The sequence below is a fragment of the Sinosporangium album genome, from assembly GCF_900100605.1.
GTDB lineage: Bacteria > Actinomycetota > Actinomycetes > Streptosporangiales > Streptosporangiaceae > Sinosporangium > Sinosporangium album.
The window spans coordinates 13,434-62,210 of the sequence record NZ_FNCN01000034.1; the positions used below are offsets into that span (position 1 = coordinate 13,434).

The 48,777-nt window shown below is 70.3% G+C and carries 53 protein-coding genes and 1 pseudogene; 21 read left to right on the forward strand and 33 right to left on the reverse strand.

All coding sequences use genetic code 11. The features are described 5' to 3' along the window. Window positions 1-288: 288 nt before the first annotated feature. Window positions 289-1,116 carry a putative protein N(5)-glutamine methyltransferase gene (locus BLQ73_RS25335; RefSeq protein WP_093174118.1) on the forward strand — a complete coding sequence of 276 codons (828 nt, stop codon included), beginning with the start codon at window positions 289-291 and terminating at the stop codon, window positions 1,114-1,116. Window positions 1,117-1,272: 156 nt separating this feature from the next. Here the strand turns inward: BLQ73_RS25335 and pcaDC are convergent, their stop codons facing one another. The 7 genes from pcaDC to BLQ73_RS25370 are packed head-to-tail and all read right to left on the reverse strand — an operon-like array spanning window position 1,273 to window position 7,484. Next, complete coding sequence (pcaDC, locus tag BLQ73_RS25340; protein ID WP_093174120.1) at window positions 1,273-2,364, reverse strand: bifunctional 3-oxoadipate enol-lactonase/4-carboxymuconolactone decarboxylase PcaDC; 1,092 nt, start codon at window positions 2,362-2,364, stop codon at window positions 1,273-1,275. A 2-nt stretch (window positions 2,365-2,366) separates the two neighbouring features. Next, a complete protein-coding gene (gene pcaB / locus BLQ73_RS25345; protein ID WP_245691390.1) occupies window positions 2,367-3,554 on the reverse strand; it encodes a 3-carboxy-cis,cis-muconate cycloisomerase in 1,188 nt (395 codons plus the stop codon). Then, the gene (pcaG, locus tag BLQ73_RS25350; RefSeq protein WP_093174122.1) at window positions 3,541-4,119 is read right to left on the reverse strand and encodes a protocatechuate 3,4-dioxygenase subunit alpha; all 579 of its coding nucleotides are present in this window, start codon (window positions 4,117-4,119) and stop codon (window positions 3,541-3,543) included. The genes pcaB and pcaG overlap by 14 nt, the downstream gene beginning before the upstream one ends. Continuing rightward, window positions 4,116-4,841: a protocatechuate 3,4-dioxygenase subunit beta gene (gene pcaH, locus BLQ73_RS25355; protein WP_245691403.1), complete on the reverse strand. Its 726-nt coding sequence runs from the start codon at window positions 4,839-4,841 to the stop codon at window positions 4,116-4,118. The genes pcaG and pcaH overlap by 4 nt, the downstream gene beginning before the upstream one ends. A gap of 59 nt (window positions 4,842-4,900) precedes the next feature. Beyond that, window positions 4,901-6,046: a thiolase family protein gene (locus BLQ73_RS25360; RefSeq protein WP_093174126.1), complete on the reverse strand. Its 1,146-nt coding sequence runs from the start codon at window positions 6,044-6,046 to the stop codon at window positions 4,901-4,903. Beyond that, window positions 6,043-6,672: a CoA transferase subunit B gene (locus tag BLQ73_RS25365; RefSeq protein WP_093174128.1), complete on the reverse strand. Its 630-nt coding sequence runs from the start codon at window positions 6,670-6,672 to the stop codon at window positions 6,043-6,045. The genes BLQ73_RS25360 and BLQ73_RS25365 overlap by 4 nt, the downstream gene beginning before the upstream one ends. Next, a complete protein-coding gene (locus tag BLQ73_RS25370; RefSeq protein WP_093174130.1) occupies window positions 6,672-7,484 on the reverse strand; it encodes a CoA transferase subunit A in 813 nt (270 codons plus the stop codon). Before BLQ73_RS25370 ends, BLQ73_RS25365 begins: the two co-directional genes overlap by 1 nt. 157 nt (window positions 7,485-7,641) lie before the next feature. On the opposite strand from BLQ73_RS25370, the gene BLQ73_RS34855 reads away from it, so the two are divergent. Then, the gene (locus tag BLQ73_RS34855) at window positions 7,642-9,099 is read left to right on the forward strand and encodes an IclR family transcriptional regulator domain-containing protein (protein ID WP_093174132.1); all 1,458 of its coding nucleotides are present in this window, start codon (window positions 7,642-7,644) and stop codon (window positions 9,097-9,099) included. A 49-nt stretch (window positions 9,100-9,148) separates the two neighbouring features. Here the strand turns inward: BLQ73_RS34855 and BLQ73_RS25380 are convergent, their stop codons facing one another. Further along, window positions 9,149-9,754: a histidine phosphatase family protein gene (locus tag BLQ73_RS25380; protein ID WP_093174134.1), complete on the reverse strand. Its 606-nt coding sequence runs from the start codon at window positions 9,752-9,754 to the stop codon at window positions 9,149-9,151. Window positions 9,755-9,812: 58 nt separating this feature from the next. Next, window positions 9,813-11,054 (reverse strand): PEP/pyruvate-binding domain-containing protein, encoded by a 1,242-nt coding sequence (locus BLQ73_RS25385; RefSeq protein WP_093174136.1) that lies wholly within the window; start codon window positions 11,052-11,054, stop codon window positions 9,813-9,815. Window positions 11,055-11,111: 57 nt separating this feature from the next. Between BLQ73_RS25385 and BLQ73_RS25390 the strand changes: the two genes are divergently transcribed. After that, a complete protein-coding gene (locus tag BLQ73_RS25390) occupies window positions 11,112-11,507 on the forward strand; it encodes a DNA-binding protein (RefSeq protein WP_093174139.1) in 396 nt (131 codons plus the stop codon). Further along, the gene (locus BLQ73_RS25395) at window positions 11,504-12,139 is read left to right on the forward strand and encodes a transcriptional regulator (protein WP_093174141.1); all 636 of its coding nucleotides are present in this window, start codon (window positions 11,504-11,506) and stop codon (window positions 12,137-12,139) included. Before BLQ73_RS25390 ends, BLQ73_RS25395 begins: the two co-directional genes overlap by 4 nt. A 202-nt stretch (window positions 12,140-12,341) precedes the next feature. Here BLQ73_RS25395 and aceE read toward each other — a convergent pair whose 3' ends face one another. Next, entirely contained in the window at window positions 12,342-14,783 is a 2,442-nt protein-coding gene (aceE, locus tag BLQ73_RS25400) for a pyruvate dehydrogenase (acetyl-transferring), homodimeric type (RefSeq protein WP_093174143.1), read from the reverse strand. A gap of 60 nt (window positions 14,784-14,843) precedes the next feature. On the opposite strand from aceE, the gene BLQ73_RS25405 reads away from it, so the two are divergent. Beyond that, window positions 14,844-15,461, forward strand: coding sequence for a GntR family transcriptional regulator (locus BLQ73_RS25405; RefSeq protein WP_245691391.1), 618 nt, complete (start codon window positions 14,844-14,846; stop codon window positions 15,459-15,461). A 119-nt stretch (window positions 15,462-15,580) separates the two neighbouring features. Here the strand turns inward: BLQ73_RS25405 and BLQ73_RS25410 are convergent, their stop codons facing one another. From BLQ73_RS25410 to BLQ73_RS25420, 3 genes are all read right to left on the reverse strand, one after another. After that, window positions 15,581-16,924 carry a sensor histidine kinase gene (locus BLQ73_RS25410; protein WP_218126016.1) on the reverse strand — a complete coding sequence of 448 codons (1,344 nt, stop codon included), beginning with the start codon at window positions 16,922-16,924 and terminating at the stop codon, window positions 15,581-15,583. Window positions 16,925-16,935: 11 nt separating this feature from the next. Further along, a complete protein-coding gene (locus BLQ73_RS25415; RefSeq protein WP_093174145.1) occupies window positions 16,936-17,625 on the reverse strand; it encodes a response regulator transcription factor in 690 nt (229 codons plus the stop codon). 192 nt (window positions 17,626-17,817) lie between these two features. Beyond that, a complete protein-coding gene (locus BLQ73_RS25420; protein ID WP_093174147.1) occupies window positions 17,818-19,290 on the reverse strand; it encodes an efflux RND transporter periplasmic adaptor subunit in 1,473 nt (490 codons plus the stop codon). A 144-nt stretch (window positions 19,291-19,434) separates the two neighbouring features. On the opposite strand from BLQ73_RS25420, the gene BLQ73_RS25425 reads away from it, so the two are divergent. The 4 genes from BLQ73_RS25425 (at window position 19,435) to BLQ73_RS25440 (ending at window position 23,137) form a co-directional block, all read left to right on the forward strand. Beyond that, complete coding sequence (locus BLQ73_RS25425; RefSeq protein WP_245691392.1) at window positions 19,435-20,538, forward strand: efflux RND transporter periplasmic adaptor subunit; 1,104 nt, start codon at window positions 19,435-19,437, stop codon at window positions 20,536-20,538. A 95-nt stretch (window positions 20,539-20,633) separates the two neighbouring features. Next, window positions 20,634-21,329 (forward strand): ABC transporter ATP-binding protein, encoded by a 696-nt coding sequence (locus BLQ73_RS25430; RefSeq protein ID WP_245691405.1) that lies wholly within the window; start codon window positions 20,634-20,636, stop codon window positions 21,327-21,329. Beyond that, entirely contained in the window at window positions 21,326-22,594 is a 1,269-nt protein-coding gene (locus BLQ73_RS25435) for an ABC transporter permease (RefSeq protein WP_093174151.1), read from the forward strand. The genes BLQ73_RS25430 and BLQ73_RS25435 overlap by 4 nt, the downstream gene beginning before the upstream one ends. A 42-nt stretch (window positions 22,595-22,636) precedes the next feature. Next, the gene (locus BLQ73_RS25440; protein WP_093174153.1) at window positions 22,637-23,137 is read left to right on the forward strand and encodes a hypothetical protein; all 501 of its coding nucleotides are present in this window, start codon (window positions 22,637-22,639) and stop codon (window positions 23,135-23,137) included. Between the two features lie 420 nt (window positions 23,138-23,557). Here BLQ73_RS25440 and BLQ73_RS25445 read toward each other — a convergent pair whose 3' ends face one another. The 8 genes and pseudogenes from BLQ73_RS25445 to BLQ73_RS25475 all read right to left on the reverse strand — a co-directional run bounded on the left by BLQ73_RS25445 (window position 23,558) and on the right by BLQ73_RS25475 (window position 29,293). Further along, a complete protein-coding gene (locus BLQ73_RS25445; protein ID WP_093174155.1) occupies window positions 23,558-24,235 on the reverse strand; it encodes a pentapeptide repeat-containing protein in 678 nt (225 codons plus the stop codon). Window positions 24,236-24,312: 77 nt separating this feature from the next. Next, window positions 24,313-24,507, reverse strand: coding sequence for a multiple cyclophane-containing RiPP AmcA (amcA, locus tag BLQ73_RS25450; RefSeq protein WP_093174157.1), 195 nt, complete (start codon window positions 24,505-24,507; stop codon window positions 24,313-24,315). After that, the gene (gene amcB, locus BLQ73_RS25455; protein ID WP_093174159.1) at window positions 24,504-25,616 is read right to left on the reverse strand and encodes a cyclophane-forming radical SAM peptide maturase AmcB; all 1,113 of its coding nucleotides are present in this window, start codon (window positions 25,614-25,616) and stop codon (window positions 24,504-24,506) included. Before amcB ends, amcA begins: the two co-directional genes overlap by 4 nt. After that, window positions 25,613-25,846, reverse strand: a complete 234-nt coding sequence (locus BLQ73_RS25460) for a hypothetical protein (RefSeq protein ID WP_093174161.1) — start codon at window positions 25,844-25,846, stop codon at window positions 25,613-25,615. The genes amcB and BLQ73_RS25460 overlap by 4 nt, the downstream gene beginning before the upstream one ends. A 153-nt stretch (window positions 25,847-25,999) precedes the next feature. Beyond that, window positions 26,000-26,170: a hypothetical protein gene (locus tag BLQ73_RS32770; RefSeq protein ID WP_176955673.1), complete on the reverse strand. Its 171-nt coding sequence runs from the start codon at window positions 26,168-26,170 to the stop codon at window positions 26,000-26,002. Window positions 26,171-26,404: 234 nt separating this feature from the next. After that, a complete protein-coding gene (locus tag BLQ73_RS25465; RefSeq protein WP_093174162.1) occupies window positions 26,405-27,262 on the reverse strand; it encodes a helix-turn-helix domain-containing protein in 858 nt (285 codons plus the stop codon). 8 nt (window positions 27,263-27,270) lie between these two features. Further along, window positions 27,271-27,780: a DUF6879 family protein gene (locus BLQ73_RS25470; protein ID WP_093174164.1), complete on the reverse strand. Its 510-nt coding sequence runs from the start codon at window positions 27,778-27,780 to the stop codon at window positions 27,271-27,273. A 790-nt stretch (window positions 27,781-28,570) separates the two neighbouring features. Then, window positions 28,571-29,293: pseudogene (locus BLQ73_RS25475) on the reverse strand (transposase family protein). 241 nt (window positions 29,294-29,534) lie between these two features. Between BLQ73_RS25475 and BLQ73_RS25480 the strand changes: the two are divergent. Both BLQ73_RS25480 and BLQ73_RS25485 read left to right on the forward strand, forming a co-directional pair. After that, the gene (locus BLQ73_RS25480; RefSeq protein WP_245691394.1) at window positions 29,535-29,684 is read left to right on the forward strand and encodes a helix-turn-helix domain-containing protein; all 150 of its coding nucleotides are present in this window, start codon (window positions 29,535-29,537) and stop codon (window positions 29,682-29,684) included. Window positions 29,685-29,791: 107 nt separating this feature from the next. After that, a complete protein-coding gene (locus BLQ73_RS25485) occupies window positions 29,792-30,415 on the forward strand; it encodes a hypothetical protein (RefSeq protein WP_093174166.1) in 624 nt (207 codons plus the stop codon). Window positions 30,416-30,828: 413 nt separating this feature from the next. Here BLQ73_RS25485 and BLQ73_RS25490 read toward each other — a convergent pair whose 3' ends face one another. Continuing rightward, a complete protein-coding gene (locus BLQ73_RS25490) occupies window positions 30,829-31,368 on the reverse strand; it encodes a M15 family metallopeptidase (RefSeq protein ID WP_245691396.1) in 540 nt (179 codons plus the stop codon). Window positions 31,369-31,490: 122 nt separating this feature from the next. Between BLQ73_RS25490 and BLQ73_RS25495 the strand changes: the two genes are divergently transcribed. The 3 genes from BLQ73_RS25495 to BLQ73_RS25505 are packed head-to-tail and all read left to right on the forward strand — an operon-like array spanning window position 31,491 to window position 34,116. Continuing rightward, window positions 31,491-32,171, forward strand: a complete 681-nt coding sequence (locus tag BLQ73_RS25495) for a response regulator transcription factor (RefSeq protein ID WP_093174168.1) — start codon at window positions 31,491-31,493, stop codon at window positions 32,169-32,171. Next, entirely contained in the window at window positions 32,168-33,661 is a 1,494-nt protein-coding gene (locus tag BLQ73_RS25500) for a sensor histidine kinase (protein WP_093174170.1), read from the forward strand. Before BLQ73_RS25495 ends, BLQ73_RS25500 begins: the two co-directional genes overlap by 4 nt. Then, on the forward strand, window positions 33,658-34,116 hold the full coding sequence (locus BLQ73_RS25505; protein WP_093174172.1) for a GerMN domain-containing protein: 459 nt from the start codon (window positions 33,658-33,660) through the stop codon (window positions 34,114-34,116). Before BLQ73_RS25500 ends, BLQ73_RS25505 begins: the two co-directional genes overlap by 4 nt. A 198-nt stretch (window positions 34,117-34,314) precedes the next feature. Here BLQ73_RS25505 and BLQ73_RS25510 read toward each other — a convergent pair whose 3' ends face one another. The 3 genes from BLQ73_RS25510 to BLQ73_RS32780 are packed head-to-tail and all read right to left on the reverse strand — an operon-like array spanning window position 34,315 to window position 36,262. Continuing rightward, entirely contained in the window at window positions 34,315-35,235 is a 921-nt protein-coding gene (locus tag BLQ73_RS25510; RefSeq protein ID WP_093174175.1) for a phosphotransferase, read from the reverse strand. A 12-nt stretch (window positions 35,236-35,247) separates the two neighbouring features. Then, window positions 35,248-35,991, reverse strand: a complete 744-nt coding sequence (locus tag BLQ73_RS25515) for a HesA/MoeB/ThiF family protein (protein ID WP_245691397.1) — start codon at window positions 35,989-35,991, stop codon at window positions 35,248-35,250. Next, window positions 35,981-36,262: a hypothetical protein gene (locus tag BLQ73_RS32780; protein WP_176955675.1), complete on the reverse strand. Its 282-nt coding sequence runs from the start codon at window positions 36,260-36,262 to the stop codon at window positions 35,981-35,983. The genes BLQ73_RS25515 and BLQ73_RS32780 overlap by 11 nt, the downstream gene beginning before the upstream one ends. A 184-nt stretch (window positions 36,263-36,446) precedes the next feature. Between BLQ73_RS32780 and BLQ73_RS25520 the strand changes: the two genes are divergently transcribed. Both BLQ73_RS25520 and BLQ73_RS25525 read left to right on the forward strand, forming a co-directional pair. After that, a complete protein-coding gene (locus tag BLQ73_RS25520; RefSeq protein WP_176955676.1) occupies window positions 36,447-37,739 on the forward strand; it encodes a helix-turn-helix domain-containing protein in 1,293 nt (430 codons plus the stop codon). Window positions 37,740-37,880: 141 nt separating this feature from the next. Continuing rightward, window positions 37,881-38,243 carry a hypothetical protein gene (locus BLQ73_RS25525; RefSeq protein WP_093174179.1) on the forward strand — a complete coding sequence of 121 codons (363 nt, stop codon included), beginning with the start codon at window positions 37,881-37,883 and terminating at the stop codon, window positions 38,241-38,243. 13 nt (window positions 38,244-38,256) lie between these two features. Here the strand turns inward: BLQ73_RS25525 and BLQ73_RS25530 are convergent, their stop codons facing one another. Then, window positions 38,257-39,465: a cytochrome P450 gene (locus BLQ73_RS25530; RefSeq protein WP_093174181.1), complete on the reverse strand. Its 1,209-nt coding sequence runs from the start codon at window positions 39,463-39,465 to the stop codon at window positions 38,257-38,259. 203 nt (window positions 39,466-39,668) lie between these two features. Here BLQ73_RS25530 and BLQ73_RS25535 point away from each other — a divergent pair, with 203 nt between their 5' ends. Further along, window positions 39,669-39,941 (forward strand): DUF1275 family protein, encoded by a 273-nt coding sequence (locus BLQ73_RS25535; RefSeq protein WP_218126017.1) that lies wholly within the window; start codon window positions 39,669-39,671, stop codon window positions 39,939-39,941. A gap of 56 nt (window positions 39,942-39,997) precedes the next feature. Here BLQ73_RS25535 and BLQ73_RS25540 read toward each other — a convergent pair whose 3' ends face one another. Beyond that, window positions 39,998-40,579: a GNAT family N-acetyltransferase gene (locus BLQ73_RS25540; RefSeq protein ID WP_093174183.1), complete on the reverse strand. Its 582-nt coding sequence runs from the start codon at window positions 40,577-40,579 to the stop codon at window positions 39,998-40,000. 9 nt (window positions 40,580-40,588) lie between these two features. Further along, a complete protein-coding gene (locus tag BLQ73_RS25545) occupies window positions 40,589-42,037 on the reverse strand; it encodes an NsdA family TPR-like regulatory protein (protein WP_143020440.1) in 1,449 nt (482 codons plus the stop codon). A 273-nt stretch (window positions 42,038-42,310) separates the two neighbouring features. On the opposite strand from BLQ73_RS25545, the gene BLQ73_RS25550 reads away from it, so the two are divergent. Then, the gene (locus tag BLQ73_RS25550; RefSeq protein ID WP_176955677.1) at window positions 42,311-42,847 is read left to right on the forward strand and encodes an ATP-binding protein; all 537 of its coding nucleotides are present in this window, start codon (window positions 42,311-42,313) and stop codon (window positions 42,845-42,847) included. A 16-nt stretch (window positions 42,848-42,863) separates the two neighbouring features. Here BLQ73_RS25550 and BLQ73_RS25555 read toward each other — a convergent pair whose 3' ends face one another. The 4 genes from BLQ73_RS25555 to BLQ73_RS25565 form a co-directional block, all read right to left on the reverse strand. Next, on the reverse strand, window positions 42,864-43,214 hold the full coding sequence (locus tag BLQ73_RS25555; protein WP_093174188.1) for a DUF6343 family protein: 351 nt from the start codon (window positions 43,212-43,214) through the stop codon (window positions 42,864-42,866). 12 nt (window positions 43,215-43,226) lie between these two features. Next, window positions 43,227-43,523: a hypothetical protein gene (locus BLQ73_RS25560; RefSeq protein WP_093174190.1), complete on the reverse strand. Its 297-nt coding sequence runs from the start codon at window positions 43,521-43,523 to the stop codon at window positions 43,227-43,229. Window positions 43,524-43,630: 107 nt separating this feature from the next. Continuing rightward, a complete protein-coding gene (locus BLQ73_RS32785) occupies window positions 43,631-43,783 on the reverse strand; it encodes a hypothetical protein (protein ID WP_176955678.1) in 153 nt (50 codons plus the stop codon). Continuing rightward, entirely contained in the window at window positions 43,780-44,370 is a 591-nt protein-coding gene (locus tag BLQ73_RS25565) for a SigE family RNA polymerase sigma factor (RefSeq protein ID WP_245691399.1), read from the reverse strand. The genes BLQ73_RS32785 and BLQ73_RS25565 overlap by 4 nt, the downstream gene beginning before the upstream one ends. Before the next feature lie 415 nt (window positions 44,371-44,785). On the opposite strand from BLQ73_RS25565, the gene BLQ73_RS25570 reads away from it, so the two are divergent. Then, window positions 44,786-46,936: a carbon starvation CstA family protein gene (locus tag BLQ73_RS25570; RefSeq protein WP_093174192.1), complete on the forward strand. Its 2,151-nt coding sequence runs from the start codon at window positions 44,786-44,788 to the stop codon at window positions 46,934-46,936. Next, a complete protein-coding gene (locus tag BLQ73_RS25575; protein WP_093174194.1) occupies window positions 46,933-47,109 on the forward strand; it encodes a CstA-like transporter-associated (seleno)protein in 177 nt (58 codons plus the stop codon). Before BLQ73_RS25570 ends, BLQ73_RS25575 begins: the two co-directional genes overlap by 4 nt. Before the next feature lie 237 nt (window positions 47,110-47,346). Here BLQ73_RS25575 and BLQ73_RS25580 read toward each other — a convergent pair whose 3' ends face one another. Then, window positions 47,347-48,084 carry a serine hydrolase domain-containing protein gene (locus tag BLQ73_RS25580; protein WP_245691401.1) on the reverse strand — a complete coding sequence of 246 codons (738 nt, stop codon included), beginning with the start codon at window positions 48,082-48,084 and terminating at the stop codon, window positions 47,347-47,349. Between BLQ73_RS25580 and BLQ73_RS25585 the strand changes: the two genes are divergently transcribed. Continuing rightward, window positions 47,965-48,648, forward strand: coding sequence for a GbsR/MarR family transcriptional regulator (locus tag BLQ73_RS25585; RefSeq protein WP_245691406.1), 684 nt, complete (start codon window positions 47,965-47,967; stop codon window positions 48,646-48,648). The two genes, BLQ73_RS25580 and BLQ73_RS25585, sit on opposite strands and share 120 nt — an antisense overlap. The last annotated feature ends 129 nt before the right edge of the window (window positions 48,649-48,777 follow it).

Sequence of the window (48,777 nt, forward strand, 5' to 3'; positions counted from 1 at the left end):
ATGCTGATCCGCGCCATCCCGAGAGACCAGCGCCGGCGACCGACCGTCGCGGACTTCCAGACTGTCCTGGCGATCGAGCCGGGCCCGTCCGCCAAGGCGTAGGGGCACCGCCGAGGAAATGGGATGCGTGGCGGAGGGGGCCGGGGTAGTATCGCGCTCTGCACTGCGACCTAGGAGGTGAGACCGATTCCCCCTGTATCGGGTTGGGAGCTCCCGTCTCACGTCCGCCGGGCCGTTTCGGCTTAGGCCGTACTGGGGAGCCTCACAGGCATTCCGAAAGGCTCCCCCATGTCGCTTTCCCCTTCGGTCGTTTCGTTGACGTCTGTCGTTTCCGCCCTGCGTGCCTCCGGCTGTGTGTTCGCCGAGGACGAGGCGCGGTTGCTCATTTCCACCGCGCGCACGCCCGCCGAGCTTGACGCCATGGTGGCGCGGCGGGTGGCCGGGCTGCCTCTGGAACATGTGCTCGGCTGGGCCGAGTTCTGCGGGCTGCGTGTGGCGGTGGACGCCGGGGTGTTCGTGCCGCGGCGGCGCACCGAGTTCCTCGCCCGCCGGGCTGCGGCGCTGGCGCGGTCCGGGGCCGTTGTGGTGGACCTGTGCTGCGGTTCGGGTGCGGTGGGTGCCGGGGTGGCGGCGGCGGTGGAGGGGGCGCGTGTGTATGCCGCCGACGTCGACCCGGCCGCGGTGCGGTGCGCCCGGCGCAACGTCCCCGGCGGCCGGGTCTACGAGGGCGACCTCTACCGGCCGCTGCCCGTCGCGCTGCGCGACCGGGTCGACGTTCTGGTGGCCAACGCGCCCTATGTCCCCACGCGCGAGATCGCGCTGCTCCCCGCCGAGGCCCGTGTCCACGAGCCGCGCACCGCGCTGGACGGCGGCGCCGACGGCCTCGACGTGCAGCGGCGCGTCGCCGCCGAGGCCCCGCTGTGGCTCGCTCCCGGGGGCCACCTGCTCGTCGAGACGAGCGCATGCCAGGCACCACTGACCGTGGAGGTCTTCGCCCGCGTGGGGCTGACCCCGCATATCGAGCTGTGCGACGAACTCGACGCGACGATTGTGATCGGTGTCCGCAGAGGAGCCGACCAAACCGGATGTCCAACTGACGATGCATCCGATGGCTGAGGACGTGACCCCTATCTGATCATGCCGAGTGGGCCGGCGACCCGGGAGATCGCCCCTGCGGAACTACCCGACCCGCGCCGACATCTCCGCTTTCCTCCGCGACCACAAATGAGGTCCGCAGTGGGCCGACCTGGACGTCAGGGCCACCGCCGATCGTCAGTCTTCCCGGGGCTCGGCCAGCACACGCTGCGCCACGGAGAAGGCGGCGTTCGCCGCGGGCACTCCGCAGTAGATCGCGGTCTGGAGCAGCACCTCGCCGATCTCGTCGGGGGTCAGCCCGTTGCGGAGCGCCGCCCGGACGTGCATGGCCAGCTCTTCCAGGTGCCCGTGGGCGACGAGCGCGGTGAGGGTGATGCAGCTGCGGGTGCGGCGGGAAAGGCCGGGGCGGCTCCAGATCTCGCCCCAGGCGTAGCGGGTGATCAGGTCCTGAAAGTCCTTGGTGAAGCCTGTCGTGCGGGCGATGGCCCGGTCGACATGGGCGTCGCCCAGCACTTCGCGCCGCACGCTCATGCCGGGGTCGGCCGGAAGGTGCGCGAGCAGGGCGGCGGTGCAGGTCTCCGGCTGGTCGACATTGGCCAGGTGGGCGGCGCGCGCCACCTCCACGAGGGTGGCCCCGGGGATGCCGTCGGCGAGCAGGCGCGCGTGGGCGGGGGGTGTCGCCGGGTCCTCGCGTCCGGCGAGCACGAGCGTGCGGGTGCGGATCTCGGCGAGGCGGTCGCGCAGGTCGTAGTCGGCCAGCGCGTCGCAGCAGGCCGCGTAGCCGGCCCTGTCGGTCTGCGCGAGGTCGGACAGGAGAGCCTCGTCGCCCGGCCCCGCGAACCAGCGGCCGGCCGCGGCCGGGAGCAGCGGAGGTGTTCCTTCGCGCCGGACGAGCTCCGCCCGCGCCCGCCACCCTTGCGGTTCGCCGAACCACGCGGAGGAGCAGAGCATCGCCAGCGAGCGCACCCTTCCGGGATGGCGCAGCGCCAGGGTCGCGCCGATGGCGCCGCCGAGCGAGATGCCCGCGTAGTGAAAGCCGTCCATGCCGAGAGCGTCCGCGAGCTCGACCACCAGGTCGGCGAGCCCCTCCACCGTCCGCGCGCCGGACGCCGGGGAGCCGCCGTGGCCCGGCAGGTCGAATCGGACGACTCTGAAGGTCCGTGCCAGTGCCGGGACTTGGGGCTCCCAGACCCGGAGCGACGTTCCGAGGGACGGGCCGAGGATGAGCGGCGCGCCGCTCTCGGGGCCGTCCACGCGATGGTGAAGCACGCTTACTCCTCCGACAATGCGCGATCGACGAGTGCCGCGGCCGATCCGGTCGACCCGGTGAGGCGCAGGTTGTCACGCATGCGCTCGGGGTGGATCCGGAGGCCGGCCAGAAGGTCGGCGGTGTTGCGCGCGGCCCCCGCCACCAGGCGCAGCGTCTGGCGCAGCGCCTGCCACTCCGCGTGCCAGGCGCCCGAGGGCCGCTCGTCCTCGGCCACGAGCGAGCCGTACAGGACCGTGGTCAGCGCGGGCACCTGGCGGGCGGCGGCGGCGACCAACGTGGCCTTGACCGGGTTGTGCTTATGCGGCATGGACGACGAGTCGCCCCCCACTCCCTCGGAGACCTCGGCGATCTCCGTGCGGGACAGGACCAGCACATCGGCCGCGATCTTGCCGAGGGCGCCGGCGGTGAACGCCAGCGCCCCCGCGAGGTCGGCGACGGGTGTGCGCAGAACATGCCAGGGCAGGACGGGCTCGGCCAGGCCGACTTCGGCGGCGAACCCGGCGAGTACGGCGAGGCCGCCCGGCTGGTCCAGGGTCCCGGCGGGGCCGCCGAGCTGCGCGGGGAGCCCGTGGCGTGCGGCGTGCAGCCGGTGCCGGGCGTCCGCGGTGAGTTTGCGCCAGCCGGCGGCTTTGAGCCCGAATGTGGTGGGGACGGCCTGCTGGGTGAGCGTGCGGGCGGCCATGGGGGTCTCCCGGTGCTCGGCCGCGATTCCCGTGAGCGCGTCGGTCGCCGCGCGCAGGTCCGCCAGGATCGTGCCGAGCGAGCGGTGGGCGACCAGCATGAGTGCGGTGTCCAGGATGTCCTGGCTAGTCGCGCCCAGGTGGACGTGCGGGGCGTGCGGCCCTACGGCTCGCCGCAGTTCCTCGACGAGCGGGATCACAGGGTTTCCACCGGAGCCGGAGCCCGCGATGAGGCGCGGCAGGTCGAAGTCCGCCGCCCGGGCCGCGACGGCGCTCACGGCCTCGGCGGCTTGGCGCGGCGCCAGGCCGAGTGCGGCCTGGGCGCGGATCAGCGCGGCCTCGGCCTCCAGCATGGCTGCGAGGACGGCCGCGTCGCCGGTCTCCCCCACCGCCGACTGCATGGGCGACAGCAGGCCGAGGTCCGCGCCGCTCATGGGGTCCGCGCCGCTCATGGGGTCCGCGCCGCTCATGGGGTCCGCGCCGTCCACGGCATCCTCATGCGAAGTCAAGGAAGACCGTCTCCTTCTCCCCCTGCATGTGGATGTCGAACCGGTAGACGCCTTCCCGCTCCTCCACGGCGGCGAGGGCGCGGCGGCGTTCGGGCGTGAGGGCGTCGGCCAGGGGACCCGAGGGCTCGGCGCCCAGGTAGACGCGCGTGTAGAGGTGGTGCAGCAGACCTCGGGCGAACAGGCAGACGCTGATGTATCCGTTGCCGGGAGTGTGCGTGCGCAGGGTCCAGTGGCCGTCGGCGTCGGTGGGGGTACGGCCGAAGCCGGTGAAGGCGACGCCGTCTCTGCCGATGATCGCGCCGGTGACGGGGTCGCGGCGCAGCGTGCCGGGGGCTCCGCGCAGGCCGCCGGAGGGGTCGGCCTGCCAGAACTCCAGCAGGGCGTCGGACACCGGGGCGCCCGCGCCGTCGTAGACGTGGCCGTGCACCGTGATCCCGCCCCGCGCGATGTCACCGCCTCGGATGTCACCGCCTCGGATGTCACCGCCTCGGATGTCGCCGCCGCCTGCGAAGGGCAGCGCGTAACCGTAGAACGGCCCGATGGTCTGTGAGGGCGTCGGTTTCATCGGCCGTGCTCCGTCCAGGTCGCGGCGGGGCCGTCCAGGGTGATGTCCCATCGGTATCCGAGGGACCACTCGGGCACGGACAGGTCGTGGTCGTAGGCCGCGACCAGCCGGGCCCTGGCGCGTTCGTCGGTCACCGAGTTGAGCACCGGGTCGTAGGGAAGCAGCGGGTCGTTCGGAAAATACATCTGGGTGACCAGGCGCTGGGCGAAGGCGCGGCCGAACACGGAGAAGTGGATGTGGGCGGGGCGCCAGGCGTTGACGTGGTTGCGCCACGGGTAGGCGCCAGGCTTGATCGTGGTGAACCGGTAGTAGCCCTCGTCGTCGGTCAGGCAGCGGCCGGCGCCGGTGAAGTTGGGGTCGAGCGGCGCCGGGTGGCCGTCGCCCTGGTGGCGGTAGCGGCCCGCGGCGTTGGCCTGCCAGACCTCCACGAGCTGGCCGCGGACCGGGCGGCCGTCGCGGTCGAGCACCCGGCCCTCCACGGTGATGCGCTCCCCCAGCGGCTCGGCGAGGTGCCGGCGGGTCAGGTCGGCGTCGAGGGGCGACACGTCGGTGACGCCGAAGACCGGGCCGGTCAGTTCGGCGGCGTCGGGGTCTTCCATCACGACCAGCGGCCGTTTGGGGTGGCGCAGGACGCTGCTGCGGTACGGGGCGAAGTCGCGGAGCGGGTGGCCGCTCGCCGGGCCTGCGCCGTTCGCATGTAGGTGGGCGGTTTCACCGTCGATGTCATGCTGGGTAGGAGGCTGCGGGGAAGGTGGTGTCAAGGCTGGTGGTGTCAAGGCGTTCACCTTTCGAGGACGAGGGCCAGGCCCTGCCCGACGCCGATGCAGAGGGAGGCCAGGCCGGTGCCTGAACCGGCGGCGGCCAGCCGGTGGGCGACGGTGCCGACCAGGCGGGCCCCCGAGGCTCCGAGCGGATGGCCCAGGGCGATGGCCCCGCCGTGCGGGTTGACGATCTCGGGGTCGAGCTCGGGCAGGCCGGCGAGGCAACCCAGGACCTGGGCGGCGAAGGCCTCGTTCAGCTCGGCGGTCGCCACGTCCTCGAATTTTCTGCCCGCCTTGGCGAGGGCCTTCGTGACGGCTTCGACGGGGCCGAGGCCGAAGAAGCGGGGTTCGAGCGCGCTGACGCCGCTCGCCACGATCCTGGCCAGGGGCTCGCGCCCGCCGAGGCCCGCCTCGTCGGTGATCAGCAGCACCGCCGCGCCGTCGCTGAGCGGTGACGAGTTGCCCGCGGTCACGGCGCCTCCGGCGCGGAAGGCCGGTTTCAGCCGGCCGAGCGCCTCCAGGGAGGTCTCCCGGCGGATGCCCTCGTCGGATGCAATGCCGGCGATGGCGGTGATCTCACGGTCGAACGAGGCCGCGGCGGCCTTCCGGTGGCTGGCCAGCGCGTAGGCGTCCTGCTCGTCGCGGCCGATGCCGTATTTGTCGGCGATCAGTTCGGCCCCCTCGCCGAGGGAGACCGTGTGCTCGCCCGCCATCCTGGGGTTCGTCAGCCGCCAGCCGAGCGAGGTGGAGACCAGCTCCTGGCCTCCGGCGGGGAACGCCCGGTCCGGCTTGGGCAGCACCCAGGGCGCCCGCGTCATCGACTCCACGCCGCCCGCGACCACGACGGAGGCGTCCCCCAGGGCCACCATGCGGTATGCCTGGACGACGGCCTCCATGCCGGAGCCGCACAGCCGGTTCACCGTGACGCCCGGCGTGGTCACCGAAAGGCCCGCCAGAAGGGCGGCCATGCGGGCCACGTTGCGGTTCTCCTCGCCGGCTCCGTTGGCGTTGCCGAGGATCACCTCGTCCGCGGCCTCCAGCGCGTTGCGCTCGGCGAGAGCCCCGATGACGTGGGCGGCCAAATCGTCGGGGCGGACGCCCGACAGTGCTCCGCCGTATCGGCCGAAGGGGGTGCGGACCGCGTCGGCGATGTAGACGGCTCTCACAGGGCCACCTCCGCGCCCGTACGGCTGCGCAGCTCGGCCGCGTCCACGCCCGGCGCGGTCTCGACCAGCCTCACGCCCTCCGGGCCGACGTCGAGGACGCCCAAGTCGGTGACGACCCGGTGCACGCACGCCCTGCCCGTCAAGGGAAGCGAGCACTCCTCGACGATCTTCGGTGAGCCGTCCTTGGCGGTGTGCTCCATGACCACGATGACCTTGCGTGCCCCGTGGACCAGGTCCATCGCCCCGCCCATGCCCTTGACGAGCTTTCCGGGGACCATCCAGTTGGCGAGGTCGCCCCGGGCGGAGACCTGCATCGCGCCGAGCACCGCGACGTCGATGTGGCCGCCGCGGATCATGCCGAACGACAGTGAGGAGTCGAAGAAGGAGGCTCCCGGGAGCACGGTGACCGTCTCCTTGCCCGCGTTGATCAGATCCGGGTCGACCTCGTCCTCGCGGGGGTAGGGGCCGACGCCGAGGATGCCGTTCTCCGAATGCAGCACCACGTCGACGCCCGGCGGCAGAAACGCAGGGATGCGCGTGGGCAGCCCGATGCCGAGGTTGACGTAGTCGCCGTCACGCAGTTCGGCTGCCGCGCGGGCGGCCATCTCATCGCGGGTCCAGCTCATCAGGTCACGGTCCTCTTCTCGATGCCTTTGTCGGCGGCCTCTTCCGGGGTGAGCGCGACGACACGCTGAACGAAGACGCCCGGCAGGTGGATCTCGTCGGGGTGGAGCACGCCCGGATCGACGAGTTCCTCCACCTCGGCCACGGTGATCCGCCCGGCCATCGCGGCCGGCGGGTTGAAGTTCCTGGCGGACTTGCCGAACGCCAGGTTGCCGTGGCGGTCGCCTCTGGCCGCCCTGACCAGGGCGAAGTCCGTTCTGATGCCGCGCTCCAGCACGTAGTGCCCGCCGTCGAACTCGCGGACCTCCTTCGGCGGGGAGGCCAGCTCGACAGAGCCGTCGGCGGAGTAGCGCCACGGGAGCCCGCCCTCGGCGACCGGGGTGCCGACCCCCGCCGGGGTGTAGAAGGCGGGGATGCCGCTGCCGCCCGCGCGCAGCCGTTCGGCCAGGGTGCCCTGGGGGGTCAGCTCCACCTCCAGCTCGCCGGCGAGGTATTGCCGGGCGAACTCCTTGTTGTCGCCGACGTACGACGCGATCACGCGTGCGATCCTGCGGTCGGCGAGCAGCAGGCCCAGCCCGGCGCCGTCCACGCCGCAGTTGTTCGACACGACCGTGATGCCGGTCACGCCGCTGTCGAACAGGGCGCGGATCAGCGTGTTGGGGATGCCGCTCAGGCCGAAGCCGCCGACCGCGAACGACATGCCGTCGCGCGCATCGGCCAGCGCCTCTGCGGCGCCGGCGGCCACCTTGTCTGCGCGCACGGCACGGTCTGCGCGCACGGCACGGTCTGCGCGCACGGCACGGTCTCTGCGCATGGCACTCCATTCCCCGCGAAGAGCTCCCCGAGCACGGGAGTGTTCGCTGAATGAACTAGAGTTCATTAATGTGAGGTCGAGTATGCGGAGCGCAGCCGCTCCTGTCAAAGTGCTTCCATCGCCGAAACCGGGTGGAGGAGACGGAGGAGTGGGAGCGATGGAGCCGGCCGGGACCCTGGAACGCGGGCTCGCCGTCCTGCGTGCGCTGGTCGCCACCCCGAGAGGCCGGGCGCGCGCGACGGACCTGGTCCGCGCCACCGGCCTGGCCAGGTCGACGGTGGACCGGGTCGTCGCCACCTTCGTCCACCTCGGCCAGCTGCGGGTCGAGGAGCGGGAGGTGCTGCTCGCCCCGCGCCTGATGGAGCTGGGCGAGGCATACCTCGCCTGCGACGGCCTCCGGGGTCCGCTCAGCCCGCTCGCCGCACGGCTCGCCGACGAATTGGACGAGTCCGTGTCGCTCGCCGTCCCCGACGAGGACGGGGTCCGCTTCATCTGCCAGATCCCCCGCCGCCGCACGGTGTCGATCAGCTTCAGGGTCGGCGATCCGTTGCCCGCCGACCGCTGCGCGGCGGGCCTGGTGTTCCTCGACCCGTCGGCGCCGTGGGCGGAGGACGACCAGCTCATCGAGCCGGGCCTCGTCGCGGTGGCGATGCCCGTGCGAGACGCGGGCGGCACACCGAGATGCGCGGTCAGCGTGGTCAGCCACACCAGCAGGCACAGCGTCGCCGAGCTGCGCGCCCACGCCATGCCCCGGTTGCGGAAGGCGGTGGCGGAGATGGAGGCGGCGATCCTCAGTCCTCCCCCGCCCCCGCCTCTGACCGCCGCGGTCGACGACACGCGCGCCGCCAAAGAGGATCTCGGCGCGGACTACCTTCAGTCGCTCGCCCGGGGCATGGCCGTTCTGGTGTCGCTCGGCTCCTCGCCCGGCGGGCTTACCCTCGCCGACGCCGCCAAGGCCACCGGGCTGCCCCGGGCCACCGTACGGCGGGCCGTCCAGAGCCTCACGCAGCAGGGCTACGCGGCGGCCGACGGCACCAGGTTCAGGCTGACGCCCAAGGTGCTGGCGCTCGGCTACGCGCATCTGTCCGGGCGCACCTTCAGCGAGACGGTCGAGCCGCACCTCCGCGACCTGGTGTCCCGGGTCGGCGAGTCCGCCTCGGTCGCCGTGCTCTCGGGGGTCGACGTCGTCTATGTGGCACGCGTGCCCACGATCAGCATCATGACCGTCGACATCACCCTCGGCACCCGCTTCCCGGCCTACGCCACCTCCATGGGGCGCGTCCTTCTCTCGGCCCTGCCCGAGGACGGCCCGGCCGGGCCCGCCCCGCGGGCGCTCACCCGCCACACCGTCACGTCGCGCGACGAGCTCGCTGCAGCCGTACGGCAGGCCGCGAGCGACGGCTACGCCCTGGTCGACCAGGAGCTTGAGGAGGGCGTGCGGTCGATCGCCGTCCCGCTGCGCGACAGGGACGGCCGGGTCGTCGCGGCGGTGAACGTCGCCACCCACGCCGGACGCACAACGCGGGACGAGCTCCTGCATGACGTGCTGCCCGCCCTGAGGGAGGCCGCGGGGCTGATGGAGGCGGACCTGGCGCTGACCCGTGTGGTCCCGTAGGCCGCCGCGCCCCGCCTTTGCGGCAGTGGGCCGGACCGGAGGGGCCGCCTCACGGCCTCACATGGTCGGGGAATCCGGTCCAGCACAGGTCGGCCGGGAGGTGGCTCATGTCGTTGAACATCACGAGTGTGGGCGGCAGGCCGTTGCGGTATTCGATGACCGTCAGCGCTGCGTTGGCGCTGTTCAGTCCGAGCCACCGGGACGGTGGCGCGTCCAGTGCGTGGCGCACCAGCCACGCGATCGGGTAGGCGTGCGTCACCAGGACCTCGTGCGTGTCCTTCGCTGTCGGGTCGGGGATGACCTTCGCGAACCGGGCGACCAGGGCCTGGGCGAGCCTGTGGCCCGAGGCCGCCTCGGTCTCGTCGTAGCCGTCGAAGAAACCGGCCCAGGACCGGGGTGTTTCGGCCGCGGGGGGAACGTAGGGCACGTGGTCGACGAGTTCGACCGCCTTGGCCACGGGCGGGTCCGGTAGATGCCGGGCGAGTTCGTGTGCGCTCGCTCCGGCGCGTGGGAGCGGCGAATGCCACACGGCGTCGACCGGTATGCCGGCGAGCCGCTCGCCCAGCAGGCCCGCCTGCCGACGCCCGACGTCGGTGAGCTCCCCGAACGCGTCGGCCGCGCCATGGCGTGCCAGATAGAGGTGTCGTGTCGCCATGAGGGGTCATGGGGGCGGTGCCCGTGCGGGCCCGCTTCCCGGCTCCTTTCGATCCCGATCAGGTTGTGGTGGTAATGGTGCCGTTGGTGCCGTCGATGGTGATGGCGGTGTCGTCGTGGAGTCTGCTCGTCGCGTTCGGGACGCCGAGGACGGCGGGGATGGCGTGTTCGCGGGCGACGATCGCGGCGTGGGAGAGCACGCCTCCGGTCTCGGTGATGACGCCGGCGGCGATGCGCAGCAGCGGCGTCCACGCGGGGTCGGTGAAGGGGCAGACGATGACGTCGCCCGGCTGCACGCGCGCGAAGTCACCGGGACCGCGGACGATCCTGGCGGTGCCGGTCGCGGTGCCGTGGCTGCCCGGTGTTCCGGTGAGCGTGGCGGCCGGGGTGTCCGAGGCGCTGGGAGGCGACGCCGCCGGCGGTGGGAGTGCGGCGGTGACCGGCCGTGCCTGCAGAACCCAGATGCGGCCGTCGGCGATGGCCCACTCGATGTCCTGCGGTCCACCGAGCGCGGCGGCGATCCGGTCGCCCAGCGTGGCGAGCCGCGTGGCGGTCGCGTCGTCGATCGTCGGCCGGCCCTGGGAGTGGGTGGGCACGTCGCGGGCGACGAGCCGCCCGCCATGCCGGTCGAGGCGGGTCCGCTTGTGCGCGACGGTGCGTGTGACCGACCCGTCGGCGGCGACGCGGTAGGCGTCGGGGGTGACCGTACCCCCGACAACGCTGGGGCCGAGGCCGAAGGATGCCTCGATCCGGGTCGCGTCGCCGGGGTCCGCGGGTGTGAACATCACCCCGGACACCTCGGCGTCCAGATGGCGTTGGACGATGACGGCCATCGCGGGATCGTCGGACGGCTGGTCGCCTTGGTAGTCGATGGCGCGTGGAGAGAACAGCGAGGCCCAGCAGGCGCGTACGGCGTCGGCGGCGTCGCCGACTCCGTGAACGGCGAGAAAGCTCTCGTGCTGACCGGCCGCCGACGCCTGGCCGGTGTCTTCGCTCGACGCCGATGACCTCACCGCCAGGGGCGGGTCGCCGAGCTCGTCGAGCGCGCCTTCCAGCGCGTCGATCACGGTGGCGTGGACCGGGCGGGCCTCGATCGCCTGCCGTACGGCGTCGAGATCGTGCTGGCCGGCGGACCGCCCGAGGCCCAGGTCGCCGACGGCGGCACTGTAGGCGGCGCGGTAGGCGGCGAACGGGACGACGAAGCCGTCGGGAATCGGCAGACCCGCGCGGAGCAGCGCGCCGAGCGTGCCGGCCTTGCCCCCGCAGGTATCGGCGGCAGCCTCCATGAGGGGTACGAACACCAGCCCCCTTTCAACGAAAGATTGACAATATTTCGTTGATTGTGGAGCATGAGTCGCATGCCCCGCAAGCAGGACACCGATCACAACGCGTATAGCGACCACGCCCAGGCCCACCGTGAACAAGAGGCGAGTAGGCGCCTCCGGAGCCTGGGCGCAGACGCGCTCGACGCCCGTCCGTGGCGCCCCTCCCCCGTCCCGCCGTCGGCGGTCGACCTCGCGCACTTCGCCCTCTGGCGCAGCCCCGACCTGGCCCCGGAAGACCTCCTCAGCGCGCTGGCCCTCCTGCCCGCCGCGCGCGCCGAGGTCGAAGGACTCGAAGCCGGCCTGCTGTTCACGGCCCGGAGCGCAGGACTGACCTGGGCTCAGATCGCCCGCGCGCTGGGGTTCAACTCCCCGCAGGCGTGCCAGCAGCACTACGCCCGTCTGACAGCACGACAGGACGCCGACTCATGACACGGAACTCCCCGCACGACCTGCTGGTCCTGCACGCCGCGCGCATCACCGGGTTCGCCGACACCCCGGTGATCGCACACCGGTACGGGCTCGATGAGGCCGAGACGAAAGAGACGCTGCGCGACGCCGAGGCGCGCGGCTGGGTCACGCACACCGCCTTCGCCGGCACCGGAGGCTGGTCGCTGACCGAGACCGGCCGAGCCGAGAACGAACGTCGGCTGGCCGCCGAACTCACACGCGTCGGCGGCGCCGACGAGGTCCGCGGCGCCTACCGCGACTTCCTCCCGCTCAACGCACTCCTGCTGCGAGCCTGCACCGACTGGCAACTCCGGCCTGCCGCCGGCGATCGGCTCGCCGTCAACGACCACTCCGATCCCACCTGGGACGCCCGAATCCTCCACGAGCTCGCCGGCATCGACCGCGCGCTCACGCCACTCGCGGACCGGCTCGGGAACGTCCTCACGCGGTTCCGCGGATACGACACACGATTCACCTTCGCCCTGGCGCGCGCCCGAGCCGGGGATGGCGCCTGGGTCGACCGCACCGACGTCGACTCCTGCCACCGCGTCTGGTTCGAGCTCCACGAAGACCTCATCGCCACGCTCGGCCTCGACCGGAACGCGGAACCCTGACCCCGCGCTCCTCCGTGCCGGTGGTCGGCCTTCCGGATAGCACAGGGACAGCGTGCGGCCCGACGTGGTCCGCGGGACATGCCGGCTGCCCGCGGGGGCGTGGGCGTGCCGTCGCGGCTGCGGTGGCAACGCCTGACCCGCCCCCTGTCCGGAGATCCGCTCCGTCTGGAGGCACGGCCGCCACCAGACGGAGACTTGCGGTCTACTCGACGGCCTTGAGCACCGCGTCGGCGATCGACCGCGGATCGACGCCGAAATGCCTGCGCGCCGCCTCGCGGGTGTCGGACAGGCCGAACCCGTCGGTGCCGAGCGACGTCCAATGGCGGCCGATCCACGGCTGGATCTGGTCGGGTACGGCCCGCATCCAGTCGCTCACCGCGATGACCGGCCCCTCGGCCCCGGCCATGGCCTGCTGGAGGTAGGGCACGCCGGACGTGGCCATGGCCTCGCGGCGCAGCTCACTCCAGGAGGTGACGGACCAGACGTCCACCCCCAGGCCGTACTCCTCCTGGAGCAGCTGCTGCGCGGCCAGTGCCCAGTGGATGGCGGTGCCGCTGGCCAGCAGGTGCGCGGCGCCGCCGTTCGCGGAGTAGCGGTAGAGGCCCTTGAGGATGCCCTCCTCGACGCCCTCGGGCATCGCGGGCTGGGGCAGCGGCTCGTTGTAGAGGGTGAGGTAGTAGAAGACGTTATCGCCCGCCTCGCCGTACATCCGCCGCAGCCCCTCGCGGACGATCACGCCGACCTCGTAGCCGAACGCCGGGTCGTAGGCCAGGCAGGCCGGGTTGGTGGAGGCGAGCAGTTGGGAGTGCCCGTCGGCGTGCTGGAGGCCCTCGCCCGTCATCGTGGTGCGCCCGGCCGTCGCACCGATCAGGAACCCGCGGCCGAGCTGGTCGGCGAGCGCCCACATCTGGTCGCCGGTGCGCTGCCAGCCGAACATCGAATAGAAGATGTAGAACGGGATCATCGCCTCGCCGTGGGTGGCGTAGCTCGACGCGGCGGCGGTGAAGGACGCCATCGACCCGGCCTCGGTGATGCCCTCGATGAGGATCTGCCCGTCGACCGCCTCCTTGTACGACAGCAGCAGCTCGCGGTCGACGGCGTCGTAGCGCTGGCCCAGCGGCGAGTAGATCTTCGCGGTCGGGAACAGCGACTCCATGCCGAACGTCCGGGCCTCGTCGGGGACGATGGGCACCCAGCGGCGTCCGGTCTCCGGCTCCTTCATCAGGTCCTTGACCAGGCGGACGAACGCCATCGTGGTCGCGATCCTGGCACCGCCCTTCGCCAGGCTCTGGAAGGGCTTGTCGGCGGGCGGCGGGAGCGGGCGGTGGACGGCCGTGCGGTGCGGCATCGGGCCGCCCAGCGCGGCGCGCCGCTCCGCCAGGTAACGCGCCTCGGGCGAGTCGGGGCCCGGGTGCAGGTACGGCGGGAGCTCCCCGTTCAGCGCCTCGTCCGAAACCGGCAGGCCGAGCCGGTCACGCATGGTCCGGAACTCGTCCTGGGTGAGCTTCTTCATCTGGTGGTTGGCGTTGCGGGCCTCCACGCCCGCGCCGAGGGTCCAGCCCTTGACGGTCTGGACCAGGATCACCGTGGGCCCGCCGCGGTGGTCGAGCGCCCTGCGGTAGGCGGCGTACACCTTGCGCGGCTCGTGCCCGGCCCGCGATCCGCCGACGATCCGCCGCAGGTCGTCGTCGGAGTACGGAACGTCCAGGCCGTGGAGCAGATGCTCCCTGATGTACGCGCCGGTCGAGGCCGCGTACGTCTGGAACTGGCCGTCGGGCGTCCCGGCGAGCCGGGCCACCACCTCGTCGGAGCCGAGCAGGCCGTCCCATTCCTGGCCCCACAGCGCCTTGACGACGTGCCAGCCCGCACCTTTGAAGACGCTCTCCAGCTCCTGCACGACGCTGGTGTTGCCGCGTACCGGGCCGTCGAGCCGCTGCAGGTTGCAGTTGATGACGAAGGTGAGGTTGTCGAGCCCCTCGCGGGCGGCGAGCGTGAGCGCGGCGGTGGCCTCGGGCTCGTCCATCTCTCCGTCGCCGAGGAAGGCCCATACGTGGCTGCGGGATGTGTCCTTGATGCCGCGGTTGTGCAGGTAGCGGTTGAACCTGGCCTGGTAGACCGAGTTCAGCGGGCCGAGGCCCATCGAGACGGTGGGGAACTGCCAGAAGTCCGGCATCGCCCGCGGATGCGGGTACGACGGCAGCCCGCCCTCGGTCTCCCGCCTGAACAGGTCGAGCTGCGCCTCGCTCAGCCGCCCCTCCAGGAAGGCGCGCGCGTAGACTCCCGGTGAGGCGTGGCCCTGGAAGTAGACCTGGTCGTCCGTGGCGTGGAAGAAGTGGTTGAAGCCCACCTCGTACAGCCAGGCGGCCGACGCGTAGGTCGCCATGTGGCCGCCCAGGCCGAGCCTGCTGCCCCTGGTCACCATCGCGGCGGCGTTCCAGCGGTCGTAGGCGGCGATGCGCTCCTCCAGCTCCAGGTCGCCCGGGTAGGCGGGCTCCTCGGCGGTGGGCACGGTGTTGACGGGACGCGAACTCGTGACGAGCCGCCTCAAGAGGAACTCGGCCCGCTCATGGCCGGCCGCGCGCCGGACCGCCTCGAGCGACTCCAGCCACTCGGCGGTCTCCTGAGGATCCAGATCTCTCTCCATAACGCCATTAAACACCCAACGATCGATCATTGGGCATTTAGGAGCGTACTATCGACTCCCGTGAGACCCGTTGTGCGGTCGCCGCTGCGCGACCAGATCCGCCAGGTGCTGCTCGAAGGGCTGATCAGCGGCCGATGGGAGCCCGGCGAGCGCATCGTGGAGCGCCGGGTCGCCGCCGAGCTGAAGGTCAGCCAGGCGCCGGTCCGCGAGGCGCTGCGCGAGCTGGAGGCGCTCAGACTGATCGAGTCGTCGCCCAACAAGGGCGCCAGGGTTCGCCCCCTCACCGCGGCCGACCTGCAGGAGGTCTACGAGGTGCGGGCGGGGCTGGAGGAGACGGCGGCCAGGCTGGGCGGCCCGCCGATAGAGGAGCTGCGGGCACACGCGGCCCGCCTGCATGTGGCCGCCGAGACGGGCTCACTCGACGACCAGGTGCGGCACAGCGTCGCCTTCCACCGCGAGATCGTGGCGGCCTCGGGCAACGCCGTGCTGCTGTCGGTGTGGGAGTCGCTGAGCGTCGAGGTGTGGACGCACCTGTCGATCCGGCTGTTCAGGATACGGCCGGACGAGAACGCCGCCGACCACGAGCCGCTCATCGAGGCATTCGAAGCGGGCGATCCCGACGTCGGCCGCATGCTGCGCGAGCACGTCCTCGGCTACGCGCCCTGCGACTCGCGGTAGTACGGGCCCTCCTGGTCCGCGTAGGTGCACACCTATTCCAGCGGAGCCCGCCGACCGAACTCGGCAGCGGGCACCCGTAGCGCGATCGCCATGGTTCAGGACATACCGCATGAAGAGGCTCAGAGACGACGTTGAGGCAGGAAGACGCTGAAGCACGTGTCTCCGAGTTCGCTGGCCACCTCGACCCGGCCCCCGTGGGCGATCGTCACGGCCTGCACGATGGCCAGCCCGAGCCCGGCGCCGCCGCCCTGGCGCGAGCGGGAGTGGTCGCCTCTGGTGAACCGGCCGAAGATGGTGGGCAGCAGGTCGGCGGGGATGCCCGTCGCGTCATCACGCACGCGGATGACCAGCTCGCCGTCCTCGATGTCGAGAGTGGTGGACACAACGGTGCCGGGCGGGGTGTGGACGCGGGCGTTGGCCAAGAGGTTGGAGATCACCTGGTGCAGCCGGTCGGGATCACCCGTCACGGTAGGCGCCTCGTCGGGGAAGTCCACCAGCCAGTGGTGTTCACGCGAGGCGGCGTAGGCGTCGCTGACCGCGTTGACCAGCAGCGGGCGCAGATCGACCTCGTCGCGGATGAGCGGCCGCCCGGAGTCGAGCCGGGCCAGCAGCAGCAGGTCCTCCACGAGACTTGTCATGCGGGCGGTCTCGGAGCGGATGCGGCGCAGCGCGAACTCCTGCGTGCGGGGATCGCGGCCGGCGAGCTCGGCGTAGCCCGCCAGCGAAGCCAGCGGAGTGCGCAACTCGTGGCTGGCGTCGGCGATGAACCGGCGCAGCCGCACCTCGCTGTCATGTCTGGCCGCCAGCGAGTCCTCGATGTGGCCGAGCATCTGGTTGAGGGCCGCGCCCACCTGGCCCACCTCGCCGCCGGGATGGGAGTCGGCCTCGGGAACGCGCGCCAGCCGTACCACCTCACCGCTGGACAGCTCCTGCTGCGAGACCTCCGTGGCGGTGGCGGCCAGGCGCTGAAGAGGGTGCATCTGGCGGCGGACCATCGCGGTGCCGATGAGGGCTGCCAGGCTCAGCGCGCCGAGGGTGACGCCGACCTGGACGGCGATGAAGCGGCTGAGCGTGCTGGAGACCGAGTCCAGGGGCAGGCCCATGACCAGTGTGAGACCGCCCGGGCCGGGCGCGGCACGCAGGCGGTACTCGCCGAGCGGGTGGAGCGTGACGGTGGTGATGTCGCCGGTGAACGACGGGAGGCGGTCGGGATAGGGCGCCGGCCCGATCTGACCGTCGGCGGTGACCAGGCCGGACTCCAGCACCTCGCCGCCGCGCAGCCGCATGGCGAAGGCGCCCTCCGGCAACCGGCTGAGAAGCGACTGGCCCATCCGCCCCCGGGGGGACATGAGCGCGGTCAGCCGGTCGTCGAGCTGTGCGCGCAGGGAGGCGTCGAGCTGGAGCGTGGTGATCGTGCCGATGACCACCGCGACGCCGACCATGAGCAGGATCGCGGTGGCCACCAGCCGGGTGGTCAGCGAGCGGGGGGTTTGAGCACGTAGCCCGCGCCGCGCACGGTGTGAATCAGCTGCATCCCCAGCTTGCGCCGCAGGTACGACACGTACAGCTCCACCACGTTGCTGTTTCCGCCGAAGTCGTAGCCCCACACGTACTCCAGGATCTGGCTCTTGCTCAGCACCCGCCGAGGATTGTTCAGCAGGAAGCGCAGCAACTCGAACTCGGTCGGCGTCAGCTGGACCAGTTCGCCCGCCCGGAACACCTCGTGCGTGTCCTGATCCAGGACGATGTCGCCGATCGCCAACCGGGATTCCGGCCGGGCCTGCAGCGCGCCCGAGCGGCGCAGCAACCCTTGAAGCCTGATGATGATCTCCTCCAGGCTGAACGGCTTGGTCACGTAGTCGTCGGCGCCCGCGCTCAGCCCGGCCAGCCGGTCGGCCAGCTCGTCCTTGGCGGTCAGGAACAACACCGGCAGCTCCGGTGAGAGCCCGCGTAGCCGCTGCAGCACCTGCAAACCGTCCATGTCGGGCAGCATCACGTCCAGGACGACTGCGTCGGGCAGGAAGGCTCTGGCCTGCCGTACCGCGCTCTCACCGTCGTGGGCGCAGTAGACCTCCCAGCCGACCAGCTTCATCGCCATGCTGAGCACCTCTGTGAGCGACGGCTCGTCGTCGACGACGAGGACGTTGATCTGCCTGGTGTTCATCGAGTTCAACACAACCTGCCGTTCGGGAGGGTTACGAACCCCACGTATCGACACGTATCGACCGTCTTGGCCGCCGACCTGGGGGAAGCGTAGTGGTCGGTCGCCGTGCTCTTCACAGGCCACTCGGCATCGAAGCCGGGCCTGACCGTCTTGCGGTGAGGAGAGCGGCCAGGACGGGACACTTCGTGATCATCATTCCGGCCAGCCGCTGTCGGGGAACTCGCCTGAGGCGGCGTCGGAGACGACCACCAGGTCTTTTTCGGACAGCCCCTGGGTGATCTGCACGTACTGGTCGCCGCGCACGCCCGTGCGCACGCTCTTCTCTCCACCGTCGCGGAGCCTGACAACGGCGGTGCCGTCCGGTCTGCCGGTGACCGCCTGGACGGGCAGGTAGATGGCGCCTTCCGCCTCCTCCAGCGTCACCACCACGCTCGCCGTCTGGCCCACCATGAGCTTCCGCGGCGGCTTGTCGAACGAGATCGTGGCGGTGTAGGTGACCAGCTGGCCCGTGGTGGTCGCGGTGGGCGATATGCGAGTGACGGTGCCGGTGTGCCTGGTCTCCGGGCTCGTCGCCAGGGTGATGGCGGCTTTCTGACCGATCTTCAGCTGGTTAACGTCGCTCTCGGTGAACTCCGCCTTCACCTGGAGCTCGTCGAGGTTGCCCAGGGTGAGAAACGTGCCGGTCCTGGCGGTCTCGCCCGCCTTCCCCGCGACGCTCAGGATGGTTCCGGAGACCGGTGCCACGATCTTGGTGCCGTCGAGCTGGTCCTGGGCCTTGCTCAGGTCGGCCTGGGCCGCCCGCAGTTGGCTCTCCAATCTGTCCGCCGCGCCGGCACTGGCGGTTTCGGCGCTCGCCGAGGGCCTCGCCCTGGAAGCGGGGCAGGAGTCGGCGGCCGTACGGTCGGCGCCCGCGCCGGGCGATGCGCTCTTTGAGATGCCGGCCGGGCGGGACGGGCCGGGCGATCGGGTCACGGCGGCTGTCACCGTGGCCGTGGCGGTAACCGTCACCGTGACCGTCGGGACGGGTTCCACGCTCAACTCCGCGGAGGGCTCCTCGCCGGGTTTCTGCGGGCTGGGGGCCTGCGTCTCCCGTATCGGGTCGAGCCGGTGGGCGGCTGCCCGGACCGCAGGCCCGCCCGCCGCGCCGATCATGGACGAAGAGGCGGTCGACGGCCTTGGACTCGCCGAACCCGAAGCCGAAGGTGACGGTGAGGGCATGGGTGAGCGAGAAGCCGAGGCGGAGGCCTTGGGCTTGGGCGCCGGAACACAGGGGTCGCCCGCCGCAGGCGAGGTCTCCTCGGCCGGGGACGGCTCCTCCAATGCCTCCTTGGCCGCCACGTAGTCGGCTCGTGCTTGCGTGTAGGCCTCCTGCGCGGCGGTGGAATCGATGCGCGCCAGCAGTTCGCCCCTACGCACCTTGTCACCGGCCTTGACGTACAGCCGCGTCACCTTCCCCGACGAGCCGAAGGCCAGTTCGCGGCGTGACCCGTCGGCGGTGCTGCCTGCCGCGCTCACGGCGGAGGTCACGGTGCCACGCTCCGCCGAGGCGAGGCGGACCGAGGAGGTTTCGGCCGGCTCGTCGCGGAGAGTGAGGTACGCGCCCCCTCCGACGGTGACGGCGACGACCACCGCCAAGACGCCGGTGCGCGCTCCGAATCGACTCATGGGCGGCCATATTGGCCGGTCTATGTGGGAAGTAGTTAGGCAGAAGCTGTGAGTTCCCCATGGGTTCCTGTGAGCCTGCTTTCACAGGAAATCCATGGGAGATCCACAGCAGGCTCACAAACCTGCGTGCCACGGTCCCCCACTGTGAAGTTCAGACGCAGAGGCCTGATCACCAACGGGGCCTTGGGAATACTCTTGCTGGGCGGTGCCGGCGCGGTCTACCAGACGCTCGGCCCAGGCGACTCCACGGAACAGGTCACGGTCCGGACGTTCACGGCCTCGCGCGGCACGGTCATCGCCTCCGTCTCTGCCTCGGGCAAGGTGGAGAGCGCCCGTGCCAGGTCGCTCAATTTCGGCACCAGCGGTACGGTCGAGAAGATCCACGTCAAGCCGGGCGACAAGGTCACCGCCGGGCAGATCCTGGCCGAGCTCGACGACGACGCCGCGCAGGAGAGCGTCGCGTCCGCCGCGGCCGGCCTCAAGGCCGCCGCCGAGGACAGCGAGTCCAGCGCGAGTGCCTACGCCGGCTACGTCAAGGCGGACATCACCTACAAGGAGGCCCAGCGCACCCTGGCCGCTACCGACCTCAAGGCTCCCTTCGCCGGCACCGTCACCGCGGTGAACGGCACTGTCGGGGGCTCGTCCGCCTCGTCTGCCTCGTCCGGAGGAGGGGCCGGTACGGCAGAAGCCGGTGGTTTCATCGAGCTGGCCGACACCCGCCGGCTCCAGCTTGTCGGCTCCTTCACCGAATCGGATGTCACCAAGCTCAAAGTGGGTCAGACCGCCTCGATCTCATTCGACGCCCTGACCGGTGTGACCGGCGAAGGGAAGATCACCCAGATCGATCCCGTTGCCGCCACGAGCAACAACGTGGTCCAGTACCCCGTGACGGTCGCCTTCACCGATGTGCCGGACGAAGTCCGGCTGGGCCAGACCGCCACAGTCTCCGTCGAGGTGGGCAAGGCGGAGAACGCCATAGCCGTCGCTTCCACCGCCATCACGACCGCGGGCGGTCAGAGCAGCGTCACCGTGCTCAGAGACGGCCGCCAGGTCAGGACTCCGGTCACCGTGGGAGTCCAAGGCACCTCACTGACCGAGATCACGGCGGGACTGAGCGAGGGCGACCAGATCGTGCCGCCCGCCTCGGCTGCCACGCAGAACGGCAACCAGCGCATGGGCGGTTTCCCCGGCGGCGGCGGAGGCTTCCCCGGTAATGTCGCGCCTCCCGGCGGGAGGGGCGGCCAATGAAGCCCCCCGCCAAGCGCGGCGAGGCCTCGGCGCAGGCCCGCCGTACCACCGCGCATGCGGAACCCCACCCCGTGCTCCGTGTACAGGACCTATTCATGATCTATGGCGAGGGCGACGCGCAGGTCCAGGCGCTGCGCGGCGTCTCACTCGACGTCTACCAGGGCGACTACGTCGCCATCATGGGCGCCTCCGGCTCCGGCAAGTCCACGCTCATGAACATCCTCGGCTGCCTCGACGTGCCCACCTCCGGCCGTTATCTGATAGACGGTGTAGACGTGGGCGCGCTCGACGAGCGCCGGCTCGCCATCCTCCGCAACCGCAAGATCGGCTTCGTCTTCCAGAGTTTCAACCTCATCCCACGCATGAGCGCCCTGGCCAACGTGGAGCTGCCGCTCACCTACGGCGGAGTCGGTACGGCCGAGCGCCGCACACGCGCCCTGGCCGCCCTCGACCAGGTGGGCCTGGCCGATCGGATCCACCATGACCCCAACCAGCTCTCCGGCGGCCAGCAGCAGCGCGTCGCCGTGGCCAGGGCCCTGGTCACCGCGCCCGCGCTGCTCCTGGCCGACGAGCCCACGGGCAACCTCGACACCAAGTCCACCGCCGACGTGCTGGAGATCCTGGACCAGCTCAACGACTCCGGCCGGACCATCGTGCTGATCACCCACGAGGACGATGTGGCCGCGCACGCCAAGCGGGTCATCCGCCTGGTCGACGGCCAGATCATCGACGACCTCCGCCAGGCCCCGGTCGACGGACCGCCTCCTCGCCCCTTGAAGGCGGCGCGATGAACGGGCTGGAGATCCTGCGTTTCGCCCTGCGCGGCCTGGTGGCCAACAAGCTACGCAGCGCCCTGACCACCCTGGGCATCCTCATCGGCGTCGCCGCCGTCATCCTGCTGGTGGCGGTGGGTGAAGGATCCTCGCGCTCCATCACCCAGAACATCCAGCGCCTGGGCGCCAACACGCTGACCATCTCCCCCTCCTTCTCCGGCGGCGGAGGAGGAGGCGGAGGCGGCGGAGGCATGGCGCGGCCGGGCGGCGGGCAGAACAGCGGCCCCAGAACCCAGGCCCGCCCGCTCGTCCTCGCCGACGCCAAAGCCCTGACCGACAAGACCCAGCTCCCCGCGGTGAAGAGCGTCTCCCCCGTCGTCACGGCCAACTCCGCCGCAGCCACCCACGAGGGCGCCAGCCACACGATCTCGCAGGTGGTCGGGACCTATCCGAGCTATTTCGAGGCCGCCAACAAGCAGGTCGCCGAGGGCCAGTACTTCGTCAACGCCGACGTCGTGGCCGCTCGCAAGATCGTGGTCATCGGCAAGACCGTCGCCGAGGCGCTGTTCGGCCGGACCGAGCCGGTGGGCAAGGCGATCGCCATCTCCGGCGTGCCGTACACCGTGGTCGGGGTTCTGAAAGAGTCGGGCTCCGCCGGAGGCATGCAGGACGCCGACGACCTGGCCATCGCGCCGCTGCCCGCCGTACAGCAGTCGCTGACCGGCTTCGGCTCGCTCGGCTCGATCCTGGTCCAGGCGACCTCCGCCTCCGCCTCCGGCGACGCCCAGTCGCAGATCACCGCGGTGCTCAACCAGCGCCACGGCATCACCGCGACCGGCTCGGCCGACTACCGCATCCTCAACCAGGCCACCCTGCAGGAAACGGTCAGCACGGCGACCGGCACCTTCACCGTGCTGCTCGGTGCGGTCGCGGCCATCTCACTCCTGGTCGGCGGCATCGGCATCACCAACATCATGCTGGTCACGGTGACCGAGCGGACCAGGGAGATCGGCATCCGCAAGGCCATCGGCGCCTCACGCGGCGCGATCCTCGGCCAGTTCCTGCTCGAAGCGACCCTGCTCAGCCTGGTCGGCGGCCTGACCGGAGTGGCGGTCGCGGTGGCCGGGGCGCAGTTCACCATCGCCGGGATCGAGCCGGTGATCGTGCCCTCCTCCGTGGCGCTGGCGCTCGGCGTCTCGGTGGGCATCGGCCTGTTCTTCGGCAGCTACCCGGCCAACCGGGCTGCCAAGCTCCGCCCGATCCAGGCGCTTCGCCATGAATAGGCGCCCGTCTCCCCCTTCCAGGCGCATGAGCGAGGAAACCTGATGAACAAAGATGAGATGAAAGTGCTGGAGACCTCCCCCTTCGCCGGCGATCTCGACGCCTCCTTGCGTGCCCGGCCACGCAACGGCGCGTCCAAGATCACGCTCGCCTTGGGCGCCGGGGTCGTGCTGGTGGCCGGCGTGCTGCTCGGAATTCAAGCGCAGAAGAACTTCGGCACGACCAGCAGTACGGCGGGGCCGCAGCTGCCCGCAGGCCCCCGCCAGCCGGGCGGCGGCTTCAGCGGAGGGCCCGGCGAGATGGGTCGTATGGGCGGCGGAATGACCACCGGGACGATCACCAAGATCGACGGCACCAAGGTCCACCTGGAGACCGCCGACGGCACCGAGGTCGTCGTGACCACAGATGACCAGACGACCATCCAGGTCACCGGGAAACTCGCCGACCTGAAGAAGGGCAGGGCCATCGTCGTGCAGGGCCGGAAGAGCGCGAACGGCGCGGTGAACGCTACCTCCATCAGGACGGCAGGAGCAGTTTCACGATGAGATCAATCCCGCTGATGCTGGCCGTCTTGCTGTCGCTTGCAGGCTGCGGCACCACGCCGGAAGACGCGAACGCGCAATTTCGGGAATGCATGAAGGAGCACGGCGTAGAGCTGCCGGAAGGCGGTCTTCGTGGTGGGCCGGGTAGCGGCCGGGGTCCAGATGGCGCCCCGTCCGCGCGGCCGAGCGGCGAGCCCCGCCAACGGCCAAGCGGCGAGCCGCGGCCGAGCGGGGAACCGCGCCAGCGGCCGAACATGTCCGCGGACATGCAGAAGGCCATGGACGCCTGCCGGCAACTCGCCCCGCAGCGACCCGCAGGGAACTGAGCGACCGGAGGAGATCGCGAGCCGCAGCACGGTAGATCATCGGCAGGATATCGCTGAACCGGTCGAACAGCGACCGCACACCCATCTCTCCTCCTCGCTAGTCCTTGAGGTCTTCGCCGTAGACGACCTCAAGCTCGGCCGCCAGCGCCTCGGCGAGCTGCGGGGTCTGCGACCGGTCGATGACGACGTGGCGGAGCGAGGACACTCCCCGGAGGGCGGACAGGTCGTTGCCGCGCAGGTCGAGGTCGCGGTACTTGCCGCCGTCGAACTCGGTCAATGTCAGGTCGCAGTCGTCGACGGTCACACCTCCGCTCAGGTCGGCTGCCGTGAAGGTGGCCTCGCGCAGGGAGCAGGACGAGAAGACGACCGGCCCGGCGACACGAAGGCGAGTGAAGACGGCGAGGTCGAGTTTGCACCGCTCGAAGATCACGTCCTCCAGCGTCACCACCTCCCAGGCGGCGCCGAGCAGTTTGCAGTCGGTGAAGACCACACGGGTGAGTCGGCTGTCGGTCCAGCACAGGCCGGACAGGTCGCATCCGGAGAACACCACCGAGTTCAGGCGCAGCCCGTCCAGGTGGATGCGCTGAGCGGCGAGGCCGGTGACGCGCCCCTCCACGAGCTGAACCTTCGACAGGGACAGCTCGCGCAGGCGTCCACCGGAGTAGGCGAACTCACGTAGGTCGCTCTCCCCGAGCGAACCGATCTCGTTCAGGTCCGCATCATCCAGACCGGGTAGCGTGACGTGCGTCCGGCGCACGGTACGGATGTTCTGCATAGGATCTTAGCCTCTCAGCGTGAGGTACCCGCAGGTGAGCGCTCGGCGATTCGACGCGTCCACCGCCGAGCACTTGGTTACTTCTTGCTCCAGTTGTCCCAGGATGGCCTGTTGTCGAATGGGCCGGGACTTTTGGCCCAGTTGTCCCACGACGGCCTGTTGTCGAACTTGGCCTGCACCGGTGCCTGCACAGTGTTGCCGGAGGTGTGGCAACGGATCAGGTCGCGGACCGCGTCCGAGTCGGTGGCGGCCAGGAACTCCAGAACGGTCACGGCTGCTCCTTGGCTGCGGCGGTGGACAGTGCGGTGGCGAGGGCCTGGCGGGTCAGACGGCAGTAGGCGGTCTCGGTGCTGGCGAGGCTGCCGTTCTCGAAATACCTGTTGGCCGCCTGCGCACCCCGGCAGAAGTCCCAGAAGTCGCACCCGGCCCGGCAGCGGGACAGACCGGTCATGAACTCCTGGACGTAGCGCAGCCGGTGCGCCTGGGCGAGCATGCCGGCGATGCTCTGGTGGCGGACGTTGCCCGCCAGGAAGTCCCCGTAGCCGGGATCGGCGGTGTCGGCCAGCTCCGGCGACAGCAGCACCACGTCCCCGTCGCATGACACGGTGGGGATCGGATCCAGACGCCGACCGTCCCACTCCTCGCGCCGTCCGCTGCGAACCAGACCGAGGTACTCGGCCAGGTGTTCCAGCTCCCTCACCACCGGGACATCGTCGCGGCGGCAGGACCATTCCAGGACTCCCGTCCAGAACCGCTCGGCCTGCTGCGGGGCGATGGAGACCGCCGTGCTGTTGACGCCCTCCATCTCCTCCACGTTCAGCCCGATGGTGTGCGGGCCGAGGCCGGCGAGGAAGTCCAGGAGCGCATCCGGCTCCGAGACGCCCTCGGCACCCACCACCGCGATCACCGAGAAGGGAATCCCGTGGGCGCGCAGCCGCTCGATCCCGCGCACGATCCTGACGGACGCCGGCCTGCCGCGCAGATCGACCCGCCGCGCGTTCAACACCGCAGGCCCGTCGATGCTCACCCCGACCCGGAAATCGTGGCGGACCAGCAGATCGCACCACTCATCGTCGATCAAGGTGGCGTTGGTCTGCACATAGTGCCTGACACGCCCGGATCGGCGCAGGTCCTCGAACGGTGCGAGCAGCGCGGCGAATCTGGACCGGCCGAGCGCGAGCGGTTCCCCTCCGTGCCAGACGATGCCGAGCGGGCCGCCGTTCCCGGCGAGTTCGGCCGCCGAGGCGGCCACCGCGGCGGCCGTCTCGGGGGACATCTCGCGCTTGAGGCGGCGCAGCAGCAGGTAGCAGTAGCTGCAGTCCAGGTTGCACAGGGTGGACGGCGGGCCGAACCAGCGGTCGAACTCCGATCGCCGGTTCACCTCGTGTCCTCCTCGGAGGCGCGTGCCGAGGCCAGGGCGAGCGCGGTGACCTCGTCCCAGGCCCGGTAGCAGCGGCGGTGCAGGAACAAGGCCCGCAGCGCCTCGCTGAACGGCCACACCAGCTCGTGCATCCCCCTGGCGTGGGCGTCGGCCTTCACGGCCAGCAGCTCCTCCAACGAACCCTCAAGCCAGTCCAGCGCGAGCGTCTCTTCGGTGTCGTCTGCGGACATACTTCTTCCTTTCCGGGTGATGACTCGGACCAGTCCCCTGGGTGCCGGAGGCCGCAGCGGGCGGCGCGTCGGACGGATCGTCCTGCCAGCGGGCCTCCCACTCGCCGGACTCCTGTCCGCTGACCTGGAACTCGGGGATCTCGCGGCCGGGGCTCACGCCGGCCCCGCGATCATCGACGAGCGGATCAGGCGGGGGATGTCGCCGATGTCCTCGGGGCGCACCATGAACAGTTTGTTGCCCTGCGGCGGCAGCGTCACCAGGTAGTGGCGGCTGTGCGCCCCGCCCGCGACCTTCGCCAGCTCCCACCCGCCGCCGTCGGTCACGTCCAGCTCCTCGGGCAGGGCGCGGCCGTTGGGGGAAGAGCCGAGCCGGATCAGGGTCGCGGTGAACCGTTCGGCGTGCAGGAGGGCCCGGACCCGCTCCAGCGGGCCGGCGTTCTGTACGGTCGTTCCCTCGGTGGTCTGCCGTTGGGCGGGGACCTCGCGGGGACCTCGCGGGGGGTCGCGGTGTGTGCTGAGGTCATGCAGACGACGGTAGGAGGGGGTGGTTCGCAGTGGCTACGGAATTGCGCCTGATTGCGGTAGACGGCTTCGAGCTTCCTCGATCAGCGCTCGGGCAGGGCTTCCGTAAACGGCCATAGAGTGCAGCATCTCAAATGCCCTCAAGTAGATCGCGATCTCGTCCGGCCTGGTAGTGCGAATGCGTCCGGTCCAGAGGTCATCACGAACCAGTTGATCATCAAAGATGTAGAAACACTCTCCGGGATACAGGATTCTTCGCCTGGCCGGGGGAATGATGCCTAGTGCCACATTTGGCAGCCTGGCGACTCGGGCAAGGAAGTCAAATTGTTCATGCATCGCTTCGGTGTTTCCCATCGAAGCGTTGAGCGCTCCGGCCTCCAGTACGAAAGCGTAGGTGTTGGAGCCATTGATGACTAGATGCTGTCGGGACAGCCGCGCCTCGGTAGCCTCTGCCAAGTCATCCGTGGGCAAACTGTACAGTCGTGCGTTAGCTTCCATTACTCCGTACACGTAGCCGCGCGTTTGGAGGATGCCTGGGATGACCCCCGACTCGTAGACCTTTAGCAGCTTGGTCTTCTCATACAGAGAGTTTCCTCTTGCCTGTATGTAGGGTTGTCCGGCGCGCATAGCCTGGCGGTGCTCTTCCCACATGAGCGCGATTTCGCGCCGCGTCGCAATTAGTTCGGGGATGAGGCGGGCGACCCCACACGCGATGGCCCAGGAGCGAATGTCGTCCTCGGAGGCGTTTGACTGCCCCAACTCGATTCGAGTGACTTTCGCGGGGTGGCATTGCAGCATTTCCGCCAACTGCTTCGCATGCATTCCGGCATCTTTGCGTATGTTACGAAGCCTGACACCAAATGCCTTCTTTGCAGCGTCTGCCTGTTCGGTCATGGCGCAGGTTACACGTGGTACTCGTTGTATGGAGTTGCCAGTGCCCAGGCCGCACCGAAGGTATCGCGGCAGAACTTCACGATGTCAGGGTCGGTGGTGAGCTGGATGTCCACACGGTTGTTGTCTCCATCGAGCACGTTGAACATAGCCGTATGGTCGTCCAGTACGAAGCAGTCGTTGCCGGGGAGCGGGATTGCTGAAGCGAGCCGGCGAGGGAGATAACGCATCTGCTCTCCGGCATCGACTCCAGGCCCTGCGAACTCGTACGCGAACCTGTGGTACTCCGAGAGCGGTTCAGACACCACACGCAACCGCAGCCAGGTGCGACCCGCCGAAAGATCACCGGCTACCCTGTTTTGCCAAGCGAGTGCTGGACCTGCCAGCACTGTCGATGGGGCATGCCTCCAGGTGGTCAAGAGGTCGTGGTCGATCTGGTAGCTGTCACGCAGCTCAAGCTTGAGGTAGTGGCGTGTGCTGTTGATCAACTCGCCGCGACGCTCCGGTGAGATCGACTCCATAGCGCTCCTTCGCATACATGATGACCATTCGCTCGACCACCCTCTCAGGGATCTCCACGAACGTCTCGGTGGGCTTCAGGCCCACCAACTGTGCCTCCACGTGTTCGCCCTGCCGGTCGCCCTGCACGATCCATGAAGCGCGGTCGGTTCGGTAGAACGCTGGGCAGTCCTCGGTCCCGGTAGAGTCCGGGTCCTTGCAGTAGAAGCTAACGATCACATTCTCGCCAGTCGATTGCATGAGATTGCGCCTCCTGGTGATGAGTCGAGCTATCACGTGACCATCCCCTGATGTTGTCACGCAGTCAAGGGCTTATGAACAAGAAATTTTTACCATTAGACCCAGACAGGGATTTATCGGACAGGTGCTGGTTTCCGCGCGGCGTCGTTGTTGAGGCTCCCCACTTCGATCGATTCTTACCGCCCAGGCTGACCTTAAGATCGTGATGGGTATCTCGCACCACAGCGTTTGAACAGACCATTCTTCGGAGGTGTAGCTCCCCCAGAGGCCGCCCGATAGGAACTCCACAAGTTGTAGGCCGCAGCCGTGCTCGGACTCGTCAGCTGGCGTCTTCAGACGCGGGACGTTGGAGGAAGAGCCTCGGTCCTCAACCTCGATGCGCCAGCAGTCCCCGTGCCGAAGCAGAGAGAGCCGGATATCGCTGTCAGGACACGCCTGGTCAGAGCGCTTGAGTACCGGTAGGCCACTGACGAGGTTCCGACTTGACGGCCGTCGGTCCTTCTCCAGTGGCCCCCGGCCCGAACCGGACGTGCACCTTTCAATGAGCCTTTTTCATCCTCGGGCGACCTCGTAGTTCTGTAGAACTGCGATGGCCTTGCACATGTGTCCGGCCTTACTCGGGCTGCAGCGGAGTTTGCGGAGGATGCGCCAGCTCTTGAGCTGCGCGTTCGCACGCTCACCCGGACCGCGGAGCCGGGAGTGGGACCGGTTGGCCCGCTTCTGGGACTCGGGCTTCCTCTTTCCTTTGCAGGGCGTGACAACGGGGCCGCCCGCTCCCTGGTACGCCTTGTCCGCGAGCACGGGGAGCCCGACCTGCTCCAGGCGGCGGAGGACGCCCCCGCTCTGGCGGCGGCCAGGTCGTGGACGCTGCCGGGCAGCGCCCCCGACGCCCATGGGAGTGCCCCTTCGGCGAGGCTATGACCTGGAGGTTCATGCCGTGCGTGCGATGTTTGCCGGAGTGGTGCGGCCGGTCGGCCCTGACCCGGTCGGTCCAGATGAGCGTGCCGTCGAGCACCAGGTGGTGCAGCCCGTCCCGCCCGGCCTTCCCCAGCACCCGGCCGAGCTTCGGGATCGGGCGGACAGGAACGCGACGGTCTCCTCGACATAGCGCCAGGCGGTCGCCGCCGAGACGCCGAAACCGGCTCCGAGTTCGCGGAACGTCTCGCCTTTGCGCAGGTGGACCGGTACGAGCATGGCCTGCTGCCCTGGATTGAGCCGACGCCAGACGCTTCCGACCGCCTTGCGGCGTCGGCGGATGAGGCCGGCGGCGGGCACGGCCGGCGGGTCGCGGCGCTTGAGGTGGTGCCCGGCCGCGTGCGTCTGCTGGTCAAGGCGCAGCCGGAGAGCCCGCCGCCGTATGCGGCCGACCGGTTCCAAGGGTCGACCTCCCGCCACCCGTGTTCCCGACCGCCCGCCCCGCGGTCGCGGTCCTGCTCCGCTGCCGGTGCCGTGTCCGCGCGGGCGGTGCGGCGCCGCACCGGGACGGGGTGCGGGCGGCCGTCCGGGGGTGGTGGCCGTGCGTAGGTCGTTCAAGTTCCTGATGCGCCCGACCCGGCACCGGCAGATCGCGCTCGCCGCGTGCCTGGAGGACCACCGGGAGCTGTACAACGCGGCGCTGGAGCACCGCCGCACCGCCTACCGCAAGCGCCCGAACTTCGCCCACTGAAAACCCTATTTTTGGGGGTATCTGCGACCCGCTTGCTCTGTGACAGTACCGCTACGACTAGGAGGGATCGTTTAATGACTGTCACGGCATCAAGGGGCAGATCGGCAGTGGTCACGCTGGTGATCGCGGTACTCGCATTGGCGCTGCCGACCGGCCCGGCCGGTGCGCAGGCCGCGAAGGCCTACCGCGGCACCGCCAGCGTGGTGGTCGACACCTACGACTACTGCGGTGGCAAGTTCGGAGGGGACCTCCGATTCGCCGGCACCAGCCGATACAGGGCGGCGGCCCGCCTCATCACCAGCGCTCGCCAGTCCACGGGTGGCCGAATCGAACGCAATCCGTTCCACTGGGAGTTCTACGTCGGCAAGATCGGAGCCGTCGGTTCGTTCCAGCTTGGCTCATCCACCATCGTCACCAGTTCGGGCCGGGACATCGCTGGCAACCTGCGCGATCCCAGGCTCCTGCTCGGCTACTGGGTCACAGGCCGATCGGGCACCTCCTGGTCCGGCAAGCTGGTCGACGACCACCGCGGCGAGGGGGCCTCCTTCAATCATTTCTGGGCCCAGACCCCGCTGGTGCCCTGCCGTAATCTCGGTTCAATCGTGAACCTGCACTCCTTCAAGGAAGGTGCGACGATCTCGGGCCGGGTGAGCTCGGGCGGCGCCGCGTTCACCGTCCGTGGCGCCACCTACGACGGCCTCTACCGATTCCGCATCGACTTCAGCGGCTGAACCGGGATCTGGGAACTGCCTGAGAGGTCCTCACGGAAAACTCAGCGGACGAGACGTCGCCAGCAGATGATCCGGCTGGCTTCATGCACGCTTCGCCGATGTGGTCGCGGACCTCCCAGCGGATGCGCAGACGGCGGAAACGCGGGCGGGGAGGCCGGCCGGGCTCACGCCAGCCGGGATCAGCCTCGCCGCCCGGCTCTCCCGCCTTCTGCTTCGAACTCGGTTCGCTTCTGGATGGCCTCGGCTTGGTGCTCCCGTGCCCGGTGGACGATGCCGTTCCCGGCGTCGCTGAGCGACCGGCCCTGTGGTGTGAGGGCGCACTCGACGCGGGTGGGACTTACGCGTACGCCGTCCTCGTCACCGGACCGTCCGCCCAGGGAATGCGGGAACCGCTGTGTACGGCGGGCGCGGTGTTAGGGGACGGAGGTGGCGTCGGGTTTGAGGGGTGGGCAGCGGCGTTCGCGGGCGTAGCGGGAGGAGTACTCGAAGTGCCACCATTCGTTGGTGTAGATCCGGCACAGGCCGTACTTGCCGTTCGTGTCCTCCAGCCATGCGGCGGCCGGGCGCGGGCCGACGTCGACGGCGAGGCCCTTGACGTGGGCGGACTTGTCGGGCGGTAGGACGAATTTGCGGGCCTGCTCGGCGGAGCCGTACCTGTCGACGGCCTCTTGGAATTCGGCGAGCTGCTCTTTCCGGGTGCGGTGGCCGGAGGTGATGTGCATCTCGACTCCGTCAGTCTCGGCGGCCTCGGCCGCGCGGAGGTAGGCGCGGCGGGTGCCGGGGGTGAGGCCCGCCACCTCGCGGGGCACGGGGGCGGCGACCGCGGGTTCGGCCTGCTGTGCCGCCACGGCCGCCTGGTCGTGGCGTACGGCGAGAGCCGCCACGATGGCGGCTCCCGCCAGCAACATGATCACGATGGCTATTGAGGTCTTCGTGGTTCTGTTCACGTTCACCCGGCCCACGCTCGGCGGGCGGCATCCTGCGCATGTCCGGGAAATGTCATGGTCGTGCCACAGAACCCGGCTGCCATCCGCTGATGTCCGTTTCACGAGGTGAGCGCCTGGATACTGGGGGCATGGCTCGCGTACTTCTCATCGAGGATGACTCTTCGCTGCGCAGAGGGCTCGCCATGGGTCTGCGCCGCCAAGGCCACCACCTCTATGAGGCGGGCACGGGCGAGGAGGGGCTGGAGCTCCTGAGAGCCGCCGCGCCCGACATCGTGGTGCTCGACCTGATGCTGCCGGGCATCGATGGGTTCGAGGTGTGCCGCCGGGTGAGGGCGGCGGGCACGACGCCGATCGTGATGCTGACGGCCCGCGACGACGATCTGGACGTGGTCAGCGGGCTGGAGGCCGGTGCCGACGACTACGTGGTGAAGCCCATCCGGGCGCGGGTGCTTGAGGCGAGGATCCGGGCGGTGCTGAGGCGCGGTGAACACGTGGCAGCGGGGCCCGAGGTCTACGGCGACCTGACCGTCGACCGGGGGGCGCTGACGGTGACACGCGCCAGCCGTTCCCTGGCGCTGACGCCCACGGAGCTGCGGATGCTGCTGGAGCTGTCCCGCTCCCCCGGCCAGGTGCTGTCGCGGCAGCACCTGCTGCAGGCGGTGTGGGAGCACGACTACCTCGGCGACTCCCGCATCGTGGACGCCTGCGTGCAGCGGCTCCGCGCCAAGATCGAAGAGAATCCGTCGCGCCCGGTCTATGTGCAGACGGTGCGGACGTTCGGCTACCGCTTCCAGCCGGATCCGAGGTGAAGCCGCCCGGACCGCGCGGCGCGCGCAGTCCGCGCAGGCTGCGCGGACTGCACCCGCGTCTGGTGATCGCCTTCACCGCGCTCGCCCTGGTGACGGCGGCGGCGACGACCGTGGCGTCCTACCGGGAGGCGCGCACCATGCTCCTACAGGAGGTGCAGGACGCCGCCGCCTCGCGAGTCCACGACACCCTGCGCAAGCTGGCTCCCGGCCTCGACCAGCCGCTGGACGAGGTCTCGGTGATGAAGATCATCGAGACCCTTGACATGCCCTCCGGTGATGACATGGTGGTCGTCCTCCACGGCGAGCGCTCCTACGGGACCGACCCCCGCGCCGTAGTCCCGCCCGAGCTGCGGGAGACGGTGCGGGCCGGCGACCGGATGGTCTACCAGCGTTTCGAACGCGGCGGCGTGCCGTACTTCGCCGTCGGCACGACCATCGGGGTGGACCGGCCGGTGGGCGACCCCGACCCGCCCGAGGTGTACGTCATGGCCGACCTGACGCGCCAGCAGCAGGGGCTGTCCACCATGGCCGTGAATTCGGCCCTGATCGTCGTCGCGGCGCTGCTGCTCGCGGTGGCGGTCGCCGTACTGTCGGCCCGCAGAGTGCTGCGTCCCGTGCGTGAGCTGGGGGTGGTCGCACGGCGCATGGCCGAAGGCGATCTGACCGCGCGGCTGCGCCCGGTCGGGCAGGACGAGCTCGCCGACCTCGCCGCGACCTTCAACCGGACCGCCGCGGCGCTGGACAGCACGCTCCAGGAGTTGCGCGACCGCGAGTCGGCCGCGCGGCGCTTCGCCGCCGACGTCTCCCACGAGCTGCGCACCCCCGTGGCGGCCATGATGGCCGTCGCCGACGTGCTCGACGAGGAGGCCGGGCACCTCGACGGAGACCTGCCCGAGGCGGCCCGCACCGTCGGAGACGAGGCCCGCAACCTCGCCGGGCTGGTCGAGGACCTGATGGAGATCTCCCGGTTCGACTCCGGGGTCGCCGCGCTGACGCTCAACAGCGTCGACCTGGCGCCCGCGATCCGCGCCTGCCTGCGCACCCGCGGCTGGCACGACACCGTGGCCGCGGACCTGCCTGAGGGGCCTGAGGGGCCTGAGGGGATCGTCGCCGACATCGACCCCCGCCGCTTCGACGTCATCCTGGCCAACCTGGTCGGCAACGCGCTGCGCCACGGCGCTCCCCCGGTCGAGGTACGGCTGCGCGCCGAAGACGGCGACGTCGTCGTCGAGGTCGCCGACCGGGGCCCCGGCCTGCCCAGTGGGCCGCGGGAGCGCATCTTCGAGCGGTTCGTCAAGGGCGACGCCGCCAGAACCCGCGACGCCGCCCGCGCCCGCGACGCCGCCGCCGGATCCGGCGGCAGCGGGCTCGGGCTGGCGATCGCCTGGGAGAACGCCCGGCTACACGGCGGCTCCCTGGAGGCCGCCTCCCGCCCGGGGGGCGGTGCGCTGTTCACGCTGCGCCTCCCACGCGGGGGTGAGCGCTCATGAAACGGTCCCGGGCGCTCGCGGCGCTCGCCGTACTCGCCGTACTGGCGGCGGGGTGCGGGATCAGGCCCACCGCCCCGTTCGAGGTGGGTCCCCGCCCTGACGGCCTCGGGTCGGGTCCCCGCCTGTTCTTCGTGCGCGGCGAGCGCCTCTACTCGGTGACCCGTGACGGCCTCGACGACCTGTCCACCCGGATCGGCGCCCTGGTGGCGGGCCCCACCGCGGAGGAGAAGGCCGAGGGGCTGGGCAGCGACCTGCCCGAGGGCCTCGCCGTGGAGGCGGTGACGGGCTACCCGCGGGTCACCCTCACCCTGAGCGGTGCCCGCTCGATCAGCCGCCTCGGCCTGCAGCAGATCGCCTGCACGGCGGCCACCTCCGGCACCGAGACCCCCGTCGAGGTGCGCGTCACCCTCTCCGGCCAAGCCCTCGGCACCCACTCCTGCCCGCTGGACGGCTGACCCGCCGGCTGGGCCGATCCCGAAGGCGTCCACGTCGACGCCGGCAGAGCTGCCTGGCCTACATCAACACCCTCATGATCCGCGACACCGTTGCCGAGCCCGCGTCGGCCGACGTGCTGACCGACGTCGACCGGCGCGGCCTGACGGCCTCCGGCGGCACCCGAAGACTCTGGGCGTTCACAGAAACGAGGGCCTCGATCACCAGCCGGTGCGGTGGCGGATCAGCGCGCTCGCGGCCCGGGCGGCCCGCGCCTGATACGGGCGCAGGTGGGGGACGTTCGGCGGTGCGGGATAGGGGGCGGAACGGATGAGGTAGCCACCCAGAGCGACGATGTTCGCGGTGACAAGGTCGGCGTCGGCGTCGGCCAGCGGCCCGGCGAGCACGTTCTCGGCGGTGGCCGCGGTGTGTCCGGCCATGACCAGATGGGGAGCGAGGGAGTAGGTGTCGCGCCAGGGGAACCCACACCGGGCCTGGGCCCAGTCGACGACCACGACGGCACCGTTGTCCCTGATCAGGAGGTTGTCGGGGCGGATGTCGTTGTGAACGAGCGCCTTTCCGCTGGCGGCGCGCTCGGCCCACCGGTCTTCGAGGTCGGCGAGCGCAGCCAGGTGCGGGATAGCCCAGGCCTGTTCGGTGCCGTCGAGGTCGGCCTCGGTGAGGCTACGCCAACCGGATGGAACTGCGACCGGTGCGGCGTCCAGGGGGGACGGGTCGAGGCTGGCGGACATCGCGCTGATCGCCGCGGCGACGGCCGGGATATCCGGCGAGCTGGGCGACAGGTCGGGGTGGCGCCCTTCGACGTCCGCTATGGCCATCGCGGTCCAGCCGTCGAGGTGGCCGGCCCAGATCAGATCGGGACGGAACCCCTGGCGAGGAAGCCGCTCGATGGTGGAGGCCTCGCGATCGTAGGCGTCCGCGAGGGGATGGTCGGCGGGGATGGCTTTGAGGAACAGGCGCCGCCCCGAGGCGGTGTGGAGGATGCGCAGCGCTGCGCCGGGCGTGAACCCGCCGTCCTGGCTGTCGGCCTCCACCGCCTCGGCGTCCGCATCGAGGAGGCGGGCGGCGTGGGTGCGGAGCCCGGTGGGAAGTTCGGACCAGGTTGGGCGCAGCGCTGGCATCAGGTCTCGCTTCTAGGCAGGTGAGCAGGGGCAGTCCGGGCGGGCGGTCGCGGGCACGAACATCGTGTCGCCGGGGAACCCGCTGAACGTGAGGTAGCCGTCGGTGTTGAGACGGCCGGTTCCGAGAATCAGCTTGATCGTCTCCATCGCGCCCCAGCAGCCCGCGAGCCCCGTCACGCAGCCTACGACGGGGACCGGCCCGCCGTGGCCCATCGGAAGATCTGCGAAGACGCACCGGAAGCACGCGGTTGCGCCGGGGATGTAGGTGAATAGGTGGCCGTAGGCGTACTGCGCGGAGGCGTGGACCATCGGCTGGCCCGACCGGCCGCAGTAGTCGCTGACGAGCTGCCGTCCCGGAACCGAGTCACCGCCCTCGATGACGACGTCGAACCCGGCGAGCAGGTCGTCGATGTTGTGCTCGCCGATCCAGACGCCGAACCGTTCGATCGTGATGTCGGGGTTCAGCGCCTCGAGGCGGACGGCTGCGGCCTCGGCCTTATTGCGGCCGATCGCCGCGGTGTCGTAGAGGATCTGCCGGTTGAGATTCGACAGCTCCACCTGATCGTGGTCGATGATCCGCAGCGAGCCGACACCCGCGGCCGCCAGGTAGTACAGCAGCGTCGATTTCACGCCGCCCGCACCGATCGACACCACCGATGCCCCGGCCAGCTTCTCCTGGCCGCCGGTGCCGATCTGGGGCATCGCCTCCTGGCGGCTGTAGCGGGTGTCGGCCCAGACGGCGGTCTCAGCCGTCACAGGGCAGCACCGCCAGCAGGGTCGCCGGCCGGTAGGTGTTCAGCGTCCCGCCGTGCTCGATCGGCGTGCCGTCCTGGAGGATGCGGGTCGTGGCACGCAGCCCCCCGTCCGGCCGCCGCCACAGCACCCGGTGGATGCTCGGCCCATCCCTGCCCATCGCCTCTTCGACGGCGGCCACCAGCGTGGCCGGGAGCACTGTCCCGGTCAGCGGGACGTCGACCTCCGCCAGGCCGGATGCCGCTTCGGGATATCCCCGCAAGATCACCTTCATGTACGGCTCCCAAGGGTCATGGCCCCTTCGATCCGGGGGCCCTTGCGTCTTCACCTTCGCCGCGATCCTGCCGCAGTGGCGACCGGTTTACGAGGTGAGTAAACGGTTTGCGGGTCACGCAAATCGTGGGAGCTATCTGTCCTGTCGGGGTTACGATGAGTTTCCCGTCTGCCCGGAGATGACTATGCGTCCCGGAGAGATCGTGCGCCTTGCCCGCCAGGCGAAACACTGGAGGCTGAAGGACTTGGGAGACAGGTGCGGCTACTCCGCCGCCCAGATCTCCCGCCTCGAACGCGGCCTTGCCCCGCTCACCGACATCACCCTCCTGCATGCCCTCGCCGACATCCTCGACATCCCGCCCGCTCGTCTCGGGATCGCCCCAGCCCCGATCTTGGCGGAGCGCCCCCTGCCTGGCGACGTTCTCCGTAGTGTGGAGGCAGAGACCGATGGGGAGGACGACGACGTGCGCAGACGAGAACTCTTGCAGTCCGCAGGCATCTCCGTCCCGCTGGCTGTCCTCGCCCGCGTCGACGACGCGCTCGCGGTGATGAAGACCACGGCCGGCACCGCGGACCTCACTCACGTACGCCGGTCTCTCGATCTGGCCCGCGCCCAGTTCGCGGCCGGGCGGCTCGCCCCCATGATCGACGCAATCCCCGACCTCCTCGCCAACGCCCACACCGCCGCAGGCATCTCCCTGCGCCCCGTCACCAGGCAGGCGACGGTCTCCGGCAAAGACCCCGTCGCGATCAGCATCCTCGCCGGCTGCTACGACCTGGCCTCCGAAGCCCTCCACAAGACCGGCCGCACCCAAGCGGCACGGCTCACCGCCGACCGCGCCACCACCTACGCCGCCCTCTCCGAAGATCCCGTCGCCGTCGCGATGGCCGCCCGGTCCCTCGCCGTCGTCCTCCGCCACGAAGGACGCGAAACATTCGCCGAGCAGGTCAGCTTGGACGCCGCGACCGCCCTGGAACATAGCAGCGTCCGCACCCCCGACGCGCTCAACACCCTCGCGCAGATCTACTGCACCAGCGCCTACTCCGCAGCATCGGCGGGCGATCGAACCCAGGCCATGACCCTGATCGGGGAGGCTCGCGCCGCCGCCCGCGCGGTGCCGACCGAGTTCAGCACCCCGAGCCGGTTCGTTGTCACCCCCGCCCAGGTCGACCTCTATCTCCTGGGCATCCACTGGGCTCTGGGCGAAACCGGCGCGGCCTTGCAGACGGGCCGCAACCTCAAGGCCGTTCAGTTCGCCACGGTCGAACGACGCGCCCGGCTATTCACGGATTTCGCTCGCGTGCTGTGGCAGGCCAAACGGCCGGAACCGACAGCCCGCGCGCTGCTCACCGCTCACCAGTACGCGCCCCCAGAGGTCAACCGGACCAGCATCACCGCGCTCGCCTGGCAGCTGGTCAGGCACCACCCGAGAGTCCGGGGGGTCGATAGGCTCTCCCTCATCCTCCGTCGTCCTTGAGGCGCAAGTTCTGTGACACAGAACTTGCATTACCTGTCACACTGAGCCTCGTCTACCGGAAAGACGCCCAGCTCGCCGACCGGCGAGCCGGACCCGGCTCGGCAACGTTATGTGTCGCATCGGCGCGGGAGGGCCCCCAGCGTGTCGATCCACGAGTTCCCGACGCCGGCCGTCGACGGCAGCCAGAGCGTCGAGGCCGCCGTCGACCACTACCTCGACTCCGTCCATACAAAGACCACCCGCGCTAGATACGCCAACACGCTCGTCCGCCTCACCGCGCTCGCCGGCGACCGGCCCGCCGCCACGCTCACGCCCGAGGACTACGCCGCGGTGATGGACAAGTGGAACAGCGCGGCCTCCGCGACCTGGAACCGGCACCTGTCCGCGCTGACCTCGTCCGGCCGGGTCCAGCTTCCTGGAGGCGGCGGTGTGGAGCGCGGGCATCGCCCTGGTCAGTTATCTGTGGGCACGCAGGCTCTACAACTGGTGAGGGTAGACGTGTGACCGGCCGCCCGCCTCACCAGCGCACGGGTACCTCCTCGAACCCGCCGACGATGAGCCCTTCGCGGAGGACCAGCCGGTCGGCCGGTACGGCGAGTGCCAGCGTGGGCAGGCGGCGCAGCAGCACGGAGAGCACGACCTGCAGCTCGGTGCGGGCCAGCGCCTGCCCGAGGCAGGCGTGAGGGCCGATCCCGAAGGCCAGGTGGGCGTTGGGCGAGCGGCGCAGGTCCATGGTGTCGGCGTGGCCGAAGGCGTGCGCGTCGCGGTTGGCGGCAGCCGTACTGCACAGAACGGTGGTGCCCGCGGGGAGCTTCCGCCCGGCGACCTCCACGTCCTCCGACAGGTAGCGGGGCATGCCGACCCCGGGGTCGGCGTCGAAACGCAGTGCTTCTTCCACCGCGCCGTCCACGAGTGACGGGTCGTCGAGCAGCGCCTGCCAGCGGGCCCGATCGTGCAGCAGCATCGCGACCATCTTGCCGATCATGTTGCTGGTCGTCTCGTGCCCCGCCACCAGCAGGCCCTGTCCGGTGATTACGGCCTCCGCCTCGGTCAGCCGCCCGTCGTCGGCGTCGGCGACGGCGATGAGCTCGCTCAGCAGGTCCTCACCCGGGTTCGCGCGTTTGGCGCGGACATGCTCGGCGAAGTAGGCCGCGAACTCGGCCTGGGCCGCGTCGATCTCGGCCTGCGAGTACAAGGTCATGTTGAGCAGGGTGTCCGACCAGTAGGCGAAGCGGTCGCGGTCGGAGTCCGGCACGCCGAGGAGGTCGCAGATCACCCACACCGGCAGCGGGAAGCCCACATCGCCCAGCAGATCGCGGGGTGGCCCCGCCGCCAGCATGGTGTCGACGAGATGCTCGGCCATGGCCTCGACGCGCGGACGCATCGCCGCGATCCGGCGGGCTGTGAACGACCTGGCCACCAGGCGCCGCCACCGCTGGTGCCCCTCACCGGCATCGATGTCCTTGACCGCCATGTCGCTGCCGAAGACGCCGCCGGACTCGTTGCTGGTGATCCGTGCCGCGTCGGCGGCGTCCAGCCGCCGAGTGAACCGGGGATCGGACAAAACCTGTCGCACATCCTCGTAACGGGTCAGCAGGAGTGCCTGGTCGCCGCTCACCAGCCGGATCGGGGCCACCGGGCACGCGTCGTACAGCTCGTCCCACTCGGCTGGCGCCTCCAGTGGCGTGGCCCTGCGGAACGGGTAATTTCGGACAACGTCGTTCACCGTACCTCCTGCGCGTTGGGAAAGCGGGGAAAGCGGACCCTGTCGATATCCCTCATCTCAGTCGAACCACGCACACATCCATCCCCCCATCCCGGCAACCTCACGCTCCCGGGAACACGGTCGGGTCGCGGGCCCCTTGATCAATGTGGTCATTTCCGTCGGGGGCGGCGGAAGCGTGAGATGGCGAAGGCTCGCCCTGCGGGGTGGAAGTGGGGCGATGGTGCGGGCGTGGCCGGGCGCTCGCCGTACCGGACCTGCCGACCACGGTCATGACGCGCACGCTGGCGGGCCTGGTCGCCGACTCGACGCTCGGCGAGGGGACCAACCCCCGGGCGGGCCGCCGCGTCCTGGCCGTCGGCGCGATGTTCACTGGTGCGCTGCTGGGGACGCTGCTGCTGCGGTCGTACGGCCTGGCCTGGCCCCTGCTGGCCTCCACCGTCGTGGTGTCGGCCGTCGCGATCGGCTATCGCGAGTGACACACGCCGTACGGCGCCGCCCCGCAGTGCCGGGGCGGCGCCGTACGGCCTGTCGTTCAGCCCGCGCGTGCTCTCCCGGCGCGCCACTCGTGTTCGAGGATCGAGTGGACGATGGAGTCCCGCCACTTGTCCTTGATGCGGAGGTGGTCGCGGATGCGGCCTTCTTCGATCATGCCCACCTTCTCCATCAGGCGCCCCGATACGTGGTTGTGCGGGCTGCGGGCGGCCCAGACGCGATGCAGCCCGAGCTCGTCGAAGCCGAGCCGGAGCAGCAGCGCCACGACCTCGGTGCCGAGCCCCTGCCCCCACTGGTCGGCGCGGAGCGCGAACCCGATCTGCCCGCTGTTCTGCCCGGGATGCTGGGTGTCGACGGCGAGTCGTGCGAACGCCACGACGTCTCCCACGACGTCTCCGGGAAGCCGCACCGCCGCGAGGGAGTACTCGGTCCGGGGACGGACCCTCGCCGCCGCCGTCACGGCGGCGAGGGTGGCCGTCACCTGCGCCCGGTCACGCGGCTCGAAACTCAGGTGGGCGGTGACCCGCGGGTCACCGTAGATCGCGAGTACGGCGTCCGCGTCCTCAGGGTTGGCGAATTCGCGTAGGCCGACGGTTCCGGAAGTGAGTGTGACCGGATACATGAAGTGAGACTAGCGAGGGCGTGGCAGCGTCAATCCGGCGGGAGCCCGTCCGTAGTACTCGATCTCCCGCTGCAGGTCGGCGGCGGCGGGGGTGTTGCGGTAGCGCGGCAGCCGCAGCGCGGTGTGGATTCTGCCGACGCTGGCCACGATGCCGCCGATCCGCTGCTGGGGCGGCAGGTCGAGGACGGGCCGCAGTGCTTCGGCCGCGCCTTCGAACTCGCCGAGGTTGAGCCGGGCGAGCGACTGGTTGGTGCGGGCTCCCGCCTCGTCGCTGAACGACCGCTCCGACGGGTCGGCCACGGCGTAGGCGTTGATCGCCTCGGTGGCGATGTGCTCGGTCCGCGCCTCGGAGCCGGGCAGCCACACGTGGGCGTCGGCGGCGTAGTAGAGCTGGCGCGGCCGGGAGAAGGTCATGATCCCGCCGAGGGCGTCGAGTTCGTCGGCCTGGACGTGGTCGCGCGCCTCCGTGGCCCGGTCGATGGCGGCGAGCGTCTTGGTCTCGTCGCCGAGGACGGCCCACACGCGCGCCTCCTGGGCCGGCAGCCACACCGAGGAGGTGCCTCTGCCGCGGGCGGCGTAGGCGGCCCCGTGCTGGGCGTAGCGGGCCGCCTCGTTGGGCCACCCGGCCCAGTACGCGATCAACGACTGCAATCCCCGGGTCCACACGCGTAGCCCGTCGTGGCCGGCGTTCTCGGCGCAGATGAACGCCGTGCGGGCCTGCGTCATGGCCGAACGCGGGTCGCCGAGGTCGTGGCTCGCCTTGGCGAGGATCCCGCAGACCACCCCCGCGAGGAGGTACATCTCAGCGGTCTCGGACGGCCGCTGACGGCCTTCCAGCAGCCGGAAGGCCACCTCCTGCACGTCGATCAAGTCTCCCAGCAGGCTGGGAAGAGGCTGCTGCTGGTAAGCCGTCGCCAGGCGACCCACCTCATCGCGCAGCTGGTCCAGCGTCTCCGGCCCGATATTGCTGCCTTCGACCATGACGGCGAACCGCATTGCCCTGCGGGCGGCCATTTCCACCTCGTTTTCTATGCTGACGGCCGCGGGCCACCCCCGCGGCCGGGCCGGCGGCGGCGCTGCCGCCTCGTCGGCCGAAACCGATACTGGTTCAGCAAAAGCCGCATTGCAGCGGATCAGAACCGCCCGCTCCTGCGGATCCATCCGGTCCAGAGCCTCGGGGTCCAACAAGCGCAGAGGCGTCGTCCCGTATATATCGGCCAAGGTGATGATCTGCGTGGCCTGCGGCGACCTCGAGCCCACCGCCGGGAACATCTCCAGCCGCGACAGCAACGGCTGGTCGATCACCGACGCCGGCGACTGGTGGTGGTATCTGTCGACCACCTCCGGCTGGCTGAGCCCATGCGCCATCCGGAAGGCCGCCAGCCTGGAACACCCGCACAGGTGCCGGATCTCCTCGGCGATCTCCTCCGTGCTGCGGCCCTGCTGCGTCATCTGCATACGGAGACGGTTGACGTCCCGCTTGTTCCATCCGCTCAAGAGGCCCCTCTCATGAGGTTGCTGGTGGAAGGTTCACCCGCTGAAGCCCGGTCAGCAACCGGGCGTTCAGGGTCACACTCGTCTCGGCGGCATTCGAACCCCGAAATCCCCGACGAAAACGCACCTCACAATCTGGACATCACCCATAGAAACCATGTTCTCAACCCGGGTGACCTTGAAGGGGTTAAAAGCGTTCACTAGCAGCACACTCTGATGTCTACGACAGGAGCAGCGATGCCCCCCGCTCCCGCTCCACCGGCCGCCCCATCGGCTTTCGCCGTACGGCAGTCGGCCCCCGGAAGGCCATACCGAGTGTCCGCGTGGTGCCTGCTCCCCCGCGACGCCCCGCGCCGCGCCCGCCGCCTCCTGCGCAGCCGGCTCATCGGCCTGTCCCCCGCCGTCGTCGACGACCTCGAACTGGTGCTCAGCGAGCTCGCCTCCAACGCCGTCACCCACGCCCCGGGACCGTACGAGCTACGCATCCTCTACGAGGACGGCCTCCCGATCCGGGTCGAGGTCGCCGACTCGGGGAACAGCGCCCGCACCGTCGACCGGCTTCTCCACCGCCCCGGCGACGCCTTCGCCGCTGTCGACACGCTCGCCGACGGCGGGCGGGGGCTGCGCATCGTCGCCGCCTGCACCGGCGGCTGGTGCGGGGCACGCCAGGTCCGGCTGTACGGCACCGGCAGGCTCGGCACGGGCGTCTGGTTCAGCCTGCCCACACCGGGGATCGACACCCTCTCTCTGATCGCCTCGGCGGCGTCGGGATGAACCGCCCGATCGCCCCCTATCGCCGCTCCCGGCGCCGCTCCTGCTCGTGGCGCCGCTCCTGGTGCCGGCACGCCAGGACGGCCAGGTCGGCGAGGGCGATCACGGCGAGGACGCCCATCAGCACCGCGAGCCCGATCCAGCCGAGCAGCGCGGAGAGTACGGCGAAAGCCGTACAGACCAGGAATCCGAAGCACGCGAGAACCACCCGCAGGCCGATCGCGCTGCGGGGACGCTCCCCGGTCGGGGAGATCTGCGACCAGATGCGGTCGCTCCACTGCTCCGCGCCCGGCCCGGGCCCCGGGTCGTCCTGGACGTAGTGCGCGGGATCGCGCTGCCCCCGCCGGTGACGTCCAAGATCGCGGCGCATGGCCGCCTCCTCTCAGCGGAGGGCTTTCTCCAGCTGCGCCTTGGTCATGCTGGAACGGCCTTTGATGTTGCGGCGCTTGGCCTCGTCGTAGAGCTGGTCCCGGGTGCGCTCGCTCGTTGTGGTGGCCCGCTGGGCCGCCCGGCGCGTGGTCGACGCGGCCTTGCCGCCCGCTCGGCTCGCGGCCGTACGGGTCTCACCCGCCTTGGCCCGCACCGTGTCGACCGTGCGGGAGGCCATCTTCTTGGCCCGTGTGGTGGTGCTTTCAGCGCGTTTCTTCGCGCCGCGCTTAGGACTCGATCCGCGTGGCATCCCAGCCACCCCCCAAGTCGAAGTTTGTCCCTATTGGTGGCGCTACCCAGCGAAACTGTCCTGACACCTCCCATTTCGCTCCCCTTTCGCGGCCTCCCCCCGGTCCCTCACGGCCCTCCGCGGGCCGGTTCGTGGACGATCTGCGTCTGGCCGCGACAGCGGTCGAGCGCCCAGGGCCCCACGACGTCGGCGGCGAAGACCAGCACCCTTGTCGAGCGCTCCGCGCAGCCGGTCCTCAGCGCTCGGGGACCTGTCGTCAACGTCGCTCCTGCATGATCTTGTTGAGTGCGGCCATGCCGCGGCTGGTGTGCGCTTTGACCGAACCGCACGAGATGCCCATAGCGGCGGCGATGTCGCTTTCGCCCAGACCGAGCCAATAGCGCAGCACCAGTGCCTCGCGCTGCCGCCCCGAGAGCTGCCGGAGCGCCTGGACGAGCGCCTTCTGATCGTCGCGCAGCAGGGCGACGCTCTCCGCGGACCTCTCCAGATTCGCGCTCAGGTCCGTGTGCTTGCGGACCACCTGCAGGTGGCGCAGCCTCATGCGGGTGAGGTTGCAGACCACCGACCGGAGGTACGGCAGGGCGGCGTCAGCCGTACGCAACCGGTCCCACCTGCGGTGAAGTTCGCAGAACGCCTCCGCCACGATGTCCTCGGCGTCGTCGGCGCCCAACAGTACGGCAAGGCGCAGCATGCCGGTGTAGTGCCGTTCGAACAGCGCGGTCAACGCGGTCTCCCGCTCGTCGCCCGGCAAGCCGGGCGCCCGCGGATCGCACGCCCGCGGATCGGACGCGGGTAAGCCGGATGCCGGTTCGGCTTCGGCGACCGTCTGCTGCCGTGTCGCGGTCAAGTGATCGTCTCCGCTTCGGGGGGCATGCGTAGCCGCCGGGCGGCGACGGCGAGCAGGGAGGTGCCTGCCCAGCACGGCCGGGAACATCACCGCGCTCACGGGCTTAGTCATCGGCCACCGTCCACTTGCACCGGCACTACAGCTGAGTTGCGCACCAAGCATGACCGGTCGACGGCAAATCTTCCTGTAAAAGCGTGTCAACCGGATCGTGGACCTCGGCAACCCTGCAACATAGGACGAAGGCCCCTTCCGGAGGGTGGGACATGGCCAAGCCGACGCGGCGAACGCGACGGGCACGGCATGGCCGCCGCCTACATCCGGAGACGCGGCTACATCCTGAGACGCGGCGCGGATCGCCCGCCGCGCGGCAACCCCCGCCCATAGCGCTCCCTGCCCGTACAGAGGAGGATGCCCCATGCCCAGACTCGGCGGAGCCGATTCCCGGGTCACGCTCAAATCGGTCATCGTATGGACGCTGGTCGCCGTGGCAGGCGCCGTCGCCTGGGGCGTCCTCGCTCTGTCACGGGGTGAGGAGATCTCGGCGATCTGGCTCGTGGCCGCCGCTCTCGGCTCCTATGCGATCGCCTACCGCTTCTACTCCCGCTTCATCGCCCGCCGGGTGCTGCGGGTCGACGACCGCCGCGCCACGCCCGCCGAACGGCTCGACAACGGGGTCGACTACCAGCCGACCGACCGCCGGGTGCTGCTCGGCCACCACTTCGCCGCCATCGCCGGAGCGGGCCCGCTCGTGGGGCCGGTGCTCGCCGCGCAGATGGGCTACCTGCCCGGCACCATCTGGATCATCGTCGGCGTCATCTTCGCCGGCGCGGTCCAGGACATGGTGACGCTGTTCTTCTCGATGCGCAGGGACGGCAAGAGCCTCGGCCAGATGGTCCGCGACGAGCTCGGCCCGATCGGCGGGGCGGCGGCGCTGATCGCCGTGTTCGTCATCATGATCATCCTGCTGGCCGTGCTCGCCCTGGTCGTGGTCAACGCGCTCGCCCACTCCCCGTGGGGCACCTTCTCCATCGCGATGACCATCCCGATCGCCTTCTTCATGGGCTTCTACCTGCGGATCCTGCGCCCGGGGCGGGTCATGGAGACCACGGTGATCGGCGTGGCGCTCCTGCTGCTCGCGATCGTCGGCGGCGGCTGGGTCCAGGAGTCGGAGTGGGCCGACGCCTTCACGCTGAGCCCCGAGGCGCTGGTGGTGTCCCTCGTGGTGTACGGCTTCTTCGCCTCGGTCCTGCCGGTGTGGATGCTGCTGGCCCCCCGTGACTACCTGTCCACCTTCATGAAGATCGGCACGATCGTTCTGCTCGCCGTCGGTGTCGTCATCGTCGCGCCGCCGCTGCAGAACGAGGCGATCACCCAGTTCGCCACCAGCGGCACCGGACCGGTCTTCGCCGGATCGCTCTTCCCGTTCGTGTTCATCACGATCGCCTGCGGCGCCCTGTCGGGCTTCCACTCGCTGGTCTCCTCGGGCACCACCCCGAAGATGATCCAGAAGGAGTCGCAGGTCCGGATGATCGGCTACGGCGCCATGCTGATGGAGTCCTTCGTCGCCGTCATGGCGCTCATCGCCGCCTCGGTGCTCGACCCCGGGCTCTACTACGCGATGAACGCCCCCGCCGGCTTCCTCGGCACCACCGTCGAGAGCGCGTCGCAGGCCATCGCGAACCTGGGCTTCACCATCTCACCGCAGGACCTCCAGACCGCCGCCGACGAGATCCAGGAGAGCAGCGTGATCGCCCGCACCGGCGGGGCGCCCACCCTCGCCGTCGGCATCGCCGAGATCCTCTCCGGCGTCTTCGGAGGCGCGGCGTTCAAGGCGTTCTGGTACCACTTCGCCATCATGTTCGAGGCGCTGTTCATCCTGACCACCGTGGACGCGGGCACCCGCGTCGGCCGCTTCATGCTGCAGGACTCCCTCGGCAACATCTGGAAGCCGCTCGGCCGGGTGAGCTGGAAGCCGGGCCTGTGGGGCACCAGCGCGGTGGTCGTGCTCGGCTGGGGCTACTTCCTGTACGCCGGCGTCACCGACCCGCTCGGCGGCATCAACCAGCTCTTCCCGCTGTTCGGCATCGCCAACCAGCTCCTGGCCGCCATCGCCCTGACCCTCTGCACCACGCTCCTCATCAAGTCGGGCAGGCTCAAGTGGGCGTGGGTGACGGGCGTGCCGCTGGCGTGGGATCTGGCGGTCACCATGACGGCGTGCTGGCAGAAGGTCTTCAGCGCCGACCCCAAGATCGGCTTCTTCGCCCAGCGGGAGCGCTACGCCGACGCCCTGGCCGAGGGCACGGTCCTCGCCCCCGCCAAGAGCCTGGACGACATGCGCGCCGTCGTTCTCAACTCGACCGTCGACGGCGTCCTGATCGCGCTGTTCGCCCTGCTCGTGCTCGCCGTGGTCGCCAACGCGGCCGTGGTGTGCCTGCGGGCCGTACGCTCCCGTGAGCCGCTGCCCACGACCGAGACACCGTTCGTGGAGTCCAAGATCGCCGCACCTGCCGGGCTCTTCACCACCGCCGAGGAGCGCGGTGAGCTCGCGAAGGTGGACTCCCGGTGAACGTCCGCTCCCTGTGGCGCTTCATCCGCTGGTATCTCCGCGAGGCGACCGGCGAGGGCGAATACGACAAATACCTCGCCCGGCACTGCCACGGGCAGCCCCTGACCCGCCGCGAGTTCGAACGTCGCCGCTCCAACCTGCGCGACAAGGCTGCGGGCATGCGCTGCTGCTGACCAAAGCCGGGCCCGTCACAACGAGGACCGATCCTGACCTGGATACGGGTCAGGATCGGTCCATGGGGCCTGGGGGGAGGCTCGAAGACCTTGCCAGCGGCGGCGAGTCGGTCGATCAGCCGCAGCGGGTGGGCCGGGTGGGCCGGGTGGCCCATGCCGGCGGGCGTCGGCCAGGGCGAGCGGGCCGGCTTGGTCCGTACGGGTTCACGGTGCTCGGCCCTGTCCTCTGGGTCGGCTCTACAGAGCCGAGGCGGCCCGCCCACCGCCGAAAATCTCCGCGACGAGCCGCTGCGTCGTCTTCTGGAACGCCTCGCCCATGGACAGCGCGGCGTCGTCCACGTAGTTCAGCGAGGCGGTCAGAATCTTGCCGCCGTCGGGCGTGCTGTACATCAGCCCCGCGTGGCCCGTGATGCCGCCGTTGTGGGTGATGACGGTGCCGCCTCCCGGCACGTCCTGTACGAACACCCCCAGGCCGTAGCCGGCCTTCGGCTCCGGCGTGCACATCTCGGCCAGCAGCTCGGCCAGCAGCAGCCTGCCGCCCACCAGCGCGGAGATGAAGGTGGCCAGGTCGCGGGTGGTTGAGATCATGTCGCCGCCGGTGGAGATCCAGGACGGGTTCTGGCGGGTGACGTCGACCACCTTCTCCTGGCCGTCCTCCTCATACCGGTAGTAGGCGTGGGCGTGCGGCTCGGGCACGTCCGTCGAGGTGTCCGGCACCACGGTGCCGGTCAGCCCGAGCGGTCCCAGGATCAGCCGCTGCATCTCCTCACCGAGCGAGCGGTCGGTGACCTTCTCGACCACCAGCCGGGCAAGCACGTAGTTGGCCAGCAGGACCGCCAGCAGATCGCGCTGGGACTGGCCGACGGTCTCGCCTACGCGGAGATCGCCAGAGGTCTTGACCGTCCGACCTCGACGATCACGCGTGAGGTGATGCGCAACGGCGGCCCCACCGCCTACCGCGCCGGCCTGGCCCACCGCGCCACCGAACGCCGCGCCCACCGCCGCAGGCGCACCGCGCCCCGGGACTCCAACACGCCCCCACAGGCCTACGGGCGCGATGCCGAGGCCGTGCGCGAGTACGAGGAGGTGTTCGCCACCGTCTTCATTCAAACGGGCCTGCCCAAGATGACGGCCCTGGTGCTGGCCAGCCTCTACACCACCGACGCCGGCAGCCTCACGGCCTCCGAACTCGCCGGACGCCTCCAGGTCAGCCCGGCGTCGGTCTCCAAGGCGATCACGTTCCTCGAAAGCCAGGGCCTCATCCGCAGGGAACGCGACGAACGCCGCCGCGAGCGCTACATCGTCGACGACGACGTCATGTACCAGTCGACGATGGCCAGCGCCCGCGCCACCGCCCACCTCGGCGAGGTCGCCCGCCAGGGCGTCGGCATCCTCGGCTCCGACTCCCCTGCCGCCGCCCGCCTGGAGAGCATCGCCCGCTTCGTCGACTTCGTCTCCGAGAGCATCGCCCGCGCGGCGGACCAGGCCCGCGAGATCCTCCACACGAAACCCGAAACGACCTCAGACGGCACTACCTGAGCCACGTTCAGATCGCGGGCAGGCAGCCTCGGCGACTAGACGAGTAGTTCCTAAGTTCAGCCCCGTGAACGCAGCGAGGGTGTCCATGATCCGTTTGTGACGACAGACCTGAACACCCTCTTGACCGCA

Excerpts from the sequence above, each read along its gene's own strand:
- BLQ73_RS32780 (WP_176955675.1), bottom strand. The coding sequence starts at position 36,262 with ATGAAGGTGATCTTGCGGGGATATCCCGAAGCGGCATCCGGCCTGGCG.
- BLQ73_RS25570 (WP_093174192.1), top strand. The coding sequence starts at position 44,786 with ATGCCCAGACTCGGCGGAGCCGATTCCCGGGTCACGCTCAAATCGGTC.
- BLQ73_RS25460 (WP_093174161.1), bottom strand. The coding sequence starts at position 25,846 with ATGTCCGCAGACGACACCGAAGAGACGCTCGCGCTGGACTGGCTTGAG.
- BLQ73_RS25435 (WP_093174151.1), top strand. The coding sequence starts at position 21,326 with ATGAACGGGCTGGAGATCCTGCGTTTCGCCCTGCGCGGCCTGGTGGCC.
- BLQ73_RS25560 (WP_093174190.1), bottom strand. The coding sequence starts at position 43,523 with ATGCCACGCGGATCGAGTCCTAAGCGCGGCGCGAAGAAACGCGCTGAA.
- BLQ73_RS25545 (WP_143020440.1), bottom strand. The coding sequence starts at position 42,037 with ATGCAGATGACGCAGCAGGGCCGCAGCACGGAGGAGATCGCCGAGGAG.
- BLQ73_RS25550 (WP_176955677.1), top strand. The coding sequence starts at position 42,311 with ATGCCCCCCGCTCCCGCTCCACCGGCCGCCCCATCGGCTTTCGCCGTA.
- BLQ73_RS25465 (WP_093174162.1), bottom strand. The coding sequence starts at position 27,262 with ATGACCGAACAGGCAGACGCTGCAAAGAAGGCATTTGGTGTCAGGCTT.
- BLQ73_RS25370 (WP_093174130.1), bottom strand. The coding sequence starts at position 7,484 with ATGCGCAGAGACCGTGCCGTGCGCGCAGACCGTGCCGTGCGCGCAGAC.
- aceE (WP_093174143.1), bottom strand. The coding sequence starts at position 14,783 with ATGGAGAGAGATCTGGATCCTCAGGAGACCGCCGAGTGGCTGGAGTCG.
- BLQ73_RS25510 (WP_093174175.1), bottom strand. The coding sequence starts at position 35,235 with ATGCCAGCGCTGCGCCCAACCTGGTCCGAACTTCCCACCGGGCTCCGC.
- BLQ73_RS25470 (WP_093174164.1), bottom strand. The coding sequence starts at position 27,780 with ATGGAGTCGATCTCACCGGAGCGTCGCGGCGAGTTGATCAACAGCACA.
- BLQ73_RS34855 (WP_093174132.1), top strand. The coding sequence starts at position 7,642 with ATGGAGCCGGCCGGGACCCTGGAACGCGGGCTCGCCGTCCTGCGTGCG.
- BLQ73_RS25420 (WP_093174147.1), bottom strand. The coding sequence starts at position 19,290 with ATGAGTCGATTCGGAGCGCGCACCGGCGTCTTGGCGGTGGTCGTCGCC.
- BLQ73_RS25430 (WP_245691405.1), top strand. The coding sequence starts at position 20,634 with ATGATCTATGGCGAGGGCGACGCGCAGGTCCAGGCGCTGCGCGGCGTC.
- BLQ73_RS25415 (WP_093174145.1), bottom strand. The coding sequence starts at position 17,625 with ATGAACACCAGGCAGATCAACGTCCTCGTCGTCGACGACGAGCCGTCG.
- BLQ73_RS25365 (WP_093174128.1), bottom strand. The coding sequence starts at position 6,672 with ATGAGCTGGACCCGCGATGAGATGGCCGCCCGCGCGGCAGCCGAACTG.
- BLQ73_RS25440 (WP_093174153.1), top strand. The coding sequence starts at position 22,637 with ATGAACAAAGATGAGATGAAAGTGCTGGAGACCTCCCCCTTCGCCGGC.
- BLQ73_RS25555 (WP_093174188.1), bottom strand. The coding sequence starts at position 43,214 with ATGCGCCGCGATCTTGGACGTCACCGGCGGGGGCAGCGCGATCCCGCG.
- pcaG (WP_093174122.1), bottom strand. The coding sequence starts at position 4,119 with ATGAAACCGACGCCCTCACAGACCATCGGGCCGTTCTACGGTTACGCG.
- BLQ73_RS25520 (WP_176955676.1), top strand. The coding sequence starts at position 36,447 with ATGCGTCCCGGAGAGATCGTGCGCCTTGCCCGCCAGGCGAAACACTGG.
- BLQ73_RS25390 (WP_093174139.1), top strand. The coding sequence starts at position 11,112 with ATGCCCCGCAAGCAGGACACCGATCACAACGCGTATAGCGACCACGCC.
- BLQ73_RS25445 (WP_093174155.1), bottom strand. The coding sequence starts at position 24,235 with ATGCAGAACATCCGTACCGTGCGCCGGACGCACGTCACGCTACCCGGT.
- BLQ73_RS25505 (WP_093174172.1), top strand. The coding sequence starts at position 33,658 with ATGAAACGGTCCCGGGCGCTCGCGGCGCTCGCCGTACTCGCCGTACTG.
- BLQ73_RS25540 (WP_093174183.1), bottom strand. The coding sequence starts at position 40,579 with ATGTATCCGGTCACACTCACTTCCGGAACCGTCGGCCTACGCGAATTC.
- BLQ73_RS25395 (WP_093174141.1), top strand. The coding sequence starts at position 11,504 with ATGACACGGAACTCCCCGCACGACCTGCTGGTCCTGCACGCCGCGCGC.
- BLQ73_RS25380 (WP_093174134.1), bottom strand. The coding sequence starts at position 9,754 with ATGGCGACACGACACCTCTATCTGGCACGCCATGGCGCGGCCGACGCG.
- BLQ73_RS25335 (WP_093174118.1), top strand. The coding sequence starts at position 289 with ATGTCGCTTTCCCCTTCGGTCGTTTCGTTGACGTCTGTCGTTTCCGCC.
- BLQ73_RS25495 (WP_093174168.1), top strand. The coding sequence starts at position 31,491 with ATGGCTCGCGTACTTCTCATCGAGGATGACTCTTCGCTGCGCAGAGGG.